This is a genomic window from Paenibacillus sp. BC26, assembly GCF_900116125.1.
In the GTDB taxonomy this organism is placed as follows: Bacteria; Bacillota; Bacilli; order Paenibacillales; family Paenibacillaceae; genus Paenibacillus_Z; species Paenibacillus_Z lignilyticus.
Genome location: NZ_FPAD01000006.1, coordinates 173,015 through 230,685, shown reverse-complemented (window position 1 = coordinate 230,685; position 57,671 = coordinate 173,015). Strand labels below are relative to the sequence as shown.

Genomic DNA, 57,671 nt, shown 5'->3' with positions numbered 1-57,671 from the left:
CCGATCATTGCGGACGGCGGCATTAAGTATTCCGGTGACGTCACGAAAGCAATTGCTTCCGGCGCCAGCGCGATTATGATCGGCAGCTTGTTTGCCGGTACGGAAGAAAGTCCGGGGGAATCGGAAATCTATCAAGGTCGTCGCTTCAAAGTATACCGCGGTATGGGCTCGATCGGCGCTATGAAGGAAGGCAGCAAGGACCGTTACTTCCAAGAGAACGAGAACAAGCTCGTTCCGGAAGGGATTGAAGGCCGCGTTGCTTACAAAGGACCATTGGCGGATACGGTTCATCAGCTTATCGGCGGACTTCGTTCCGGTATGGGCTACTGCGGCGCTGCAAATATCGAAGCGCTGAAGAATGACACGCAATTTGTGCGGATTACGAATGCCGGCTTGCGTGAAAGCCATCCGCATGATGTTCAAATCACGAAAGAAGCACCAAACTACTCGTTGTAATCGAGGCTGCTGCGGCGCTTATAGTTATCTAGCATCATAAAGTAGAACTGCCTGGCAGGAAGATGGTGGGAATCACCGTTTTCCTGTCTTTCTTTTTTAGAAACAGCACTCTTTGTGTTACAATACTAGAGAGAATGCATGATAGAAGAGGAGAGAAGACGTTGAAACCGAAAAAGGGCTGGGTACGCTTTGTACCGACCATTTGCGCGACTGTAATTGCCACGATGCTTACTGTTAATTTAGGTTCCCACACTACTTATGCCGCAGAAGTTACACCGAATCCGCTTGGAATTGAAGCTCGTTCAGCTGTCCTCATAGATGCAGATACCGGACAAGTTCTTTATGCCGTCGATGCGGACACCGCTTATCCACCGGCAAGTATGACGAAGCTGATGACGGAGTATCTCGTACTCGAAGAGATTACTGCGGGCCGTTTGAAGCTGACTGACATGGTAACGACTTCGAAAGAAGCTGCCGACATCCCTCCTGATGGTTCCGCAATCTACTTGGCTGAAGGGGACGTACACTCGGTCAAAGATTTATATATGGCGATGGCTGTTCAGTCCGCCAATGACGCTACAATTGCGCTAGCCGACCACATTTCCGGGACAGAGCAGGCTTTTGTCGTGAAAATGAATGAGACTGCGAAGGCGCTTGGGCTGAAAACGGCTAATTTTACAAGTGCGACCGGTCTTGCTGAAACGACTGTTATTTCCGCCAATGATTTGGCTAAATTCGCAAGCATTCTAGTGAAGAAACATCCCGAATTCCTAGAGTTTGCAAGCACGCCAAGCTACAAATTCCGTCCACGCGACAAGACAGAAATGATTAACCTGAACTGGATGCTGGAAACAAACAAAAATGTGCAATCATTCAAGCAATTTGCTTATCAGGGTGTAGACGGCATGAAAACCGGTTATATCGGTGCCGCGGGTTACTGCTTCACGGGAACTGCGAAGCGCGGCGACTTGCGACTGATTTCGGTTGTGATGAATACGGCTTCGAAGTCCGCTCGTTTCGTGCAAACGGCGAAATTGTTCGACTATGGATTCAATAATTTCGAGAAAAAGACGATTGTTGCGCCGAAGACAGTTGTAGAAACGGCAAAGACGGTCAAAATAAAGAAGGGTAAATCGAAGGAAGTGCCGATCATGACGGCGTCTGACGTGACCTTCCTCGTGAAAAAGAATGCAACGCCGAGCATTGAGCTTAAGAATGTAACGCTGAAATCGGAAAACGAGCTTGTTGCTCCGATTGCGAACGGTCAAGAAGTCGGCACGGCTACGTACTCGTACAAAGATCCGGATACAGGCAAGTCCATCGAGAAAACAGTGAAGCTGATTACTTCCGAGGAAGTGAAGAAAGCCAGCTGGTGGCGTCTGATGTTCCGCGCGCTTGGCGGTTTTATCTCCGGTTTGTTTAAAGGGATCGTTGATTTGTTCTAGATAAATGGATAGGCAACCCGTTTGCTTTGAATTGATGGTTGTCGATTTTTCTTCTATCATGTAAAATTATTGGTTAGAGCTAGCTAGTCCGGAACGATTCACATTCACGGATGACAGTGCAAAAACTTTTTGGGAGGATTCACGAACATGGAAACAGGAACTTCACGTGTAAAACGCGGTATGGCTGAAATGCAAAAAGGCGGCGTCATTATGGACGTTGCGAATGCCGAGCAAGCTAAGATTGCTGAAGCGGCAGGCGCAACGGCAGTTATGGCCCTTGAGCGTGTACCTTCTGATATCCGTGCTGCAGGCGGCGTTGCCCGCATGGGAGATCCGACAATACTTGAAGAAGTAATGAAGGTTGTTTCGATCCCGGTAATGGCGAAAGCGCGTATCGGGCATTATGTAGAAGCTCGCGTATTGGAAGCACTAGGTGCGGACTATATCGACGAGAGCGAAGTGCTCACGCCGGCAGATGAAGTATTCCATATCGACAAACGCGAGTTCACTGTACCATTCGTGTGCGGCGCGAAAGATCTTGGAGAGGCGCTTCGCCGTATTCAAGAAGGCGCAGCAATGATGCGTACAAAAGGCGAGCCGGGAACAGGCAACATCGTTGAAGCGGTTCGTCATATCCGGTTGATCACAGGTCAAATCCGTAAAGTTCAAAACCTGTCTAAGGACGAGTTGTACGCGGAAGCTAAGAATCTTGGCGTAAACTATGACTTGCTTCTGGAAGTTCACCAATCCGGTAAACTGCCGGTCGTTAACTTCGCGGCAGGCGGCGTAGCAACTCCTTCTGATGCAGCGCTTATGATGCACCTTGGCGCAGACGGCGTATTCGTGGGATCGGGTATCTTCAAATCCGATAACCCGGAGAGATTCGCTCGCGCAATCGTTGAAGCTACAACACACTACACAGACTACAAGCTGATCGCAGAAGTGTCCAAGAACCTTGGCGCTCCTATGAAAGGCATTGAAATTTCGAAGCTGAACGCTTCCGAGCGTATGCAGGATCGCGGCTGGTAATTTCGGAAAGAAGGCATGGACCGATGAAGATTGGTGTACTGGCGCTTCAAGGCGCCGTTGCGGAACATATACGAAGCATAGAAGCCGCGGGTGGTGAAGGCGTCGCTGTCAAGCGGACGGAACAGCTTCAAGAGCTGGACGGTCTCATCATTCCCGGCGGAGAGAGCACAACGATTGGTAAGCTTATGCGTCACTACGGCTTTATCGATGCGATTCGTGAATTCTCCGAGCAAGGCAAGCCGATCTTCGGCACCTGTGCAGGTCTCATCGTACTTGCAAGCCGTATTGAAGGCCAAGAGGATGCACATTTGCAGTTGATGGACATGACCGTCGCTCGCAACGCATTCGGTCGTCAACGCGAAAGCTTCGAGACGGACTTGCCGATTAAAGGCATCGATGAGCCGGTGCGCGCGGTATTTATTCGTGCACCGCTTATCAAAGAAGTATCGCCAAGCGTGGACGTACTGTCGACGTATAACGGTGAAATTGTAACGGCTCGTCAAGGGCACTTGCTGGCCTCGTCTTATCATCCGGAGCTGACAGACGATTATCGTCTGCATGCGTATTTCCTCGATATGGCGAAGGAAGCCGCTGCGGCCAAAGAATAAAGGAGAAAGACTGCGAATGCGCAGTCTTTTTGCCGTTTGGGCTCTCTTGGCGGTTCTATCCGTATGAATGACCCTCCAAGAGGCAATAAATGAAAATGATAAAGAGAGGGGTTACCTTCCGTGTTAGATGTTAAATTGATGCGCAATGATTTCGCTAAAGTAGAGCAAGCCTTGAAGAATCGCGGCAAATCGCTTGATTTGATCGCGGGTTTCCCTGCGCTGGATGGCAAATGGCGCGATATGCTGCAGGAGACGGAGCAGCTGAAGAACCGTCGCAACACCGTTTCGCAAGAGGTTGCGAAGCTGAAGAAGAATGGCGGAGACGCAGAAGCGCTCATCCTGGAGATGCGCGAGGTTGGCGACCGCATAAAGGTACTGGATGAAGAGATTCGTGCAGCAGAAGCCGAAATTGCGGAGCTTATGCTGGCGATTCCGAACGTACCGAATGAGTCGGTACCGGTGGGGGCATCGGAAGAAGACAACGTGGAAATTCGCCGTCATGGGGAAGTGCCCGCGTTTGCTTTTGAACCGAAGGCGCATTTCGAAGTGGCTCAGGATCTGGGGATTCTGGACTTTGAACGCGCTGCGAAAGTAACCGGTTCGCGTTTCGTATTCTACCGCGGTCTGGGCGCTCGTCTGGAGCGCGCACTGATTAACTTTATGATGGACCTACATAGCGACGAGCATGGCTACGAAGAAGTGCTGCCGCCTTATATCGTTAATCGCGACAGCTTGATCGGAACCGGCCAGCTGCCGAAATTCGAAGAGGATCTCTTCAAAATTGCGGATACGGAGTATTATCTGATCCCAACAGCAGAAGTACCTGTGACGAACATTCATCGCGAGGAAATTCTCTCTGCGGAAGACTTGCCGAAGAATTTCGTAGCCTACAGCGCATGCTTCCGTTCGGAAGCCGGTTCTGCCGGTCGCGATACGCGCGGCCTTATCCGCCAGCATCAGTTCAACAAAATTGAGCTGGTGAAGCTGGTGAAGCCTGAGGATTCCTATGCAGAGCTCGAGAAGCTCACTGCAAACGCCGAGAAAGTGCTCCAGCTGCTTGGCCTGCCTTACCGCGTGCTGACGCTCTGCACAGGCGATATGGGCTTCACATCGGCGAAGACGTACGATCTTGAAGTATGGATCCCAAGCGGCGGCACGTACCGTGAGATTTCCTCCTGCTCCAACTTCGAGGACTTCCAAGCGCGCCGTGCGAACATTCGTTACCGGCCGGAAGTGAAGAGCAAGCCGGAATTCGTGCATACGCTGAATGGTTCAGGTCTTGCCGTCGGTCGTACGGTTGCAGCGATTCTGGAGAATTTCCAGCAAGCTGACGGCACGGTAATTGTTCCGGAAGTGCTTCGTCCTTACATGGGCGGACTAGAGGTTATCGCTCCGCGTTAATACAAGCATGAAATGGATTGGACCACAGGCGTAATTTGGAGTTGCTTAACCGAATTCGTCTGTGGTACAATACATCTTGTGACCTTTTGAAACAGGTGACTTTATACGATGGAGAGGTACCGAAGCGGTCATAACGGGGCGGTCTTGAAAACCGTTAGGGGGCAACTCCACGTGGGTTCGAATCCCACCCTCTCCGCCATAACTTTTACAGCACAGCGCTCAAGCGGTCATTCGCTTGGGCGCTTTTTTCCTATTCCCTGAAGCACTGCGAGCCGCATAAAAAGGACTCCTAAGCCGCATATTATCGGCATGGAGGTGGTAAGCGATGAGCAAACACGACGAATTGTCGATTGATCAACAGCAGCTGACTGCGGCATGGCAGCGTACGCTGCCGGAGACGATTCATACTGCAGACCGCGCTGAGGTTCTGCCGGATGAGGCCGATCCTAAAGCTCTACGCGTCACGATTCATACAGCAGGGCACCAGATGTACTCGTTTGATTTTAAAGTGACCTATGTAGACAGCCGCGAAATTCAAACCACGCTGATAGATGTGGAAAAAGACGGTCGTACGGTGGATGAACGCACGGACATTATTCAACAGCTCGTGCAGGACTATACCCGCCATATTCATGAATGCGCACAGGCGCTGCACGGGCTGACGCATGCTTAGCGGAGGTGGAGCCTAACACCCGGCAAGGGCTGTACGCAAAGCGAAAGGCAGGAGATGCAGGCAATGACGAAGGCTAAAGGTACTGCAGATAAGAATTTAAGCAATGTCGTAGAAGATTTGGACCAGAATCCTGTAAACAGCCATCATGCACAGCAGCTGCAGCAGGATACGAATGATCGGCGGCACCAGGATCAATTGAATCATGATGAACCGTCGGATCTGCTTCACTCCCGGAGTTAGCCGACTATTTAATTAGAGAGGTGCTGTGTAATGGGTAAACCCAAGAATGTTCCCGTACCTAATCCCTATGAGCAGAACTCCAAGTCCCGTTCATCGGGCTCTCACCAACAAGAGCCTTTATCCGGATCCAAGAAGACGAAGCAGGCTAACCATGTGAGCCACCACAATCCGGAAGGGTAAACCGTCCCTCCTATATAAGCATCATTCAGCCCTCGGGAGCCGAAGCATCTTCGGTTGCCGGGGGCTTTTTGCATGCGGGCGTACCATCATTTTTAGCCTTTCGGATTGGGACGGGATGGGGTAAAATTGAAGGTGCTCATATGAGGAGAGGGGTTCTGAAATGAAAGTATTGAAACGGGGAGCAGCCGCGCTGCTCGTGGCTTCGCTGGCAGCCGCTCTGGCTGGATGCAGCTCAGGGGCATCGCCTAAAGAAGCGATGATGGATGCGATGGCTAACAATCAGAAAGCAACCGGCATGACATATAAAGGATCCATGACATTCACCGACCTGGTGCTGCCTCCGGCGGCGGCAGATGCTGCGGGTGCTGCGAATTCCGCAATGACCTCGACCATGCTCGCTTTCTTGAAGGGGACGGTCATCAACGTACACGGTTCGGTTCAGAAATCACCGATGCGCGCAGAACTGACGATGGATGTTACGCTTGGCAGCGGTGACGTGAAATTGAATGCATCGATTCCGATGATCATTACCGAAGACAAAACATGGATTAAAGTGCCGCAAATTCCGGGACTTCCGCTGCCGGAGACGATCGCAGGCAAGTTCGTGGAAATCGATATGAAGAAGCTTGAGCAGGAGCAAGGCGCTGCAGATGTTGCAGCCTCCCCGCAGGTGGGACAAGATCTTCTGAAAGCGCTGGTAGACAGCTTGGATGAGAAAACCTACTTCAGCGAGCCGGAAGCGGCGGATGTGAAAGGGTTGGCTTCCGATCATAAAGTCGATCAGCTTGTTCGTTTCTCCATCAACGATGTAGAAGCGGCGTGGACCGCGATTATGGAGAAGGCGGCGCCGCAGATCATTGATATTTTGCTCAAAAATGAGGCTTATATGAAGATGTTCAAGCTGTCTAAAGCCGACTTGGAGGTTGCCAAGAAGGAGCTTGAAGGTAAAGAGGACGGAAAGGTCAAAGCGGCCGTCGAAGAGATGAAGAAAACGATCAAGATCAATCAACTGGACGTCACCGGCGGGATTACGGACGATTATTTGACGTATGAAGGCGTGGACTTGAATGTGGAGTCGACGGATTCTGCACAAGGAATGAAGCTTGGCATTCATTTCGACCTCTCCTTGGACGATATAAATAAGGAGATTAAATTTGAGTATGAGCTGCCGAAAGACGCAGTGCCTGTAGAGAAGATCCAGGAGATGCTGGGCTTGCCAAGCGGTTCGTAGAACGGGTTTAATCCTACTTTGATATCGGGTAGGGGTTGGGATGATGACACAGTCAGAATTGCAAGTCGCGGATTTATTTTATCGGAATCGTATTGTGTTTATGGGCTTGATTGCTTCATCGATTATCTCGGTTGGCAGTGTGATGGCGATGAATTTAATTCCAGGTGCGGGCAAATGGATGATTCTCGCGATTTCCGTTGTACTGCTCGCGGTTCTTGGGGTTATGTTGGTACGCAAGGCGGGAATGCATATCTTCCCTTATGTCGCTGTTGGCGGAAGCGCGGCACTGACACTGTATCTCATGTTCGATGTTGTCTCGATTACGAATTTCTTCTCGGTCTATTATATTGTAGCCATTGCGGTTATTTATATGAGATGGACGCCGCTGCTGCTCGGACTCAGCATCGGGTTGTTCATGAATATTTATGTGCTGATCGTGCAAGGGCCTGAGCTCGCCGAGCAGCTGAGTTCCAGTACGGCGATTGGGATCTTCGTTTATTTCGGGCTTGTGAGTGCGCTGCTCATTGCACTTGTTAAGGCAGGTAAGCACTTCGCGGCTCAAATGGAAACGATGCGTGCCCAGTCGGAAGCGGTCACGAAGCAGCAGACTGCCCAGAAGGAGCAGCTGCTCGCGCAGGTAGAGTCGATTGCAGGCAATCTGAAGCAAATTACAGAAGCGAGCGAAGCGAATCAAGCCTCGTTCCGCGAGATGACGCATGCTTTCCAGGAGATTACGGAAGGCGCGAATACACAGGCGTCCTCGACATCCGATATTTCGAGATTGGTGCAGGAAACGCATGAGCGATTGGAAACGATGAATAATTCGCTCTACCAGCTTGAGGCGCAGTCGACGACGGCCAACAGTTCGACGACAAGCGGCGGCGAGAAAATAGACGAGCTGTACGAGACGATCGCGCAGTTTCAGCTTTCGGTTAAAGATATGTCCGAGCAGATGGAAGCACTGGATGGCGTTATCCGTCATGTCAGTGAGTTTACGGAATCCATCGTTCGAATCGCAAGTGAAACGAACCTGCTTGCGCTTAACGCAAGCATCGAAGCGGCCAGAGCCGGCGAGTCCGGACGTGGTTTCGCCGTAGTAGCGGGCGAGGTGCGTAAGCTGGCCGAGCTCTCGGCCGGGACGGCGGATGCGATCTCGGAGCAGCTGGAGAGCATGCAGCAACAAGCGGATGCGACGCGCGGCTTGATGAACGGGATCGGCAAGCAGATGACATCCAGCAGCCGGATTACGACGGATACGCGCGAAGCGTTCGCCGTCGTGCGTCTGACGGTGGAGCAGCTTGCACAGTCGCTGGAGCATTACCGCGATACCATGACCGCGATTCGCGGTGCCAGCAGCTCGATCGAGAGCGCTACGGAGAGCGTGGCTGCGGTTAGCCAGCAGTCCTCCGCGACGCTGGAGGAGCTGTCCGCCACGATTACGACGCTCGCGGAGCAAAACGAGCGTACGCTGCAGCGCATCAAGGAGACAAGCGGTTCTGTACAGACGCTGGTGAGTTAACGGAGAAAGCCTTCAACATTACGCTGTGATGTTGGGGGCTTTTTTGCATAGATGGGTAAGTGCTGCTATTCCCGCATAGGATGTACTATCGGTAGTCCAATTCGGGCGATGCCGCCCATGAAAAGAGTGTGAAGGCGATGAAGCATATCCGTGGGTTCATAGTCGGCGCGGTAGCCGGCAGTATGATCATGCTTGCGATGCCGACAGTAGGTGCAGCGGTTAAGCAATATGTATTGGGGGAAGCAGCTTACCCCATCGTGGTGAACGGTACACCTTATGAAGATGAGAGTTTGCCAATTATGAATTACAAAGGAAGCACGTATGTGCCGCTGCGAGCGGTGGGGGATTTGCTTGGCGCGGGCGTGGAGTGGAACAGCGCGCTAAGGCAGGTGGAGATTGCGTATGGTACCGGCGAGACATCTGTACAAAACAATGCTTTTCGTAACGTCGAGGTCACCGGGAGCGGAGGCAAGTACAAGGTAACGGGCGAGGCGAGAGTGTTCGAGGCGATGATGAATTATGCCGTGGAGGACGGGCACAACTACTTGCTGGAGAAGAACTATATGCTTCCGGAAGGTGCGCCGGCTTGGTCGACCTTTGAGCTTAGTATCGTGATTCCTGCGAATAAGCTGCCGAAGAACGGGACCTTGATGCTGCAGATCTTCGAGTACAGCGCGAAGGACGGCGGGAAGGTGAACGTGCTTAATTTTCCGCTTGAGACGTTTATGGAGTGAGTGAGGGACTGTTAGTAACAGAATTTAGCCCCGCGGTGGCGGAGGTTCCCCTGGCGTAGAGAAGGTGGGGCCAGCGGCTAAGGCGGCAGCACTCGCGGTAAGATGACCGAATGGGGAGGCAGGCAAAAAGAACCAAGAAACCTAGGCTGAATTGAACGAAACAAGATGAGCCGGCTTAAAGCGGCCCATCTTTTTCGTATTCCGGCTCTAACGGTTGCGACAGTGGTTATTTGGCATAAATCCATCCTTTTTATAGGCTAACGGTTGCCAGCGAGCTTATTTGGAACGGTTTCCACTGGAATCGCCCTATTTGCTGCAAATAACGTCTGTCACAACCGTTAGACTTTCAAAAAGGCTGTTTATCATCAAATAGCCACGCTGGCCACCGTTAAAGTTTTGTTCATAAAGCATACACAGCAAAGTGGCTGCCGAGTTTTTCTCGTCAATCTAAAAAAAGATGAGCCGGCATATGCCGGTTCATCTTATGAATGAGGGATAAATGTTGTTCTCACCTGAAACCAGTACAAACCCAATAAAAAAACAAAAAACCTTGCACCAACAAGGTTTCGAAGAATGGCGCGCCCGATACGATTCGAACGTACGACCTGCAGTTTAGGAAACTGTCGCTCTATCCTGCTGAGCTACGGGCGCGCGGCAAGGATAATAATAGCATGAATGCCAAATCAGGTGCAAGCAAGTCTATTAGTCCTAGTCCCTCATTAATTCATTGTGAAAATAGTCCTGAAACAGGGATTTTCTGATGAAAGCTGTCGAAACTTTAAGCGTTTATCGCGGCAGATTGTCGACAAGATTTTACAAAAATAATAGCTAGCACCATATATAATGATAGTAGTTACTTACTGTAACTAAGTAGATGAGATAGGAGATGTACCGAGGGCGTCATGAATGACAAAATGAACCTACTCCATGAGTTGCAGGTGCTTCGTACTAAGCTGTTCGAAATGGCTGAAGCCCGCGGAAGTTTAACTGACCCTGAGGTACTTGCTATAAGTGAAGCAGCCGATGAACTTATCGTAACGCTACAACAGATTCAGAAAGAAGAGCTGGTGAGCGATGCTGCTAGATACGCCTTCTCAGACGACGGAAAAAGAGGGTTAATAAATCCGAACATTCTTGCTGCATCAGACCGCCAAGCAGCTCAGTCTCATGATTGAAGCGAGGCTCTTGCAGTAAATTCATTAACGTGCCGGCGCAGCCTGCCTTGGGGTCGGTTGTGCCGTACACCACTTTTCGAATCCGACTTTGCACCAGCGCCCCCGCGCACATCGGACAAGGCTCCAGCGTCACATAAAGCGTACAGTCCAACAGCCGCCACGCATTCAAATGCTTACTGGCCTCCCGAATAGCGATCATCTCCGCATGCGCGGTCGGATCCAAATTCGTCTCCCTCAGATTATACCCCCTGCCGATGACTTCGCCATCCTTCACAATGACCGCGCCAATTGGCACCTCACCGATTTCTTCCGCTTTCTTCGCCTCCAAGATGGCTTCCTGCATCCACTTATAATCTTCTTCTCGAAAAAAATCCGTCCCTATCGTCGTCATGAATTATGCCTCCGGTCCTGTTCCCTATAATGAGTTGTACCCATTCGACGTCAATCGACTGTCGAATTGTGCCGCGAACAAATATTCGTTGTTAACAGGTTGTGTATAGAATTGTGGATAACTCTCGATTATTCACAGATCTGTACACAAATTATTAACTTAGCCTGTGAATATGGGGAAAAACATGTGTATAACTATTGGGGATACCAGCTTATCGCGCTTCAGAGTCGACTTCTTCTGCACAGATTGAGCGGAAATGATGCGCGAGATTGCTTTCATTTTATGCCAATTATGGTATGATCCAAGTAGCTGTCCACAGGCTTGTGTCAAAGGATGTGTCGCATATTGTCGGTCAAAACTAAACTATCTGTCATGATTTCCATGATTGTATTTGTGCTGCTCGTTCTTAATGTGATTCTGAACGAATATTCGACGCGGGTCAATCTAAGAAACGACATTCAACTCAAAATGATGTCGATCAGTCAGCAGGTTGCAGCAAACGTCATTCAAAATACGAGAGAAGTTGAATTTGTTCAAACCGTCTTATCCGATAAGATGAAATTGGCCTCGTTCTCTGCCGCAAGCCAGCTGCCTTATCATGCCGATGAGGTCACCTATGAGCAGCTGAGACAGGTAGCGGAACATGTTGGCGTTTCAAGTATGTCCCTGCTGAAGCAGAGAGGCGAGAATTATTATGTCGTCCAATCGACGAATCCGCCGGAGATCGGCGATGCCAGCAACGTTTGGGCTGCGCACAAATCCCAGACGATCGAGCAGGAGACGCTCGATTATGAGTTTTGGATAGGGCCGGACAAGCTGACGCTGACCGACAATACGATTCTGGGGCAAGAAAGCTTTTATACCGACCGCAACTTGGATTACATCATTCGATTTTATATGAAAAGCGATCAATTCACAGATCTTCGGAAGATCTCGCATACGACTTCATTGTTAACGGAACTGAAGACGGGTAATCCTACGATTCTGGAGATTACGGGATTTAATCCGGACTTGTTTGGCACGGAGCCCATCAAAGAAATTCCTTCTATTGTGAGCATCGAGCAGCTGAAGGAAAGCGCGGTTTCGTTCGGCAGTTATGAATATGGGGAAATAGAGAAGGATAAGAAGAGTATTAAGGAATCTTTGCAGGGCAAAATGGTGTTCCGCGAAGAGACGATTAACGATCATACGGTAATGAAGAGCTTTTTTGCGCTGAGTGAGCCTGTTCCCTACGTCATTGGGCTTGTACTCGACAAGAGTCCGATTATGAAGCTGGCGGAAGAGCAGCGCAATAATCAAGTTTTTATATCGATCGTGCTGCTTATCGTAGTCGTATTCTGCAGCTATTGGCTGTCGGATATTTTGCTGAGGCCGGTTCGTTCGATTCTGTGGAAGGTCAACGAGGTGTCCTTCGGAAGATTCGACGAAACCATTGAGGTCAAGCGGAAAGATGAATTAGGGCAGCTGGCGCAGCGCGTGAATGCCATGTCGAAGAACCTCAACATCTATATGACTAAGCTCAAAATGGCGTTTGAAGAGAACCGATCCATGAAAGAGTATTTGGAATCATTCATTAATCATACGACGGATGCCATCCATGTCGTTGACTTGGACGGCCGCATTACACAGGTGAATCGGGCATTCGAGCAATTGTTCGGTTATACGACGGAAGAAGCGATCGGGCAGATGCTTCCGCTCGTTCCGGAGCATTTGTACGAAGAAGAGCAGAAGACGATGGAGCTGCTCAAATCGGGTAAGCCGCTTGCAGCGCGCGAGACGCTGCGTGTGACGAAGGACGGCGAATGGATATCCGTCAGTGCAACGACATCGCCAATCCAAGACAAGCATGGAGAGCTCCGCGCCATCGCCAGTATAACGCGCGATATGACAGGCCGCAACAAGATGGAGGAGCTGCTGCGCAGGTCTGAGAAGCTCACGACTGTCGGCCAGCTGGCAGCCGGTGTAGCCCATGAGATTCGCAATCCGTTAACGACGCTGCGAGGGTTTCTGCAGCTGCAGCTCGAAACCGAGAAGCTCAGTACTCGTCATGTCGATATTATGCTCTCGGAGCTTGATCGTATTAATTTGATCGTCAGCGAGTTTCTGATTCTGGCTAAACCGCAGGCCACGCGGTTCGAGGTGAAGGACGTTCGTTTCATACTCGGCGATGTCATTTCGCTGCTCGATAGTCAGGCGCATCTGTGCGATATTGAATTCGAGACGTATTTTGACCTGGAGAATTGCCGAATCTCGTGCGAAGAGAATCAGTTGAAGCAAGTGTTTATCAATGTGCTGAAGAATGCGATCGAAGCGATGCCGGAAGGCGGACGGATTACGATCGAAGCTAGGCGGAATGATCAGCATCATGTCAACGTATCCATAACGGATGAAGGAATCGGCATCCCGGAGGAGCGCATCGCGAAGCTGGGAGATCCGTTCTACACCGATAAGGATATGGGAACCGGGCTTGGCATTATGGTCAGCCAGCGTATCATTCAGACCCATCAAGGGATGCTGGAGATCAGAAGTAAAGTGAATGTAGGTACGACGGTAACCATTGTGCTGCCGCTTATGAAAGAGCAGGCAATCGAAGCCTAAGATCGTTCGCCAAGAGCTGTACGGTAATGGAATAAAGGCTAGGACAATACATACAAGAAGGTGATTCGCATGGAGGCATCGGCAACGTACAAAGCGCTGCTGGTTGGAGCTACCGGTCTTGTGGGGGCATCCTTGCTGCGGCAATTGCTGCAAGACAGCAGATGCAGTGCCGTAACCATTCTCGTTCGCAGACCGCTCCTGCCTTCCGGGGACGAAATCGGCTCGAACAGGAAGCTGACGGTCATCACAGCTGACTTGGACCGTATGGATGAGGCGTTGGCCGGCGTAGAAGCGGATATCGTCTTCTGCACGCTGGGCACGACAATCAAGAAAGCCAAGACGCAAGAAGCATTCCGGCAGGTGGACTTAGCGTATCCGGTGGCACTTGGGGATTGGGCGGAACGTCACGGGGCTGCCAAGATGATCATTGTTTCGGCTATGGGAGCGAATGCATCGTCCTCGATCTTCTACAACCGGGTCAAAGGCGAGATGGAGGCGCAGCTCAGCGCACTTGGGATAAGGGAGCTGCACATCGTGCGACCTTCTCTGCTGCTGGGGAAGCGGGAAGAGTTCCGGCTGGGGGAGAAATTCGCGATCTTGCTCACGCCACTGCTGAAGCTCATCATGCAAGGCGGCCTTCGCAGGTACCGGCCGGTCGAAGCGGATGATGTGGCAGCTTTCATGGTTGGCCTGTGCCGCCGGGCTGGCGCGGTGACGGGGCAAGAAGCGGGAAGTTTCGTAAAAATCTATGAAAATGATGCGATACAAGCTAAAATACAGCTATAAGAAGCACTTTTCATGCGGGGTGAACACGGCAGTTGAGGATTAACAAGTTTATTAGCGAAACAGGCTATTGTTCCAGACGTGAAGCAGATAAGTTGGTAGAGAGCGGACGCGTTTCCATTAATGGCGTCACCGCCGAGCTTGGCAGCCAGGCGGAGCTGGGTGACGATGTGCGGATCGATGGGAAAGTGATCGGCGAGCAGAAAGGCCATGTTTATATTGCATTGAACAAGCCGGTTGGCATTACAAGCACAACAGAGTCGCAGGTTGAGGGCAATATCGTCGAATATATCGGGCATCCGGAACGGATTTTTCCGATTGGCCGACTGGACAAGGATTCGGAAGGGCTGATCCTGCTCACGAATGATGGCGATATCGTTAACCGGATTCTGCGGGCGGAAGGCAAACACGAGAAAGAATATATCGTGACCGTAGACCGGCCTGTCACGCCTAGATTCCTGAAGGCGATGAGCGAGGGTGTTCGTATATTAGGCGCGATGACGCTGCCTTGTAAGGTAGAGAAGGAAGGCGACCGCGTATTCCGGATTACGCTGACCGAAGGAAAGAACCGACAAATCCGGCGGATGTGCCAGACGTTCGACTACAATGTGAGGAAGCTTCGCCGCGTTCGGATCATGAATATTCATCTGGGCCAGCTGGCGAGCGGCAAATGGCGCGACCTTACGAATGGCGAGCTGAAGGAGCTATTTACACTGCTCAACTATCAATAGAATTCGACAGTTTCCCGGGAAATAATAAAGAAACCAACATCGTCCGACAATGAGGTCGGCGGTGTTGGTTTCTTGTAATTCTAAGCAACGTGTAGGAGCTACTATACGTTGCTTAGCTTCGTTTAAACGGTTGATTTTACCTTTATAGCAAGCAATAATAACATTTGTAATCCTAGAATACATGAAGTAAAATTATAAAGGATTGTCACCGCTTTGCATAGAGGTAATTATAAAAAAACAATATTTAAACAGGATGTGCGTTTGTTAATGAGCAACAAGGCCGTCATATTGGGATGTAATTATTATATAGGTTTAAGCACAATTCGTTGCCTTGGGATTCATGGCATACATACGGTTGCTGTCGATTATACGGATAAAAACACGTACGCCGTGAAGTCCAAATATTGCTCGGAACGGCTGATTGCGCCTCATTATAAAGAAGACCCGAAAGGTTTTATTCAATTTCTGAAGGATTATGCGGACAAGCAGAGCGTGAAGCCTGTTCTCATTCCTTGCCACGATTCCTATGTAGAAGTGGTGGACGAGTTTCTGGATGAATTAAGAGAGAGTTTCTTGATTCCGCAGACGGAGAAAGGCCTCTATACGAAGCTGATGAACAAGGAAACGCTGCAGCGGATTGCGCTGGAGATGGGTGTTGCGGTTCCGGAGACGGTCCGCGTGGGCGAAGACAATTTTCAAGAGAAAATCGATACGATTATTCAATATCCATGCATTATCAAGCCTGTCGATTCGCCGTCGTTCGTAGCTAAATTCCGCAAGAAGCTGTTCAAGGTGCATAACCAGGCAGAGCTGGAAGCCGCGATTGCGCGGTCGCATGAAGCGGGTCTTGAAGTTATCGTGCAGCGGATTATTCCGGGCTTCGATGATCATATGTATACGTTCGACGCTTACATGAACCAAGATTCGAAAGTGACGCACTGGGTGACCTGCCAGAAATTCCGCCAGTATCCGATTAACTTCGGCGCTTCCGTGTACACGGGGCAGCGGTATGTGCCAGAGCTGTATGAGCTTGGCGCTAAATTCTTCGAGGCCGTGAAATTCAAAGGCTTCGCTGAGATCGAGTTTAAGAAGGATGCCGTTACCGGCCAATTCTACCTCATTGAAATTAACGTTCGGATTACGAATTTAAATAACCTCTTGTTCCGCACAGGCGTGAATATTCCTTATATTACGTACCGCGAGCTGACAGGCTCGCCGCTGCCTCCGCACGCGGTCAAGAAGGATACGGGTCTTGTATTCTGGTATGCCTATGAGGATCTGCTGGCGGTTCGAAACTATATCAAGACTAAGCAGCTTACCGTGGGACAAGTTATCGGCTCGTACTTCAAGCCTAAGGCGCATGCGATCTGGGATTGGAAGGATCCGAAGCCGGTTTTCTCTTTCCTAGGCATGCTGGCAGGCAAAGCAATTGGCAGATTCAGCAGATAATCGACGATCGAATACGAAGCAGGCGCTATAAGACGGACGTCAACATGGTGCTGTGCAGGTAGAAAGAAGGGATTCATTCTATGACCAGATTACAGGAGCTGCTGCAAGCGACAACGATTATCGAGTCGTTTCAGGCGGAGGATCTCACGATCACCGGCATTTCTTATCATTCGCAGAAGGTGTCACCGGGGCACCTATTCATTTGTATAACGGGCTATAGCACGGATGGTCACAAATATTTGCGCGATGCCGTGAGAAGCGGTGCAGTTGCGGCTATCGTCGAACACATTCAAGAAGATGTGCCGATTCCGCAATATGTCGTGCCGAACAGCCGCATTGCGATGGCACAGCTGGGGGATGCCTACTTCGGCCATCCTTCCTCGAAGCTGAAGATGATCGGGATTACGGCTACCAACGGGAAAACAAGCACGACCTATATGACAAACGCGATTCTTGAGCATCACGGCCTCAAGACCGGACTTATGGGTACGGTTGTGATTAAAATCGATGATGTAAAGATTCCATCCGAGCTGACGACGCCGGAATCGCTTGACCTCCAGTCCTATCTGGGGCAAATGGTCGATCGCGGCGTATCGCATGTCAGCATGGAGGTTTCCTCGGCCGCGCTGGAGTCGCACCGGGTAGAGACCGTGGATTACGATATCGTTTGTTTCAACAACTTAAGCCGCGAGCATATCGATTCTCACGGGACGTTCGAGAATTATTTTGAGGCGAAGGCGAGCTTGATTAAACAGGCCGGCGAGCATAGCTATGCGGTGCTGAATTTGGACAACGAGTATGCGGCTTCGCTTGTCGACCAGACGCGCGCGAAGGTCGTGACCTACGGCCTGAAGAGCAGCGAAGGTACGCTGCACTGCAAGGATCTGGACTTGTCGACCGGACGTGCCAAGTTTACGGTTGAGATTATGAAGCCGTTCGAAGGCGACGGAGTTGCGTACACGCCTAGCGAATTCCGCGTAGAGCTGCGCATTCCCGGACTGCATTCGGTCTATAACTCCATGGCGGCTATCGCGATTGCGCTGCTGTGCGGCGTGCCGATTGCAACCATTCAAGAGACGCTGCGGACCTTCGGCGGCGTAGAGCGCAGATTCGAGTTTATTCACGAAGATGAGTTCATTATGATCGATGATCATTTTGCCAATCCGGGGAATATCGACGTGACGCTGGAAACGCTGCGGTACATGGACTATGAACAGTGCCACTTCGTATATGCGATCCGGGGCAATCGCGGTCCAATCATTAATCGTGAGAACGCAGAAGCGATTGTGAAATGGATGAACCGTCTCGAGATGAATGAAATTATCGCGACGCGCAGCCAATCCCACGTGAACAAGAACAATACGGTTTCCGATGAGGAAGCGGATGTGTTCATGGAGGTCATGGCTGAAGCGAATATTGACGTGAAGCTGTATCGTGAGCTGCCGGATGCGATCTCCTATGCCTTGTCCAAGGCAGAGCGCGGAGATGTGATTCTGTTGGCGGGCTGCCAAGGGATGGACCCGGGAGCGGAAATCGCGTTAAAGCTGCTAAGCGATACGGAATCAGCGGTTTCGGAGCAGGGCCAAGAAGGGTAACGAATAACGAACGAACGATATCGATTAACTCATATAAAGTAGGTTGAATGATGGAACAGAGAAGTCGGTTAGGTGTACTGGGCGGAATGGGGCCGAAGGCGACGAGCGTATTTATCGATCAAATTATCGAGAGTACGGTTGCAGACAGAGATCAGGATCATATCGATATGGTTATACTCAATCATGCTTCGCTTCCGGATCGAACTCATGTCATTCTTGAAAATAGTCCCGAAGAGTTTCTGCGCGAGATTGAGAAGGATATCCGGCTGCTGGAGTATGCCGAGGTATCCAATATCGCAATTCCGTGCAACACGGCGCATTACTACGTCAACGAGCTGCAGGGGATGACGCGGATTCCGATCATCAACATGGTGGAGGAGTCGATCAAGGTCATCCACGAGGCTTATGGCGATGGCTGTAAGGTCGGCATTCTCGCGACGAACGGGACGCTGCACAGCGGCATCTACAGCGAATCCGCGCTTAAGCATAAGCTCGTGCCGCATCTGCCGTCAGATGCGATGCAGCAGCAAATTATGAATATGATCTACAAGGATATCAAACGCGGCGTGCAAATCGACCCGCAGGAGCTTGAGGATATCATTCATCAGTTGATTACGGAAGATGGATGTCAGTGCATCATTATCGCATGCACGGAGCTGTCCATTGTTCCTCTTAGTGAAGGAACGAAGCAGCACTGCGTCGATGCGATGGATGTGCTGGTGAAACGGTCCATTGAGCTGTCGCTGTAATAAGAAATAGAAAAACCGTCAGAACTCAAGGGTCCTGACGGTTTTTGTTTATTTGCCTGCAGCAACGGATACTGTGGCATCCTTGCTTGTATCGGTGTACTTGCGAATAATCGATACTTCAACGCGGCGGTTCTTGGCGCGACCAACGTTGGAGTTGTTCTGCGCTATCGGGCGATACTCGCCGAAGCCGATCGTGCTGAACAGATGCGGATCCAGCTTCTTATTCTGCAGCAGGATGTCCATGAAACGGATCGCCCGCATGGAGCTTAGCTCCCAGTTGGATTCGAATTCTTTGTTATTGATCGGTACATTATCGGTATGGCCGGATACTTTCACTTCATAATCCGGGTACTTCTGCAGCATGCTGGAGATTTCGACGGCCAGCTTGCGCGATTCCGGCTTCACCTTCGCGCTGCCCGGCGCGAACAAGGAGCTGTCGGAGATCGTAATGGTCAGCTGCGATTGGTTGAGCTTCGTATTCAGCTGTGTAGTCAGACCGTTCGTCTTAATGTACTGGTCGACTTGTTTCTTGAGCTTCTCGAGGTCTTCTTGTTCTTTCTGCTTCAGAGCCTCGATGTCTTTCTTCTGCATGTCTTGGTTAGCTTCGCGGCGTCTGGTTTCGGTTGCATCTTCAAACTGATGGGCGTTGCTGATGACCGCGGATTGCTCCAATACGCCGATACCGCTGCTGAATGCGATATTGAAAGCTTTGCTCATATCTTGAAATTTCTTCGAATCGGTCGAACTCATCGCATACAATACGATAAATAAGGCTAGTAATAGGGTAAGGAGATCGGCATATGGAATGAGCCAGGTTTCATCGGCATGTTCCTCGTGATGTTCACTTTTATGCTTTTTGCTCAACGGCCTCTGCTCCCTTCTGGCTCAGTTTGATCCGTTCAGTCGGTGTCAAGAAGACCGAGAGCTTCTGGTTAATCGCGATGGTGGAAACACCGGATTGAATGGACAGCAGGCCTTCAACCATCATAAGGCGCAGTTCAACCTCACGTTTGGAAAGACGTTTGAGCTTATTGGCAATGGGGTGCCACAATACGTAACCGGTGAATATACCTAGAAGAGTAGCAACGAAGGCGGCTGCGATCGCATGTGCGAGCTTCTCCATGTCGCTCATATCGGCCAGTGCCGCGATGAGGCCGATAACGGCGCCGAGTACCCCGAGCGTAGGTGCATACATGCCGGCTTGGGAGAAAATAAGAGCTCCCGCGCGGTGACGTTCTTCGGTTGCGGCAATGTCCTCGAGCAGGACATCGCGTACGAGGTCTTGGTCGTTACCGTCTATGATCATTCTCATGCCGTTGCGAAGGAACATATCTTGGATGTCGTCTACTTTCGACTCCAGCGCAAGAAGGCCCTCACGACGCGTGATTGTTGCCCATTCCATGAAGAGTGCGATTACTTCTTCACGCGGCAGCAGCTTCTGCACGGTGAAGATCATTTTGATCAGTTTCGGGAATTTCTTCAGTTCGTTCAGTGGGAAACCGATGAAGAGTGAGGCTGCGGTTCCGACGATGATAATCAAAAATGCAGCGGGGTTCATTAGGTTGTTGATCGGAGCACCCTTCAGCGTCATACCGACAAGAACGGCAATGAGGCCGAGCGCGATACCAATTACAGTAGATTTTTCCATGACACACCTCGTCTAATAAGATAATAAGGACATTGTAGACCGACGAATCGGTTATGCCCCAGAGAACGGGAGACAGCTTAAGACAATCTGATGTGTCAGACTGACAAAATAAATAGCATTTCGACAATTCTATCTCTATTTATTATCGTCAGAAAGAGCGCTCAGATTAGAGCAAAATGGATGTTTTAGCAGTTTTCATCCGATTTCGTGTAAAATGAAGACATAAGAGGCGAGAATAAGAGCTGAAAGCGGGGCAATTGGAAATGGGAGTTAAACATGCAAGGGAATACAGCGATATTCTGGGCGAGTTGGCTGAAGCGATGCATTCCATCGGGGACGGGTATCTGTTCTTCGAAATGGAGACGGCGGACTGGGAAGAGCTGGAGGAAGCGCAGCGGGTTGAATTGATGGAGGCGCTCGCGGATGACGTGTTCTACGCGCTTGGAGAGGAGCCCGTCCTTCATGTAGGCGGAGGGATCGTCGCGTACCGTCCGAAGCATCACATTATTGAAGTGTCCGTGGATCAGAAGGAAGTTCGGATTATCCGGTTAATCTAAGGCTAATTCAGGACTATAGGGGAGAGGTGCGCGCAATGGGTAAAATGGTGAAAATGCAAGCCGAAGCGGCTGACGAGGCCATCGCAGCACTCCCCGGCTGGTCGCGCCAGGATGAGAAGTGGATGCAAGGGAGCTACCGATTCGCTACGTTCGTCGAGGCGATTGCCTTTGTGGGGAAGGTTGCTGAAATCGCGGAGGCGATGAATCATCATCCGTTCATTGGCATTGACTACAAGAAAGTAACACTGCGTTTGACGACTTGGCATGCGGGGGGCTTGACGGAGCTCGATATGCAGTCGGCAGAGCGCTACAATGAGGTTTATCGGACGTCGATTCCCGGGAACGGGTAATCGGCGTTTTTTTCTGCCTGCAAGGCTCCCTATTATTGGGTCAACTGTAAGAGATGCGGTCGGCTACTTTACAAGCCCATGCGGCTACTTTACAATAGGTGAAACTGGTTATGTGAGAAAATATGACATCATATATCAAGATTCGAGGAGCTACGGTGATGGCGGAAGCGCAGCGCATGCAAGATGGCTTGCATGAGGATATATACAAGGATATGATCTGTCGGCTTGTTCCGTATTATCAGCCGATTCTCGCGCTTGATACGAGGCGGATTATGGGCTATGAAGCGCTTGGCCGTATTCGTGTGGGGGAAGGGGTACGGAGTGTAGGGCCTTTCTTCGCGGATAAAACGGTGCCGATGGCGGAGCAGATCAGGGTGGACCGCAACTTGCGGGAGCAGGCGCTGGCGAAGTTTGCGGCGAGCGATCCGGAGTATGGGAAGCTGTTCATCAATTTAAAGCCTTCATGGATCTATCAAACCTATGTGGCCACCGGCGAGCTTCCGACACTGCAGCTGCTTGATAAATATAAGATTGACCCGCGGCGGGTCGTCATTGAGATTACCGAAGAGTCGTTTCTGGGGCCGATGGAGCAGCTGCGCGCAGTGGTGGATTTGTACCGGGATTATGGCTGTCTCATTGCCATTGACGATGTGGGCAGCGGGTTTAGCAGCATTGACCGGATCGCGCAAATTCAGCCGCATATTCTGAAGATCGATATCCATATGCTGCAGAAAAGCGAGCGGCACAGCGGCTACTACGGCGTGATGCGCTCCTTCTCCACGCTAGCGGATCAAATCGGTGCCTCTTTGCTGGTGGAAGGCGTGGAAACCGAGCAAGACCTGCAGCGGGCAATCGAAATCGGCGCACGGTATGTGCAGGGGTATCTGTTCTCGCCTGCGGTGGCCACGTTCCGTCCGGCACTCTCGTTTGCAGGACTTCTGGAGGCGGGACTGGATCGGCGCCGGACACGAATGCTGCACGTAGAGCGGCACTGGAGTGCGGAAGCAGAACGGCTGCAGCTGGCGATTGATCAGGCGTGGAAGAGGAGAGTCGGGGAGCACGATAGCTGTAATGCGGGAGATGACTTCATTGAGGAGCTGCTGGAGGGTTTGGTCTTGGCAGACTCGCCATGCATTCGGTTATATCTGTGCAACAAAGACGGCATTCAAGTGAGCTCTAACTATCAACGTCTCAGCGATGGCGGGTGGAGTAAAGAGCCGCACTATCGCGGGCATAATTGGAGCTGGCGGCCTTATTTTATTCCATTATCCGCTCAGTTCGCAGACCGGCCTCAAGCCATGGTTTCGCAGACGTATACGGATCTCGATTCCTTCGACCGCATTCGCACCTTATCGGTGCCGGTTGGCGGCAGCTGTATTCTGTTTCTGGATGCAGCCGAGCTCGAGGGAGAACGCTAATAGAAAAGAGCCCACCCCGCGCATGAGGCGCTTGGGACGGGCTCTTATTTTGTCCATACGAATGTCCGCGTGGGAGCGGAAAGGGGGAGTTAGTCTTCTGCCGACACTTTGGAGAAGAAGGATAGGCTGTATAGGGCAGCTACCCCGACAACAATGTACACGATCTTCGCGCCTACGGAATCTGACCCGTCAAAAACTTCTGAAACGACATCATACTCAAATAGCCCCACTGCCAACCAATTCAGGCCGCCGAGAATTAGGACTAATAAGCTGACGATGTTCAAAACTTTCATTGGACCCGCCTCCTTTAAAAGTAATGACTCGTGACACTACTACGGATATGCGGGAGGGGGCGCTTTTAGCACGATAAAAAAGAAAGCGTTGCCCGCATGGGGTCGCGCCGTTGTGCAGATATGGGCGATTATGGCGCGTAACACATGCAGTGTACGTCGACCAATCCGGTCGCAGTTGGCTTGGCATAGGTGTCGGTAATAATAAATCCTGAGCGCTCGTAGGTCCGTATGGCCCGCGTGTTCCAGACATGCACTTCGAGGTCGATAATGTCGTTTGGTGCGCGGCGGATCGCCTCTGCAACTATGGCCTGTAAGAGCGGAAGACCGAGTCCCTGGCCGCATAGGTCGGGTCTTAAACCAAGGCCGATGCGCGTTACGCCCAGCAAAGGAAAGAACTGTGCGAAGCCGACTAAGCGGCCGTCGTCATGCGTCACCGCGGCGTACTGCTGCTCCCGGACATAGGCGTCGCCAAACTCGATGCCGAGCTGCTGCATGACTTCCCAGGTGGACCAATTGTAGAAATCGTAAGGCGGTTCATACCGCCAGGTGCTAAGCTCTTCGGCTAATGCGTCGGATAGCGGCACGACGGTGAAGTGGGATTTTGCAGGCAGGGCTTGGTCAGCGGAAACGTTCATATATAGGAACTCCTTGTGGCGGAATATTCACGGATTGTAAACCTCTTTATCGTATCAGAATTGATCAAGCGGTGGAAGCGGGAGTGGAATGATGTATAATTTAAGTAACGGAAACTAATTGAAGAGAATAAGGAAGGCGGCTAATAGGATGAAAAATATCGTATCGCTCAAATGGTTGCTCGCTCGTATGTATGAATCGGATATCGTGATCGTCGACTGCCGCTTCCAGCTGGGCAAGCCGGAGTCCGGCCGTGAGGCTTATAACGAATCGCATATCCCAGGCGCGGTGTATCTGGATTTGGAGAAGGATCTGTCTTCGGCCATTACGGAGCATGGCGGTCGCCATCCGCTGCCGGATATCGCGGAGCTGACAGGCACGCTAAGCCGAGCCGGCATTGGCAATGCTTCGCGCGTTATTGCGTATGACGATCAAGGTGGAGTCATGGCATCGCGTCTATGGTGGCTGCTGAAGTATCTGGGCCATGAGCAGGTTTTTGTGCTGGATGAAGGCTTCGCCGCTTGGCAGAAGGCAGGTTTCCCTGTGTCGGCGGACCAGAAGGTGCTCATCCCGAGCCCTTTCTTCGCGACGGTGCAGCATAACATGCTTGTTGAGGTCGACGAGGTGCAGGAGAAGCTGGGCAAATCCGGCGTGACGCTTATCGATTCGCGCGAAGCGGCGCGTTATCGCGGCGAGGTTGAGCCGATCGACCGCGTGGCCGGCCATATCCCGGGCGCGATGAACCGCTTCTGGGCGGAAGGCCGCGGTGCGGACGGGCAGTGGAAGAGCGCCGAGGAACAGGCGGCGAGATTCGAAGGACTGGCGAAGGACGGCGAGACGATCGTGTACTGCGGCTCGGGTGTGACGGCTTGTCCGAACGTGCTGGCGCTGCAGGAAGCGGGCTTTACGAATGTAAGGCTGTATGCGGGGAGCTGGAGTGATTGGATTACGTATGAGGGGAATCCGGTGGCGGTTGGGGACGAAGACACGTCGAAAGAGGTAAAATAGTATATCGACTTTGAATACAGAGCATGGTGAGCTAGACGCTGTGACTCTGTTTTTTTATGGCTAAAAGTCAACATGGATTCAACAATCCATCTCTGAAAGCGATTAAAGATAGGAGCGAACCCATTCATGCTTGTAATCCTACTTAGGGTAGAGAACACCTCTTTCAAGGTGGCTTAACGCGATTATTTTATAGCTATTTTAATAAAGTAGTCGACAGCAAATCAACAAATATGATATCTCCGTGTCTAATTCAACAATAAATCAACAATAGAAAGATTTAGTTCACGTTTGATCTTCATAAAGTCTTGGTTTTATTGCATCAAAAGAGGAAAAATGTAAACATTTGCCGAATTTATTCTCAGGACGATAAATATTACGATGCTGAGAGGATATTATGGATCTTGAAGAGGGACTAGTCTATTTACAAGAATTTATGCGAAAAAAACCAACATTGCTTGTCGGTACAGGACTATCTTTGTCTATGGGCTTACCAGGAATGAGTCAACTACTCGCACATTTGGAAGTAAGAATTCCTCAGTTATGTGACGGTAATGACGCTGCTTCTTCAGAATGGCATTCATGTCTTGAACTGATACATGAACATGGATTTGAAGAAGGTTTAAATAAAATAACTATTTGCGATGAATTGCTTGAATTTATTGTTAACGAAACAGCGGACTTAGTTCAAATTAAAGATCTCGAAGCACATTACTCTATTCCAAACCTACAATTAAGTGATTATCCATTTGCAAAATTACTTAAGCACCTTATTGATAGCCTTCCCCCAGATAGTCAAACATTAAATGTTATAACGCCCAATTACGATCATTTGGTAGAGTATGCTTGCGATTTAATTGATATAAATTGTTGTACCGGATTTAAGGGGAATTACTTGTTAAAATTCGATCAGGAAAATCTGAAATCTGAAACATACAAAGCACCCGTGTTTAATCATCGGGGAAATGTAAGATACAAAAGAGTTCCTCGTGTCAGATTATTAAAACCACATGGTTCTTTATACTGGCAAAGAATTAATGGGGTAACTTTTGAATCTCACCGGATGTTTAACGGTGCAAAGCGAGTCATCATTACACCTGGGAGTACAAAATTCAAGACGAGCTTAACTGACTCTATTATGAACTTCCATCGAGAGATAGCTAATGAATGTATTCGAGATTCAAACTCACTTTTAATCATAGGATACGGGTTTAATGATATGCACCTTCAAACGGTTCTTCATGAAAAACTAAAAGCCGGTGTAGAATGCCTTATCTTAACAAAATGGATATCTCCGACTGCCAAAGAACTTATTAAAGACTACAAACAGATAATTGCATTGGAAGAAGGAACGCATTTGAAAACTAAATGGTACTTTAATCAACAAGAGGGGATTTGGGACGATCCAATATGGAGCCTTGACCAATTTGTAAAGCGAGTCATATAAAGGAGGATGAGTATGTCAATTTTTCAATATGTTGAACATATGGCTATTGGTGAAGTAAGAGGAGTAGATACGTCCCAGATATTTATTAGAGTTACCTCATCTGAGAAATTATCACAAGCAAGAGTTGGCCGCTTAGTTGCGATTCAAGGACAAGATGCCAATGAGTGGGTTGTAGGACTCGTGAATAGAGTTTGGAGAGATCCTATCGAATATAAAATTCAAGAACAACAATCTGCAGAAATAGTTGCAGATCAAATTCCAAGTGAAATGAACACAATTCAAGTTACTTTAGTCGGGACATATCTTGCTCGATATGGTACAAAGTTTAATCACTTTACAAGAGCTATATTGAGCTTGCCTGATATCAATCGGCTAGTGTTTCCTTTAGAAGGAACATCGCTTGAAAAATTTATGAGCATTATTGGGAATGTAGAGAATGGAGAAGTTGTACAGCCTCTTGAAATTGGAGTTTATACTTTAGATCGTAAAGCAAAGACCTATCTAGATGCAGACAAGCTTTTTCAGAGGCATGCTGCATTGCTTGGAAGTACAGGATCAGGTAAATCTTGGTCAGTGGCTACTATACTTGAACAAGCAAGCAAACTTAATAATACAAATATAATCTTATTTGATTTACATGGTGAATATACTGAACTGCCATATACCCAGCAACTTAGAATCGCAGGGCCTGGCGACTTATCATCTCCAAATGAAAGTGTTCTATTCTTGCCATTTTGGCTAATGAATTATGAAGAGATTCAATCTTTAATGATTGACTCTTCAGAACAATCGGCACCAAACCAGGCAATGGCTGTACTCGAAACAATTACTGAAATTAAGAAACAGTATTTAACTTCTCAAAGCAAAAGCGATGTCCTTGATAGTTTTACTGTGAATAGTCCCATTCCATTCTATATGGAAGATATAATCAAATCATTGGAGCAAAAGAATTCTGAAGAAATTGATACAGGTGAAGTTTATAAAACTGGTGCCAATCAGGGACAACCAAAAACAAAACAAGGTCCCCTCCATGATAAATTAACCAGAATGCTAATAAGGCTTAAGAATAAAATTGAAGATAGACGTTATGGTTTCTTATTTCAAGCTTCAGAAAAATATTACGAATATGATTCGTTAGACGAAATTGCATATCAACTTATGGGTCACCCCGGTATTCAAGGTTATAAGAATTCGGGAATTAAAATAATTGATTTCTCAGAAGTCCCATCAGATATACTTCCGATAATTGTGAGTTTAGTGGCTAGGTTAGTTTATCAAATACAATTTTGGTTGGATCCTGGAAGCGATAATAAAGGAAGACATCCAATTTTACTTATATGTGACGAGGCACACTTATATTTGCCAAATGCACCGCAAAATTCAAACGAACGCAAATCACTTGAAAGTTTTGAAAGAATTGCAAAGGAGGGCCGTAAATATGGTGTTGGACTTTTTGTTGTAAGCCAACGTCCTTCAGATGTAAGTACTACAATTTTAAGTCAATGTAATAACATAATATCCTTGAGATTAACAAATGAAAGAGATAAATCTGTTGTTAAAAATCTATTGCCTGATACGCTAGGTGGGTTGTTGGACGTACTTCCTGGACTTGAGGTTGGTGAAGCTGTAGTTGTCGGCGACTCCACGTTACTCCCAACAAGAATAGTATTAAATAAACCTAAACATCCTCCTAAAAGCTCAACAATTGAATTCTGGTCTAGATGGAATAATAGCGGTGATAAAGTAAATCTTCTTCAAGCAGTTGAGAATTTAAGAAAGCAAAGTAGAAACTAAAGTATAAGTCATGTAGTTGAATGTACTTAGGGGGTACAGTAAAAGGTGCAGATAAAAAAGTTATGGATTGAGAAAATAGGTAGTTTGGATAATTTTTATTTAGAATTCCCTACACCGTCAGACTTTCATTTTGGGAATATGAAGCTTTCAATATTAGTTGGAGAAAATGGAACTGGAAAGACATCTATGCTCAAATTTTTATCTGAAGTTTTTATGGCTGACAATGTTAAAAATAAATTCCGGTCTTCTTATAATATTGATTATGAAATAAACAATAAGGTTAGTAGAATTTCTCCATTAAATCATAATGTTAGTTACTTGCCTTCAAAGATAATTGTTTCTTCATATTCAGCATTCGAGCCATTCAATCCTAAAGCTCCAAAAAACTCTTCAGAAGTTCAATATGTATATCTAGGCACTTTGGGTCAATTACCAATTGGTCTTCCCGGTCACATGGGACCTTTTGCTTCTCTTTCAAGTGTGTGTATTCCGATACTTGAAACGTTATTTCATAATGACCTAAGAAAATCAACTGCAATAAATGAACTGTTAAATGAAATAGGATATGTAGAGATGCCGCTTATCCAAATAAGCTTTATTCAATCAGAGAATTATTTATCTAGTAGACTCGATACCTTACGAAAAAATGGTATTACCGAAGATAAGATTGAGGAGATAAACTATTTCTTAAACAGACTTCACACTTTTCATCGTGATTTTTTAAATATTAAAAGAGTTGGCGGACGACATCTCATTGATCCTGAAAGCTTAAATCATTATTACGGAGGAGCTAAAGGTTGGTTATCAGATGTTAGACATTTGGCAAACTTACCTGGTGGAATAAACATAGTAAAATCATTGTCTTTTAGAAAAAACAACGAACTAGTGCCATTAAATAAATTAAGTTCAGGCGAATTGAGTATGTTTTTTAGATTTTTTAAGTTAATTGATGCCATTTCTGATGATGCACTTGTATTAATAGATGAACCAGAGACTCATTTGCATCCTAGATGGATTCAAAAATATCTAAGCATGATAAATTCTATTTTTGGGCAATATAAAGCACATTTTATTGTAGCAACACATTCTCCGCTGATTGCTGCAGATGTACCGAATGAATGTATTATTGGACTGCGTAAAAATACTCACGGAAAAGTTGTGCAATATCAAGTGCAAGAACGAACACTAGGTACGAGCCCTCAAGAAATTCTAAGAGAAGTATTTGGTTTAAGCAATCAGCATGGTGACTTCACAAACCATACAATCTCTCAAATAAATGAATTAATTGATATGGATAAGATAGAGCTTGCACAGGCACTATATAATTATTTAGGTGAATCAGATGAAAAATTCAATATATTTTTACGCCTAAAGAAAATTCGCGATAAGGTGAATAATAATGTGGAAAATTAATATTCGACCAGAAGTGATAGAGATTGGTAAGGGCATTGAGGAATTTATTAAAGATTTTTTTGAATGGGTAACAACCTCAAGTAGTGATTGTAGTTATGAAGATCTGGTTGAACAAGCTACTACGCGCGACAGTAAAATTAGTAGAGTTGCATCAAGCACGAAGCTTAAAGAGTTTTTGGCATTACTCACGATTTGTGCCGAAAAAAAAGATATAGATTCGTACTACAAATCATTAACTAGAAGTTACGAGGGTATGATTGATGGTGTCTTACCTGATGCACTAGAACTAACAAGTTCGAGTAGAGAGTTAGTTGATAAAATTTTTGGTTACTTTTATGAAAATCTTTTATGTTCTACTCATTTCCAAAGGGAATATATCCCCAAATACGTTGGTGCAGCAGATTTAAAGATTACTATTAGAGAGATATATGGAATGGCATATAAAATTTGCCCGTATTGTGATATTCAATGGATAGGAAATCTAGCACACAATTCAATTGATCATTTTTTTCCTAAATCCAAGTATCCTTTACTTTCAATTTTTATTTCAAATCTCATTGTTTCATGTACTGGATGTAATGACAGATTGAAAAAAGCAAATATGTTATTACCTACTTTCCACCCACATTTTCATCAAACAGCTGATTACTTTACGTTTAATTTTGATGAGAGTTGTTCATATATAAGCGTTGATTTAAATCCAGAACAATTAGATACCGATAAGAGAGTAGTCAATTATTTTGAATTATTTAATTTAACTAATCAATATTGTAGCATTGCGTATAAACTGAGAAATGAAAGGAGTGATATCAGGGAAAGCGTTAAGCGGCTATTTAGAGCGTATAACCCTTCTTCAGAAAAAAATAAGGTACTTAAAGATATATTGAATGACGAACTTAATCGCAGGTTAATCCAGGTTCAATATAAGAAGGGTGAGTTCGAACTAACAAAAGTTAAAAATGATTTCTATAAGTACTTACAAACGACTTCTTTTGAATTAGAGTATGAGTTTCTTATGGAGAATCTCAACATTGAGCGAGAACCATCTATTGTTAATAGATTTGAGACAATCCTACAATAAGAAATTCTGACTTTCTAGAAAACGAACCATAAGGCTAAGGTTTGATGTTCACCGCTGATCGGCAAATTGTGCCTGATGTATCGGCAGATCAAGTTTCAGATAGGTACTTCTGATGTGTCTCGATGTACTCTCTGAATGACTTCCGAAGGAAATCCGACAGCTGGAGTGATTGGATTAGTTATAGGGAGAATGTGGTAGCGGTTGGGGACGAAGAGGAACGGAACGATAGGAAGCAGTAATTGCTCAATGAATACATCGCCATGCGGCCCAAGTGCCCCGGCGATGTGTTTTTTATATCCGAAGTCAACAGGGAGTCAGCACTTGTTCTAAGAAGGTGCTTACACGACAAGTCAAATCGAGCGTGCGTTTTATTCCTCGCAATACGTTGAACAGATACACTAGGGCCAGGGAAGTCCACTGTAGTAGTGTTGCGATTCCCACATATACGTGAGTCAACAACTTAACCTAACATTGATGCGATTCAACGCGAAATCAACGTCCGTTTATTCTGTTGCGAAATGAGCAGGCAAACTATAGGCATCTCTTTCGGGAGGGATACCGTGGCTGTGGGGAATGAGAAGTAGTATGAGAGAATCGAAATCGAGCGCGGTGAGGTGCCACTACTCTATTTTTGTATATGCTGAAGTCAAGATGGAATAGGTGATGCCAAATCTTTTTGCCATTGTGATTGCTTTTCAGTGATCTCATTTAAGGAATCTTTCTTCATTGTCAATTGCCATACCTCCCTACCTGTGGTTTTACCGCTCTTTGCTCTCAAAGGGCCGGTAAACCCCTCACTACACAGACTGACAACGGGTAAGGATCTCGCTAAAATTTCCAATAGCAAATAACCGAGGCAGATATCGTTGGGTATCTGTCTCGGTTATTTTGAATCCAAATCAACAATGTAACCATTTTACTTCTATATGGATAATTCAATCCACCAACAGTATTTACGTTAGTATTTGTATTATTATTTGCGTTATTGATGACTATATTCGGAGTCTGAGTTGCGGCTACCTGCTGCTTTGCTTCATCAAATGCATTATTTACGTGTTCTCTACAGAAAAACTTTCCTTTGATGTCCACCATGCATTCCTTACAATGAAACTTACCGCAGTAGGTACAAGTTCCTATTGCTTGCTGATCTTCATGAATGAAACAATTCATCCAAAATTACATCCTTCCAGTATAAATATAGGTATAAAGTATTAACGTATACGGTTCGACAAAAATGTGGAAGTTCCTGCTTTATTCACATGAGTATAAATTTAACTTGTATAATAAACTCAACAAATACAAACACAAGGCCGAGTGCATTCTGATTGAGGAGTACTTCGGTCTATTTGACGAGAACAGCCTTTTATACCGTCAGCTAGCGCTGAGAATCGTATCACAAGTTTATTCTTCAGCTGGAGTGACTGGATTACGTATGAGGGGAATCCGATTGCTACGGGAGACGAAGAGAACCAAAAAGACGAATAGCAGTTCTTTATTGACGAATACACCGCAAAGTTGCCCAAAGGCTCTGGCGGTGTATTTTTTATGGCTTGAAGTCAACACGGAGTCAACAATCGTCTTATTGTGGGCGGGGACAGGTTTATACATAAACTTCGCTTTCTTGCGCAGCGGCAAGCTCGCGGGAGAACAGATCCTTCAACTCGTCTTCTCTTCCATAGAAGCATAGCGCATCCCCGGCTTTAAGCGGCGTGTCGTACCTGCTCTTGCGGAGCATATCTGCGCCTCTTCGGATATACAACAGGTTCAAATCGGCGTTCGGCTGAATGATTGCGCGCGCGATCGATCCGACGTAAGGGGAGTTGGCGCAAATGACGACCTCGGTGAAGACATCGAGGGAATCGCGAAATAGCACGTCTTTGATCGGAAAATCATGCAGCTCGTGCTGCACCTCCATCGAATCGCTTAGCTTAGAGGCTAAGTAACGATACGTTATCGGAGTGCGCAAGATGAGAAGCAGGAGAAGCAGCAATGCTGCAAAGAAGCCCATTTTCACAAGGTGAAACTTAGGCGCGATAATGCTTGCAATAGCGGATACGACGACGGCGAACGAGACGACTCCGAACAGAATTAGGAACATGCCGATTCGGCGACGTATGGGGTGATTGCTGATTAGCTCGGATTCTTTGGTCGTGTAGCCCGTACTTGTCAGCAAAGATATGACCTGAAAACGGGCAATGTCGCGATTTAACCCCGTGGCGCGCATTAGGATGGCGGAAATTTCAACGACGGCAAGGACGATGACGAAATAGACGAGAATGAAACCCAAGCGCGTTCCCTCCTAGTCTCACTAGCTATATTGCTTTCTTTTTACCCCGTATGCGAAGGATTAAAGCTTACAACCCTCTCCACTGAATAATTATTTTGTTGCATTTTCATGTATCCCGCTTTATACTACGTGATAATGAGAATCATTATCATACAAATGATGCGGGGAAGAGAGTGAAATTTTGAGTAAAGACGACCTAAGCAATCTCGCCATAGGCAAGCGCTACTATTTGTTCATTGTCCTTCTGTTCGTACTGATTGTGTTTTCCATCGTGTATTCGGTGTCCATTGGACAAGTGCACATTCCCTTCTTGCAGTCCAAAGAGATCGTGCTGCATTCATTGACCAATGGCATGTTCGGGTCGCTCGATAAGGTCGACAACGAATCCTTCACAAACATTATTCTGCAGGTGAGGATGCCCCGGGTGATCTATGCGCTGCTGATCGGCATAGGGCTATCGCTATGCGGAACGGTTATGCAGGCAGTGGTGCAAAATCCGTTAGCGGATCCCTACATCCTCGGGATTTCTTCCGGCGCATCGCTTGGCGCAACCTTCGCCATATTAGTAGGCTTTGGCAGCGGTGCTTTCTTTGGGCAGATGGGCGTCGCATTCGGTGCTTTTGCAGGCGCGATCATAACCTCGATTGCTGTGTTGCTATTATCAAGCATTGGAGGCAGGGCGACATCCGTGAAGCTTGTCTTATCCGGTGTCGTCATCGGCGCGTTATGCAGTTCATTCGCCAGTTTAATTATTTATTTCGCCAACAATGCGGAAGGGATCAAGACGATTACTTTCTGGTCAATGGGCAGTCTCGCCTCCTCAAGCTGGGATAGAGTGCCGATTATGGCTGTCGTGGTTTTGCTTGGAGCGGCGCTGTTTCTTTTCCAGCATCGCATATTGAATACGATGTTGCTGGGCGACGAATCGGCAGTGACATTAGGCATTAATTTAAGCGCATACCGTAAGTTCTACATGATTCTCATCGCACTAGTTACAGGCACCATGGTTGCCTATTCGGGAATGATCGGATTTGTCGGCTTGGTGATCCCGCATATTACGAGAGGGATATTGGGCACCGATCATAAGAGATTGATGCCCGGGACGTTGCTGCTGGGCGGGCTGTTCATGATATGGGCGGACATTGTGTCCAGAACGCTCATTCACAACGTTGAACTGCCGATCGGCATTATTACCTCCGTTATCGGATCTCCGCTGTTTATCTATATGATCGTCAAGAGAGGCTACAATTTTGGGGGGTAGGATATGGAACTGGTTGCCACCGGGATAGGAGTGCGTGTCGGCAAAAAAGAGATTGTAAGAGATGTCTCGGTCCAAGTGAAAAACAAGCAATTTGTGGGGCTTATTGGACCGAATGGCTGCGGGAAATCGACTTTGCTGAAAAGCATCTATAAAAGTCTTGCTCCCCAGAAAGGAGCAGTGTTTCTTGACGACATCGATGTGCTGAAAAGCTCAGAAAAAAAAGTGTCGCAAAGCTTGGGCGTTGTAGGTCAATTTAATGAAATCAGCTTTAATCTGACGGTGCAGCAAATGGTGATGCTGGGCAGAACGCCGCACAAAAAAATGCTGGAGTCCGATAATCAGAAGGATTATGCCATTGTGGAGAAGGCGTTGGCGAGAACGAATTTACTGGAATATAAGCATCGCGGCTATTTATCGTTATCCGGCGGGGAGAAGCAAAGGGTTATTCTGGCTAGAACGATTGCGCAACAGCCGAATTTTATGATTCTGGATGAGCCGACCAACCATCTGGATATCCGTTACCAAATCGAAATTTTATCGATCGTTAAGCAGTTGGACATCGGCGTCTTGGCAGCGCTCCATGATCTGGAGATGGCAGCCCATTACTGTGACTACGTGTACGCGATGAAAGACGGGGAAGTGTATGCGCACGGCACGCCTCGAGAAGTTTTGACATCAGCCACCATTGAAGCACTCTACCAAATCAAATGCCAAACCTACACAAATCCAGTTACCAACGGAATCGGATTTGCTTATGGCTTATAAGGAGAACATGATGAAAAAGACATTATTACTCGGTATTACTTTGACAATAGCGCTGGTACTAACCGGTTGCGGCAGCTCAAATTCCAATTCAAATTCCAATGTTAGTGCCGATGCCAATGGCAGTTCCGAGCCTTCGGAAACCGCCGAGACGCAAACGCAATATCCGCTGACGATTCAAAACTATTCCAGCGAAGATGAAGGAGTAACTTGGACGAAGAAGGATCAAGTATTCGCTAAAGCGCCCGAAAGAATTATGGCCAATACGCGTCCTGCGGCGGAACTGTTGCTCCATTTAGGATTGGGTGACAAGATCGTGGGGGTGGGGGCTAACTTCGGAGTACCCGACGCATCGGTAGAGACGGAATACTCGAAATTGAACATCTTAAGCAAAGATTATGTCGGTAAAGAAGTAACCCTGGGCACAAATCCGGATTTTGTATTCGGTCGAGGCGGCTTGTTCGCGAATCAGGACTGGGGAACAGGTACGGTTAATGTACTCAATGATATGAAGATCAATACTTATGTGCTTGAGTCATCGATTACAGCCGGTACTTACGATTCTATCTATAAGGATATCGCAAACGTCGGGAAAGTCTTCAATGTGAAGGATAAAGCGGATCAGTTCATTCAAGAACTGAAAGATAAGCAGGCTGCTATTAATGCCAAGTTGGAAGGCATTCAAGACCACAAAACGTTCGCTTATTTGCACACGAACGATCCTAAAGAGCTGTATGTGTATCCGGCAAGTAACGAATCCTTCTTTAACAATGCTTTTAGCATGATCAAGTTAGATAATGTATTCGTGAATGAAAAAGGAGACGTCAGCGTCGAAACGCTGATTGCTACAGATCCGGACATCTTGATCTTGCCTAAATGGGATGAGACGGATCTCAATAAAGTAAGAGAAGATATCTACGCCAACCCGAAATTATCGAGCATGAAAGCCATTAAGAATAAACAAATTTATATTGTAGATTATAACTATTTGTTCGGCTATAGCTACAATACGATTGATGGTATGGAGAAATTGGCCAAAGAGATCTACCCTGATTTGTTTAAATAGGTTTAGCAAAAAACTCAAGGGTGTCATGTGGCGGCCTTGAGTTTTTTTCATTGAACACATCACCCATTAAGCCGGATTAACCGCGAAAAGCGAATGAATATTGCCTTCGGGATCGGCGAAGAAGCAGGCTGTGTGTCCCCAAGGCTGGGGTGTCGGTTCGGTAATCGCCACGGCGCCTTTCGCGACGTATTGCTCGAACAGCTCATGCACGTCCTCGGGAGAATCGCACTCGAAATTGAGCTCGAAAGCTTGGCCTTGGCGATGGTTGAGGAAAGATGGATGGTTATTCGTGTTCTCCGCCATTAAAGACCTCGAGCAGAATGCAAGTCGAACGCCGTCGTTCACCAGCGCCACGTAATGTTCCTCTTCGACAGCCGCTTGAAATCCGATCACATTCTTATAGAAGCTTGCCAACGATGCGACATCATCGGCCAAAATCGTAATGCCCTCCAACTTGACTCTCAAAGCGCTAACCCCATTTCGCATAATATTAGAAAATTATACCTTATCTTAAATTGAGGCGGAAGCATTGCGAGCCTTTTCGCTTTGCTCGCAGGATGCAGGAGAGAAAGGACCTTCTCGCGAATTTTTTTATCATATACGCAGAAAAACAGTCAGATTTTCCAAACGGAATGCATCACATATATAGTTTCCGATAACGGGAGAGGGTTAAATGCCGGCTGAAATGGATTTTACGGATGGCGAGTTGATAGCCCGGAGTTTAGCAGGGAGCGACGAAGCGTTCGGACAATTGATGCATCGTCACCGCGGCAGCGCGTATCGATGGGCATTAGGGATTTGCGGCGATAGCCATGCGGCAGATGATGTTGTCCAAGAAGCGATAAGTCGGGTCTACGCGAACCTAGGCAAACTGCAGCAGGCGGAACGGTTCGAACCTTGGTATCGCCGAATCGTTCGCAATGAAGCGCTTATGGCGCTGAGATCCCGTGCTTTAAGATCGGAACAATTGACGGATGACACTACAGATGGAATCGATTCGAACATGAATCCGGAAAACGCCATCTTTAGAGGCGACAACGGAGAAGCAATGATTCATCGGTTAGGAGCGAAATTATCCTCTCAAGAAAAGAAGGTGGTCGATGCCTTCGTCCTCCATCAGCTGTTGCCGGCGGAGATTGCGGAGAAGTACGGGATGACGATGGACAACGTCTATCAGTTAATGTCACGTTCACGGATGAAAATGAAAGAGGAGAGGGCCGAGCATGAGATCAGGGAGTACATTCGAGAGCACCGTGACCATCGTGCCGGGGAGCAAATGATTTTGTCCATTTCAAGCAAATCGTTGAGGGCGGCTTGGAGGTCGTGCCACAATTCCTTCGTTTGCTCTCTGTACTCGGCAATGCCCGCAGGCGCCAGGACCAAATATTCAATGACGGAATCGATGGGGCTGACGAGCCAAGCGTTCCGCATAACGATTGAAACGGGAAGCATAGACTCCTCAGGGCCATACATGTATTACTGGGAACCGGTGTTTCGGGAGGGTTTGGCTAACTTAGGGTTGTCTTGCGAAATATCCGGGGATGGAGGGGCGGCTCCGTCGCCTTTTATGCTCAGCAAGGGCATCAATCAAATTCGAGGCGCGATTTCCGAAGGGCGTCCGTCCGTCGTATGGGGATTGAATTCCGCCGAGTTTGGCCTTGTTTACGGCTATGATGATCGGGAGCAACTGCTCTATGCGGATGACGGTATCGGGAAACGGGTCACCCGTTTCGAACGGCTCGGACGAGGGGATAGCGAAGGGCTGTTCGTGTTAAGCATTGGTCTAGGCATAGATGCAATCGATCCACATGTCGCCGTCATTCGATCACTTCGAATGGCCGTCCGGCATGCGCGAACGGAGAAGACATTCCTAGGTTTTGCAGCAGGATTACAAGCTTATGATTATTGGGCGGAAGCTATTCGATGCGGTTCCGTTGATCCGCTTGGTTCCGCCTATTGTGCCAAGCTGTTCGCGAATGCCAGAGACTATGCGTCTCGTTATTTGTTTGGCTTATCCGAGAAGTATGCGGTATTCGCATCGATCCGAGAGCAGGCTGTCGAAGCGGCCGGCCTTTACGGGGAACTGTCGACATTATTGACAGATTTGCACTTGCCCGGATCGCAGGGCAAAGAGACTGAATTGTTGAATCAAGCCAGGCAGTTGGATACGGAGTGCGTTGGGTTGCTGGCATCTTTAATCGATAAATTAGAAACGGTGAAAGCAGGCGAGACGTTATGGAACAAGCGGCCAAATCAAGCGAGATGACAGCATTAAGTATACAAGAAGATAAGAAAAACAGGAGACTCAAAACGCTGGATAACTATCACTTTACAGGTTCACATGCTTCCCATATCGGAGCGATTCAATCCAGCTTGGCTTATTATGACATTGAAACTTCCGCTTCCTCCGTGTTCGGGTTAACGGCCCATGCTTTCTTGATGGTCGTCGACAGCGGGATGTCTAATCCAAATGTAGGGCTGCCGGAAGAAACTTGTTTTCAACTGGCGAGCAACTTAGGCGTCCGTATTGACGGTGTAAGCCGAATCGTAACAGGGGATGAACTGCCTGCGTTGCAAGTCGAAGCGTGGAATCGTATCCGAGATGCTCTCGACAACGGGCAACCGGCTTTCGCGAAAGAACTCGATCTTGGCAATGAAACGTCGATTATCTATGCTTACGGAGAAACGGGGTATTATAAATATTCGTGGCATGCTGGCGACGGACATGAAGGCCACGAAGATGAAATTCCATGGACGATGCTGGGGAGAAACTACTGTCCTTGCAGGGAGTGCCGACATAGGCCGCTCAAACCGAGCACAGATTTATATTTGGGCATGCATACGGACGGTGCTTTTCTGTCTTATCACTGGGCTTCCAGAACCAATGAGGAAAAGGGTACGAGAAAAGCTTTTAGGGAAGCACTAGATTTCGCTCTGCAATTTAACAGCCAAAAGAAGTATACATGGGGCAAAGGGACATTCTTTACCGGAACGGATGCATATGACGTCTGGATTGATTCAGTGAGGACGGCATCAATTCACGGTTTCTACATGGGTTACTTCGTAGACGTTTGGCAGGAGAGTCGGCATCATGCTGCGCAGTTCCTGCAAGAGATGCAATTGGCGATCCCCGAACTGCAGGCGGAGTTGGGAGAAGCCGCGGCAACGTATGCAGCGATCAGCGCTGCATATCGGCGGTTGAACGACTTATTTCCATGGATGCAACCGCGTGAGCCGATTGCCGATCCATTTAGAAGGAAGGATGCGATCAATCTGTTGACAGAAGTTAAGGAGTTGGAGAAGATCGCACACGGTCAACTGGAACGGATATTTGCCAAACTATAAGCAAAATAAAAGCACATCGCTCATGTGGCGATGTGCTTATTTTCGCTGAGATTATTGCGGCATTAGGGATACGACGCCCGTGGCCTTCGACCAGTCGCCGATCGGCTTGACGGTGTACGTCGTCGCTTTGGTTAACTTTGCGCCGTTCGCCAAATCGAACACGCCGACGGCGCCTTTACGGCTGGAATACTTGTAGGTCGCAACGGTTTGATCTCCGTTAGGAGCCGTCAGGACGACGCTGCGGCCCGAGAACAACTCGTCCTGCGGATCTTGCGCCAACGTCACCTCGATCGAAGTCTCGCTGACCGCCGTCGCGCTTGCCAATTCCAATGGTTCGACCGTCTTCGCGACGAATGTCGCGTGCGCAAGGTTAGCCCAATCGGAAGTGACCGTATAGGTGAGACCGGGAGTCAGGACTTGGCCTTCAGGTAAACGGAATTTAGGTTCTTGCTTGCCGTCGGTCGACTGCGTGAAAGGCACGTATTTGGCCACTATTGGCGCGCCGCCTTCCGGAGTAACCGTCACTTGTCTGGCTTGCATGGACGAAATGATCTGGTACGTCTTGCCGCCGGCTTGTTCATGATCGTCCAATACGAATGCGTTCGCGCCGCGACCGCCGCTGTAGGCGGAGATAATGTAGCCGTAATCCATGATCCCGTTCGCCTTCAAGGCTTCGATTTCGAACGTATCGTTCGTCACCTGGCGCGCCTCCGTCATGTCGATTTTCGTGCCTTGGCCGACGAACGAGCCTGCAGCTTGTCCTTTGTATGCAAGATCGTATGTCGCACCGGTTTGTTGAACGGAGGTCGGTACGATATAAGTGGCGACGGAGCCCGTTTTCAATCGAGGCATATTCGTAAGCGTTAATCCATGGGTAAAGACGAAATCGGTTTTGGCTATATCAAAAGCTTCATTGGCTGTCGTCAACGGCTTATCGAACGTGACGATCAACGTAATTGCATTGAGCGATCTGATGCTTGTCGGCTTCGCATGCTCGGAAGGCAACGCTTTATGCGCCATTTGAAGCACATACGCCGTTTCGCCGCGCAGCATTGCGTTGCCGGGGGAAGCGACGGAGCTCATCCAATGTTGAACCGATTTGATATCGCGCTTTAACGCTTTGGACACGGTTTGAGCCAATTCTTCGCCCGACACGGTTCCTTTCGGGTGAAAGGCGCCGTTGTCGGTTTGCATGATACCCAAGCCTACGACTTCGGCCGCATCGGCGTAGAACCAAGCGTTGGGGCTGGCATCCGCGATCGTTGCCGGAAGTGCCGATTGGTCATCCAAGCCGAATTCACGAACGAGCAATGTCGCCAGTTCCGCTCGGGTAAGCGGACGATTTGTACCCATCTCGCCGTTGGCATCGCCATTCATGATGCCAAGCTTATTCAACTCCGCGATCGCGGCTTGAATCTCTTGGTTCGTCAATTGCGATAACGCAGCGGCGACTTTCTCCGGGCTGGAAGCAGCTTGCGCAAGCAAAGCCGTATGCGGTACAGTCGTCGCTCCTATGGCAGTCGCAGCCAGCAGCGTAAACACTTTCTTCATTATTGGTTTCATTCATCGTTCCTCCTCTAGGGTCGTTGCTTTAACGTACCTCTAGCATAGAAGACAGAATGAAACTTTCTGGGTTAAAGTTATTAACAAAATCTAAACAGAATCTAATCTTTTGCGAAAATGCGAGCCTTACTGCTTCGCTATACCGTAAATCGGTATCCCGCGCCCCACACAGTCTCGATATATTGAGGATTGGAGGGATCCGCTTCAAGCTTGCCTCGCAATTTGCGGATATGAACGGTTACCGTCGCGATGTCGCCGCTGGCGTCCATGCCCCAGATTCGCTCGAACAGCTCCGTTTTGCCGAATACCCGGTTCGGATGGCTGGCCAGAAATACAAGCAGATCGAATTCCTTCGTCGTAATCGCGACTTCCACGCCTCTGATATATACCCTGCGAGAGGCTTTGTCGATATGAAGCCCGCGGATATCGATTTCTTCGGGATCCCCCAGTTTATTTTTGCTCAGCAGTCTCTCATATCGCGTCATATGTGCTTTTGCGCGTGCGACCAGCTCGCTCGGACTGAATGGCTTCGTGATATAATCGTCCACGCCTAAATTAAAAGAGCGAATTTTATCGATTTCTTCCGTTTTGGCGGACACGACGAGAATAGGCACTTCTTTCGCTTCGCGTATTCGGCGGCATACCTCGTATCCATTGAGCCGTGGCAGCATTAAATCGACAATGACGAGATGGTAGTCCGTGCCGAGTGCCTTGTTTAATCCTTCTTCTCCGTCATGGCACAGATCGACATCAAAGCCGTTCAGCTCGAAATAATCGCGTTCCAGCTGGGCAATCGTCGTCTCATCCTCAATGATCAGAATTCGTGCCATCGCCTAAGCCCCCTCCCTCCGTCGATATTCTTCTTAGTTTGACGATAATGGTCGTTCCCTCGCCGGGCTTGCTCTCTGCCCGAATTTCTCCGCCGTGCCCTTCGACGATTTGACGTGCGATGGCAAGTCCGAGTCCGCTGCCGCCCGTCATCGAGTTACGCGATAACTCCGCCCGATAGAACCGTTCGAAGATGTGAGGCAGCGCTTCTTCGGCAATGCCTTGTCCATTATCCTCGAAGGACACGGTCGCCCACTCGGGATCCGCCTGTAGGGAAATGCTCATGTATTTGTGCTCTTTGTTCATATACTTCAGCGCATTGTCCATAATATTCATGACGGTTCGCTTTAACTTTTCCAAGTCCGCTTCGACCATGACAGGCGATACCGCCCCGTTGTGCCATGCCAATGTGACCCCTTTATCCTCCAGGTCATACCGCAGTTCCTCAATACTGTCCTCCATGAATTCGACGATATTCATTTCTACGAGATGAAACGGTACTTGTTTGAAATCCAGCTTGGAATAGAGGAACAGCTCTTCCACGAGCCGGTCCATGTTTTCCGCTTTCGCATGAATAATGTTCACATAAGCGTTCATCTTCTCGGGCGTATTGGCGACGCCATCCCGAATGCCTTCGATATAGCCCCGGATATCGGTTAACGGAGTCCGCAAATCATGGGAAATGTTCGAAATCAACTCTTTACGGTTCTCTTCGTCCTGTAAGCGAAGCCGATTCGATTGCTGCAGCTGCACGCGCATGTTCTCGAACGCTTGTTGGAGCCGGCCTACTTCATCCTTCGACGGCGGATCGAGCTCGAATTGCAAATTGCCTCCTTCGATCTGTTCGGCGGAGCCTCTAAGCCGATGAAGCGGCCGGATGACGCTGCGCGTAATCCAGCGATACAGCAATACGTTCGCGATGACGAGCACACAGACCAGCAGAATGGACAGAACGGGCAGCAGCCTACGAGTAAGATCCGCGAAAGGACTGCGCTCCCGAATGACGAACACGCTTCCTTTGGATCCGTCCGCATAACGGAAGTCAAACTTCGCATAAGCGTAGAAGCGCTCATTAATGTTGAACGTTCCGCGAATTTGGGTGTTGTCGAGATCATACGGCGGCAATGCCTGGTCCAAGTTCGGCTGGTTGAACGTAAAAGACTCGAATAGCTGACTGCTCTCGCGCCTCACGTATAGTCCTGTTTTCTCCGCGCGAAGCTTGAAATCGTACTCACGCAAAAGCGGCATGTCCCGAAAGCTGTCCGGATCGTTCTTCGCAACGAATTTCAGCTCTTGGAAAATCGCTTCTCCCTGCTCCGTAAGCGGATTAATCCGATAGTGTGCTTTGTATATATCGCGGAAGCTTTGCAAATCTCCCGTGGCCGCGATCGTATAGAGGCTGGCCGTGAGCAGAATAAACAACAGACTAATGACAAGCATGCTTGAAAAAGATAACAGCATTCTAATGCGAATCGACATGTTCTCACCTTCTTCGGCGAACGCGGATGATTGGTTATTGCACATGTTAGCATATTGAATCGCCCAAACCAACACGCAACGTCATGTTTCAGCAAGGTTGGATTTTCGTTCCAGCCGCAAAGCCATTATAATGGAAGCACAAGATAACGACACGGGGCAGGTGCGAATGCCATGCAAGCAAAGATAATGGTCATCGAAGACGAGAGAGCGATCGCGGATGCAATTTCCTATGCCCTGAAGCGCGAAGGATACGAGGTAGAGGTCATCGATCGCGGAGATATTGCCGCGAAACGGCTTGGAGAGACTCGTCCCGACGCCATCATTCTGGATGTGATGCTACCCGGCATGGACGGCTACGACGTGCTGAAGAAGCTGCAGGACAAAGGTGGAATTGGCGTCATCATGCTGACGGCCAAGGAGGACATCGTGAATAAGGTACTCGGGCTGGAGCTTGGAGCCGACGACTATATGACGAAACCTTTTGACATGCGGGAGCTGCTTGCGCGGCTCAAGTCCCTGCTCAGACGTATACAGGCGGCCGGCGAGCAAAAGCCCAAAGAGGTTCAACTGGGCGGAGTGAAGGTGCACGTCGCGAGAAGAACGGTAATGGCGGGAGAACGCAAGCTGGAGCTGACGCCTAAGGAATTCGATCTGTTGGCGCTGCTGGCAGCCAATCCCGACAGGGTGTACGAGAGGGAGCAATTGCTCACCCTGGTGTGGGGGATGGATTATTTCGGAGGAACGCGTACGGTCGACATTCATGTGCAGCGGCTGCGCAAGAAGCTGGGACCTGACTTCGGCGACATCATCCAAACCGTGCATGGCATCGGGTATAGGGCGTCCGGAGGACACGATGAGAATTAGCATCAAGCTGAAGTTCAGCCTGTTCCTCGCCGCTATTTTGCTGCTTACCGTAATTGTGCTCAGCGTGCTGGTTCTACAGGGAATTGAGCGGAATCAGCGCGTGCAGGTAGAGGGACTCCTCTCTCAGCAAGCCGACACGGCAAACGTCTATTTCATCCAATCCATCATGGAGCAGTCCAATAAAGTTCCCCAGACTTTCCTGAAAACCAAGGGCGCGGCGTTCGGCGAGCAACTGGAGCTGATTAGCGGGCAGCCCGTCGTCCTGTACGATGGGGGCGGCGCCGTCGTCGGTAGAATCGCCGCTCCTCCCTCTCCCAGTATCAAGCAAACGCTGACGTATGCGCTTAAGAACAAGACCGCTTATTTGGTGGAAGGCGAGTCCATGTATTATTTAACTCCGCTGCGCGCGGGCGGCGAGCAGGTAGGCGTCGTCCAGTTTTATTATTCCCTCCATGACCATCAAGCGTTCTACAACGAAATCAAGCGATTGTTTATCTATATCGGAGCGGGCGTGTTTGTGCTCAGTTTCCTGTTAGCATACTTATTTTTTAATTCCTTCGCTCGCAGCATCATTAGGCTGAACGATTCGGTAAGCCGTATCCGAGAAGGACAGTTTACGGTGCCGACAATGAAACGCAGGGACGAGCTCGGGGAACTCAGTGCGGGTATTGCCGCCATGAGCGAACGTCTCAGGGACACGATGCGGGATAAAGACGAGGAGCGGGAGAAGCTGGCGCTTGCGGTTCGCAAGCTATCGGAGCTGGATCGGCAGCAGAAGGAGTTCATCGGCAATGTCACGCATGAGTTCAAGACGCCGCTGACTTCCGTTAAAGCCTACCTCGATCTTCTCGACATGTATCCGGACGACGAAGAGCTGCTGGCCACGGCCAAAACCCATATTGCCGGAGAGACGCAAAGGCTCTACGAAATGGTGGAGAAGGTGCTGCAGTTGTCCGCGATGGAGAAATACGATTTTGAATATAACAAGGAAAGGCTTGAGGTGCGGGGGACGATTGAGTCGGCGCTGAGCTTTCTAAAGGGGAAAATGGAGAAGTTCGGCCTCACGCTTGAGACCGATTTGCGCGAAGCCTACATGGAAGCGGATAAGGATTATATGAATATCATCCTGGCGAACCTGCTGGACAACGCCATTAAATACAACCGGACAGACGGTCTCATACACGTAAGCAACTTCGTCAAAGGCAATGAGGTTGTCATCGACATATCCGACACGGGAATTGGGATCCCTGAAGAGGTTACGGATCACATTTTCGAAGCATTTTACACGGTGGATAAAAACAGATCGAGGGAATATGGCGGCGCCGGATTGGGGCTGTCACTGGCGAAAAGGTATGCGGAGACGCAGGGAGGCAGCATCTCCATCGTGAAGTCGGATGGCAGCGGCACGACGTTCCGAGTAACGTTCCCTTGTCAAACTCGATAAGATTGTTTACAACTTGGAAATAACTCGTTGTTCTTTCGCAATATTCGGTTGGTAGAGTAAGCATTGAAGGAGGCGATCGCATTGAACAAAAACAAAATAGCCATTATGGCATGCGTACCCGCACTGCTGCTTGCCCTCACCGCTTGCAGCGAGAATAACGGAGGGAACCGTCAGGTCATTCATGAACCGGGGAAAACCATCACCGTCATTGATAAAGGAAGCGAGACACAGACAGCCGAACCGGCCATTACGGTCGGTGACTATAAGATGTACGAGAAGACGGAGATATTCGGCTGGCTGGACGAGGATACGGTCATCGTATCCAAGGAGAACGATTCATTAGCGAAAATGAAGCTGGAGGAGCTGGCGGATTCCTATCCGCGCAGCCTGTACCGACTCAATCTGAAGACAGGGGAGCTCGTCCCGCTGAAAGAACAGGAGAACGCGTTCTTGGGAGGTGCCAGCTTGTCTCCGGACAAAAAACATCTCATCTACCAGGAGTATACGCTTGGCGATCCCGCTTATTATGTGATGAACCTGGAAACGTTGAAGTCGTTCGGCCTGGCCGGTGATCCCATCGGTGGAGCCGTGAGCGCCGGGTGGGCGGATGATGGCAGCATTATCGGAGCTTCTTATGCAGGCGGAGCTTACACGGCAAGTACGAATGGCGATATCGCGGCGCTTAAGGAATTAAATGAAGGCGCATTGATTATCGTAGCCAAGCTGGGCGACAGCATCTATTACAACTCCAATGCGAATGAAGCACTGAAGGTGCTCGATCTGAATACTAAGGAGACCAAGGATATGGGGCTCGGTTCCGTGGGCGGTGTCATTCCTTCCCCTGACGGCAAGCAATTGCTGGTGAAGCAATACGAAGGCTCTAAAGTGAAGCTTGTGCTGTGTGATCTGGACGGAGGGAACGCGAAGACAATCGCGGAAGGAGCGGAGCTTGGCGGAATCTCCTGGTCGGCGGATCAGCGGTTAATCGCGTATGGCATGCGGGCAGAGGTAAGCGGCGCGACGGTCAAAGGCTTGTACGTCCACGATCTGCTGTCCAATGAAGCGACCCGTATCGCGGTCGACGTCGAGAATGCCGTGAGTTCCTCGTGGAGCCCTTCAGGAGATAAGCTGTCCTACTCCGTATGGAACGGCAGCGGCTACGACAGCAACGTCGTCGAAATTCATACTTCTTTACAGAACTGATGCGACAAAGACCAGAACGCCCTGCCGGGGGTTCTGGTCTTTGTTTGTGTGAGGAGCCGTTGAAAGCTGAGAACATTCTGTGAACGTCCATTGACAGGTCTTCAGAACCATTTTATAATATTTGAAAATGATAATCGTTATCATTACACTAAATGATAGGATGGGGTTATACCAATGATGTCCAAACGCAAATTTGTAGTGTCAACTCTTCTCGCTTCACTTACGCTGATGCTCGCGCTAACAGGCTGCGGCAGCAACGGCAACACCAACACCAACACCAACAGTAACGCGGCGAATTCCACGAATTCCGCAACAACGAACTCGAACGTCGCGGCTAATGCGCCGGCTTCTAATGAGACTGCTTCCGAGGAAGCAACGCAGCAATATCCGATCACGATTAAGCATGCATTCGGCGAAACGGTACTTGAGAAGAAACCTGAACGTATCGCGACAATCTCGTGGGCGAACCAAGACGTTGCTCTGGCTCTGGGCGTCGTACCTGTCGGATTCTCGGCGGCGAACTACGGTGTTCAGGATGGCAGCGGTTTGTTACCTTGGACGAAGAAGAAGCTCGACGAGCTCGGTGCAACATCCCCTAACATTTTCCAAGATACAGATGGTCTTGATTTCGAAGCCATTTCAGACGCGAAGCCGGACGTCATTCTGGCCGCTTATTCCGGTCTTACGAAGGAAGATTACGAAACATTGAGCAAGATCGCTCCGGTAGTCGCTTATCAGAAGAGCCCTTGGGTTACGAGCTGGCAAGAGATGATCAAGTTCGATTCGATGGGCATGGGCATGGAAGCGGAAGGCGAGCAGCTCATTAAAGATACGGAAGCTGTCATTAAAGAAAAAGCAAGCGCTTATCCGGACATTCAAGGCAAGAATGCTCTATTCGCATTCATTTCTCCGGACGACATGTCGAAAATTTCCATTTATGCACCGGGAGATCCACGCGGCGACTTCTTAGTTGAGCTCGGCATGAAATACTCCGACACCGTGCTTAGCAAAGTGTCCAAGGACAGCTTCTATTTTGAGCTTAGCGCCGAGAACGCGGATGTACTTAACGATACCGACCTTATTGTTACTTACGGGGACGAAGCTCTGTTGAAGAAACTCCAAGCTGATCCGTTGATTGGCAAAGTTCCGGCAATCGCTAAAGGCTCCGTCGTGCTGATCAAAGACAACACGCCTCTGGCTGCTGCAGGCAATCCGAATCCGCTGTCGATTTCTTATACGCTCGACGAATACTTGAAACTGATCGATGCGGCTGCCAAGAAGGTCAATGGTTAATCTAGTTTCCTCCGTATCTAAGCCGTTAAAGTCGTCAGTGCCCAAGCACTTCGCGATCGTCTTGCTTATCGGCTTGGTCGCGCTCGTCGCATGCATCGTGGCGTCACTGGCATTCGGCTCTCGGGTCGTCGGCATAAAGGACATGATGGACGGGTTGTTTAATCCGGGCGCCGATTCATTCGGCGCCAGCGTCATGCACCAGCGCGTCGCCCGAACCGTGTTCAGTCTCTGCTGCGGCGGGGCGCTTGGCATCGCGGGTTCTCTCATGCAGGCGGTCACACGCAATCCGATTGCCGATCCGAGCGTGCTCGGGGTCAATACCGGCGCGGCATTGTTCGTCGTTAGCGGAATCGCGTTCTTCCATATCAGCACGGCTAACCAATATATTGCGCTGGCTTGTGCAGGAGCGGCGATTACCGCGGTGTTCGTGTTCGGTATCGGTTCAATGGGGCGAGGCGGACCTACGCCTATCAAGCTCGTGTTAGCGGGTGCGGCGACAAGCGCCGCGCTTTCTTCGCTTATCAGCGCCATCATGATTCCGCGTACCGAAGTCATGGACCGGTTTCGTTACTGGCAGATGGGAAGCGTCGGTTCGGCGAATTGGCATGATATCACGACGTTCTTGCCCTTCTTCATCGTGGGTATCCTCATTGCGATTGCATCCGCTGCCGCTCTCAATGCGTTGGCGCTTGGCGACGAGGCAGCGAGCGGACTGGGTGTACGAACAGGCGTTTTACGTCTCATTGCATCGATAGCAGGCGTCTTGCTTTGCGGTACCGTCACTGCGCTCGCTGGGCCTATCGGCTTCATTGGACTGCTCGCGACCCACGTAGTCCGTCTGTTGATTGGACCGGATCAGCGTTATCTTATTCCGATGTCGGCCTTGGCCGGCGCCATTATCTTGACAATCTCCGACGTCGTCGGCAGAGTCCTCGGCAGCCCCGGGGAGCTGGAGGTCGGCATGGTCACCGCATTCGTCGGTGCTCCGATCCTCATCCTGCTGGCGATTCGATCGAAAGTGCGATCCTTATGATGAATACGACAACGATTAACCTCATTATGGCGGGCAGACGTCTAAGGCACCGCCGCTATGTACTGATTACTTCCGTGCTCGGGGGCATTTCCTGCCTGCTTTGCTTCGCGATGCTCTATTTTGGCAATACGATCTATCCGGTAAAAGACATCGTACGGGTCCTGCTGGGTGAAGAGGTCAAAGGCTTGACCTTCACCATGGAGACAATCCGGTTGCCGCGCATGCTGGCGGGACTGCTGGCAGGCTTCGCTTTCGGATTAGCGGGCAATACGTTCCAGACGATGCTCCGGAATCCGCTTGCGAATCCGGACGTTCTGGGCATTACCACGAGTTCCAGCGTCGCAGCCGTCTTTTGCATCATTTTCCTTCATACGAGCGAAGCGGTCGTTTCCATTTCAGCTTTCCTTGCAGGTTTAGCTTCGGTGATGCTGCTCTACTTGTTATCGCGCAGAAAAACCTTCTCGATCGGGCGGCTCGTTCTGATCGGTATCGGTCTTGATGCCATGTTCGGCTCCGTCATTACTTACCTGTTGAAAATTAGTGCCGAATACGACATTCCCGCGGCATTCCGGTGGCTGAGCGGCAGTCTTAACGGCTCCCAATTAGATGAGCTCCCGCCGCTAGCGATAACGGTATTGGTATGCACACCGATCATCGTGCTGTTGGGCAAGCGCCTTAGCCTGCTCGAGCTCGGTGAACAATCGGCTTCATCCCTGGGCATTCATACGGACAAAACCCGCATTCTGCTGATCTTAAGCTCCGTCTGCTTGATTGCCATAGCGACCGCAACGACAGGTCCGATTGCATTCGTAGCTTTTCTGGCAGGCCCGATCGCGAAACGGTTGGTCGGCGTCGGCTACTCAACCGTTATTCCTGCCGGTCTGGTCGGCGTTATCTTGGTTCTAGGGGCTGATTTGATCGGTCAGTATGCTTTCGAGACCCGGTTTCCCGTTGGCGTCATCACCGGTATTCTCGGAGCGCCGTATCTGATCTACCTGCTTATCCGAATGAACCGAAAGGGGGATTTCTAACATGAAACCCAGCCATCAGTTCCAAGCTGAACAAACCGTTGCGGGTTATGACAACAAAACGATTATCCATGGCGTAAGCTTAGCCGTTCCCAGCAATCAGATCAGCGTCATTATCGGAGCCAACGCATGCGGAAAGTCCACGCTGCTGAAAACCATGGCGAAGCTGATTAAACCGGAATCCGGCCAAATCACGCTGGACGGCAAGGCGCTCAGCGAATTCTCGCCTAAGCCGCTCGCCCGGATCCTCGGCATATTGCCGCAGTCTCCGATCGTGCCGGAAGGCATTACCGTCGCGGATTTGGTCGGCCGAGGGCGGTTCCCGCACCAGAGCTGGCTAGGCGGATGGACGAAGAAGGATTACGAAGCCGTCGCCGAAGCCATGGACATTATGAAAATCGCAGATCTCGGCGACCGGAATATCGATGAGCTGTCCGGTGGCCAGAGGCAGCGTGTCTGGATTGCGATGGCACTGGCGCAGCAGACGGACATTCTGTTCCTCGATGAGCCGACGACTTTCCTCGATATTACCTACCAGGTCGAGATCTTGGATTTGTTGACCGATCTCAACCGCAAGCACGGCACGACGATCGTCATGGTGCTTCACGATATTAACTTGTCCGCCCGCTATGCGGACTATATCTTCGCTCTTCGCGAAGGCAAGCTGGTAGCGGAAGGCAAGCCGTCCGAGGTTATTACGGCCGGTTTAATCCAAGATGTCTTCGGCCTCGACTGCACGGTCATTCGCGACCCTGTGTCCGACTCCCCGCTGGTCGTGCCGATCGGCCGCCACCATGCGCGCAGTCTAAAGCTTATTCACGCTGAAGGGAAACGCTGATGAATCCTATTGCTTTGCCGTGGAGAGAAGTGCTGACGGACGACGCCATACCTACCATTACCGGTGATGTGAGGGTAATCGAAGCGTTCCCGATTCCGCAGCTGCAGACAGAGCGCAGAGTGTGGATCTACTTGCCGAGAAGCTATAACGAAGGCACTCGCAGATATCCCGTCCTTTATATGCATGATGGTCAGAATGTATTTAATCAACCGACGTCATGGGGCAGCGAGTGGGGCGTCGATGAGACCTTGGAGCAATTGGCGGTTGATGAACCGGAGATGGAGGCTATTGTGGTCGCGATCGATAATGGCGGCGACCAGCGCAACAATGAATATAACTTCACGATTAACGCGGAATATGGCTTTGGAGGCAAAGGCGAAGCTTACGCCGCATTCCTCGCGGAGACGCTCAAGCCGCATATAGACAGCCATTACCGGACCCTCCCCGAAGCGGAGCATACGATGATTAGCGGCAGTTCGTTCGGAGCTTATATATCGCTCTACACCGCTATTCGCTATCCCGCTCAGTTCGACCGAGTAGGCGGACTATCGTTCGTCATGTGGCATGACAACGGCGCAATTATCGAATTGATCCAGCAGTCGGTTATTTCTCCTGCGCTGCGCGTCTATCTGAGCATCGGCGAATTGGAGACCGACAATCCGGACTTTAATCGGATTGCCAATGAGCACGTCGCGTTGGCCCGCCGGACGCTGATTGCAGCAGGGGTAGCGGAAGATCGAATTCAATTCGACTACATTCCGGGCGGAACGCACCACGAATCTACGTGGGGACCGCTGTTTGCTAAGGCTCATCGTTGGCTGCTCCAGCCATAACATAGTGCAATAATGCGAAATTCAATACAGAGCACGGCGAGAAGGATGCCGTCGCTCTGTTTTTTTATGGCTTAAACCAGCTACAGGAGTTCCTCTTCTTCGAATAGATAAACTTCCGTGGGGTAAGCTGTGGGAAATAGAATTTTACAACTCTATGATAACTTTTAAGATCAGAATTGCTATCATGGCGTAGAGGTGTAGGCGTATGGCGAAAATACTGATTGTAGATGATGAGAAGGCGATTAACGATTTGATTGCCGTCAATTTAAAGATGGTCGGTCATGAGTATGTCCAATTGTATAGCGGAGATCAAGTATTGCAAACCTTAAATGAGACGCGTATCGATTTAATTATCCTGGACGTGATGCTGCCTGGCAGAGACGGCTTTGAAATCATGCAGGATATTATGAAACGGGGCGTGCCGGTTATCTTCTTAACGGCAAGAAACTCGGTTACCGATAAAGTGTATGGCTTGCAAATCGGAGCAGAAGACTATATCGTCAAGCCGTTTGAAGCCGTGGAGCTCATCGCTCGGATCCATGTCATCTTGAGAAGGAACCAGAAGGCTACAACCGAATTTAGGCTGGATGACACCGTTGTCGATTTGGACAAGCATACCGTGACCGTTCAAGGACAAATCGTCGAAATCACCAACAAGGAATTTCAATTATTGGATCTTCTCGTACAAAATAAAAACATCGCGCTATCCCGCGAAAAAATTATCGAGCAAACCTGGGGCTTCGATTTCTATGGAGAAACAAGAACCGTTGACGTGCATATTCAGAAGCTGAGAAAGAAACTAAATTGGGAAGACCGGATCAAGACGGTATATAAATACGGTTACAGGCTAGAGGTGTAGAGGTGAAATTTTGGCAGAAAACCTATCTGGGCGTCTTGATTGTCTTTCTGATCGCCTTCGACCTCGGAGCCTACGCGCTTCTCAAGAAGAGCTATGAACTAAACGAACAATTGGATATCTCAAGAGGCGTGAGCGAATACGGGAGCATCCAGAAATCATTAAGCTATATCCTTCGCGTGTATACGGAGAGTTCGGGAAATACCAACTATGAATCGTTGATTACTAGTTTCGCGGCAAATCACGAAAAAGAAGATATCCTTCTTGAGGTGTACCGGGCGGATCAATTGATTTTCTCCAATGCCTATCAGTTTGAAGGGAAGCGCGCAGAGCTGCACGGAGATCCATACCAATTCGTTTACAGAAAAATGAATGGCGAGCTGTGGCTGTTTGTCGGCGGGAAAATGGAGCTGCAGGACTTGAGATTGGTTATTTCGAGAAAATCGGATTATTTGCAGGAATATCATGTTACTTTACGGCAGTATTTCACGAAATTGAGCGTTGTGATTTCAATTGTTTTGTCGGCAGCGCTTATCTTTCTGTTATTTCAATTAACCTCGCCTATTCGCAGGTTGAACAAAGGCGTAAAGGCGATTGCCGCAGGAGCGTATGAGCAACGAGTGAAAGTTGGAGGAAACGACGAAATCGGGGAATTGGCACAGGATTTCAACAGGATGGCCGATGCGGTTTCCAATCATATTGAAACAATCAAAAAGACGAGCGAAGACAAAGAGATATTCATCAACAACCTTACGCATGAACTAAAAACACCGATTACGGCGATCAAAGGATACAGCGAGTTTTTGAATCAGGCCAATTATAATGAGGAAGAAAGAAAAATGGCGGTCCGTTATATCTATGAGCATATTGCGCGGCTCGATGTTCTCTCGGGAAAAATGATGCAATTGCTGTACTTGAAGAGTGAGAAGATTGCCATGGAGCCCATCGATATCGAAAATCTGTTCTCCTACGTGGTCCGCATAGAGCGGCATCATATCGAGGCAAAACAGATAACGGTAACATGTGAGTGCTCGGCCAACCTAGTCTATGGAGATCGGGACCTATTGCAGTCCTTGTTCATTAACTTAATCGAAAACAGCATCAAAGCTTCCTCGTTCGGGGGAGAGATTCAATTGAGAAGTTATCCCCACGGTGAAGGCGTTGTGCTCGAGGTGTTGGATTATGGAAGAGGCATACCGGAGAAGGACATTGCGAAAATTACGGAAGCGTTCTATGTCGTGGACCGTTCCCGTTCCAAAGAACTGGGTGGGATTGGGCTTGGTTTATCCATCTGCAATGAGATTGCCCGGCTCCATCATGCAACGATCCAAATCGACTCCAAAGAAAATGAATATACAAAGGTGTCCGTTTATTTTACAACTCCCTTACAACTTGAAGATTAGTTCATAACGCGGCTCCCTTATAGTTGGTTTGTAGCTACGAAACACCACAAACTATTGGAGGTAATAAGAAATGAATAAAAAATTTATCACTGCAGCAATGACTCTGGGTGTAGCAACCATTCTGGTTGCGGGAAACGGCATTATTTCAGCAAACGCTTCTACGAATACTGATGTTCAAAAGGTAAAGGTTATCGGCAAACATCAACAACCCGATTTGGCTACCGAAATTGCAGGCCCAGGCTCAAAGCCGGGGATTATCAACAACGATTTGCCGGTAAACGAAAAGGAAGCGGTTGAGATTGCGGGGAAAGCGATTGAAGAAAAATTCAAGGTTTCATTAAGCGGCTTGAAAATTTCCTATGATTTGGGCACGCGAGTAGACATGGAAGGAAAGTACTATTTTGTAACCTATGAAAATCAACAATACACCTATACCGATGCCGAACTCATCAAAGCGAAGCGGGATTTAAAGGCAGGTAAAGAAATCGATATCAAGTGGAATGATATTTACGTGGTATTTGTAAACGCCGAAACCGGGGAAGTCGTTACCGTTATGAAGAATCCAACGGCAGCAGAAGGAGAATTTTAATTCAATACAATGAATCCCCTGCAGCTATTGGAGACATGAACCCATGGGTCGTATAAGTTTATACGACTCATGGGTTTTTTATTGCCGGAGACAGCGGAAAGTCATCGATGACGTCATGTCTGTTCTTGCCCTAGGGACTTCAATCGCGATATGCTGTAGGTATTAATATGACTACATCATTCGATAGGAATTGATCCCCTATGAAACTCGGTTTTTTTGACTCCGGCATTGGCGGGCTTACGGTCTTGGCGGAAGCGCTCAGGCTGCTCCCGGCTGAGGATTATCTCTATATGGCCGATACTACGCACGTCCCATACGGCACCAAATCGAAGGAAGAGGTTCAGTCCTTCGTCTTTGAAGCTGTGGAGAAGATGGTTCAGCAGGGCATCGATGCGCTTGTTATCGCATGCAACACGGCGACAAGCATTGCGATCAACGAGCTGAGGGAGCGGTACTCCTTCCCGATTGTGGGCATGGAGCCTGCCGTCAAACCTGCCGTAGAGATGAACCGCGCGACCGGCAAAAGAGTTCTTGTATTGGCTACGCCTCTTACCTTGCAGATGCCTAAATATTATGCGCTTGTATCCCGCGTGGATCAAGACGGAATCGTGGATTCACTGCCGTTGCCCGAGCTTGTCGGGTACTGCGAATCTCTTCAATTCGATAGGAAAGTCATGGGTGAATACTTCCTGGCTAAGCTTGCCCCCTATGATCTTGACCGGTACGGCATTATTGTATTGGGCTGCACGCATTATCCGTTTTATACGGATATTCTCCGCGATATTTTGCCGCCCCATATTGAGATCGTCAATGGCAACGCGGGCACGGTTAGAAGGCTGTCCGCATTGCTAACTCGCTATGGCATCGATACGGGCTTGGGGAGCGGAAATGTAACGTTCATGTGTACAGGCGGAGAAGCAGCATACATAGATAAAATGCGGTTGGCGCTGACTCTTCTCAGATAAAAGGCGTTTGTCGGAGGATGTGAAACCATTGGTCGTATAAGTTTACACGACCAATGGTTTTTTAGTTAAGTTTGCACCCGACGAAGGTTACGAAGGTTCCTTCAGCGTTCTGAGGTTGATAAAAAATACGGCGATCGGGATTAAGAACGAGAACAGCAGAGCAAGCGGAAGGATGTGGAAATCATACCCTATGGCCAGAGTTATTCCGCTAATGAAGAAGATAATGCCTTGCCACCGTGCCACTTTGCTGACAATCATTGCGAGCCCATACAGCACGAAGCCTAAGCTGACAATAGTCATTGCCGTATAAGCTCCATCCAAGAGCGGCTGAGGAATGTTCTCGTAATCCATAATTTTCGCTTGGAAACCCTCCAGCACCGGTCCGGCGAATTGGTGCGCGAAGCCAAAGGACATGAACCATCCAAGCCCAATCGCGGTGACGATAAAGCCCAAGATTCCGAATGAGCCAAGTCTGCCGGCCTGGACGGTATAGATGGAGATCAGGCTAATGATCCAGCAAGAGTTGAGCGCGAGCATGACAATATCCATCGGCCTTGAGTTATCGCTGTTCAAGAAGAAATAAGCAAACATACCGAGGAAGCTTAGAACCATGACGATAGCACTCAGTAAAGCGAATACCTGAACCGCCTGCTTTTCAACCATTTCATGGGCACCTCCATTTGAGATCCATACCTAAGACAGGATGACTTCCCGTTCTGGCACTCTAATTATATTAAGAACCGGATTGGATATTACAGGCGTACATCTTATTTTGAAAAATATGGGATTTTATATTTAGAGGTGATTTGATTGCTTGCGCTGCTTGCATTTCAAAGGGGATTTGAGGAATGATAGGGATTGAGAGTCATGATATCCAATACAAATTAGGGTAATGGAGGTCTTTCGTTATGTCGGATAACACCGCAAGCCAAAATCCAGGGAAAACGCACTTCATGTTATGGTCAACGCCTCCCAGAGCAAGTTTTCATCAAGATATGACTGGAGAAGAGCGGGACGTTATGCATCAACATATCGCCTATTGGACGGAGAAACAGAATCAGGGGATTGCACTCGTGTTCGGGCCGGTTCTGAAACCGAACGATCCTCATGGAATCGCCATTATAGAGGTCGAGAGCATAGACCAAGTCCCGCAACTCATCGCCGAAGATCCTGCCGTTATTGCGGGATTGATGACGATGGAGTTCTATCCCATGATGGCCGTTACGCCGAAATAACCGCAATAAAAAAAAGCCGTGGGGCTGCACCCCACGGCTTCTTTTTATTGCGCTGTACGTTCTTCGCCAAGATATTTCTCCGTCAATATGGATAACAGCCGGATGCCCACTTCGTTCTGCCCGCCTTCGGGAATAATGATGTCGGCGTATTTCTTGGAAGGTTCGATGAAGGCATCGTGCATGGGCTTGACGGTCTGCAAGTATTGATCATGGACGGATTGAATCGACCGCCCTCGCTCTTCGATGTCGCGCAGCACCCGGCGCAGAATCCGCACGTCCGGATCGGTGTCGACGAACACCTTAATATCCAGCATTGCCCGCAGATTCTCGTCAGACAGCACGTGAAGTCCTTCAATAATGACGATGTTGTAAGGCATGAGCTTCTCGGTTTTATCCTTGAAGCGGGCATGCGTCGTGAAATCGTATATCGGTGCGTAGACCGTTTGCCCTTCTTTCAGCAGTTTCAAATGTTCGACCAACAGATCGTTCTCGAACACGAGCGGATGATCGTAGTTCAGCAGCTCGCGTTCAGCAAATGAAAGATGGGGATGGTCTTTGTAGTAATTATCTTGTGAAATAAACGTTACCTTGTCAGATCCGTGATGTTCGATGACCGAGCGTGCGACCGTTGTTTTACCCGATCCCGTGCCGCCTGCAATTCCGATGATTAGCATAGCTGTCGATAAGACCTCGCTTATGTGTAATTACATTAATCTCAGTATTGTAGCATAGTGGCGCAGGGAATCACAAAGCGCCGGCCTCGGCGTACGAATAGAGGTGCCTCTTTCTAGTCAATGATAACCAGAGGAGGGTGTATATGTTGAAACAGAAAAGTCTAACCGTCGTTTTGTCGGCTATCTTGCTCTTCCT

General features: G+C 48.8%; 58 protein-coding genes and 2 tRNA genes (2 of these 60 running past the window's edge). 46 read left to right on the top strand and 14 right to left on the bottom strand.

Annotated features, from left to right (window positions below; all coding sequences use genetic code 11):
- From guaB to BM412_RS29495, 12 genes are all read left to right on the top strand, one after another.
- Nucleotides 1–456, top strand: the end of a protein-coding gene (gene guaB / locus BM412_RS29545; protein ID WP_091225286.1) for an IMP dehydrogenase. Its footprint begins 1,002 nt before the window's first position; 456 of the gene's 1,458 nt are visible here — the last part of the coding sequence; its start codon lies beyond the left edge, outside the window; the stop codon is at nucleotides 454–456.
- Between the two features lie 161 nt (nucleotides 457–617).
- The gene (locus BM412_RS29540) at nucleotides 618–1,901 is read left to right on the top strand and encodes a D-alanyl-D-alanine carboxypeptidase family protein (protein WP_256256656.1); all 1,284 of its coding nucleotides are present in this window, start codon (nucleotides 618–620) and stop codon (nucleotides 1,899–1,901) included.
- Between the two features lie 147 nt (nucleotides 1,902–2,048).
- Complete coding sequence (gene pdxS, locus BM412_RS29535) at nucleotides 2,049–2,930, top strand: pyridoxal 5'-phosphate synthase lyase subunit PdxS (protein ID WP_091225284.1); 882 nt, start codon at nucleotides 2,049–2,051, stop codon at nucleotides 2,928–2,930.
- Between the two features lie 23 nt (nucleotides 2,931–2,953).
- A complete protein-coding gene (gene pdxT / locus BM412_RS29530) occupies nucleotides 2,954–3,538 on the top strand; it encodes a pyridoxal 5'-phosphate synthase glutaminase subunit PdxT (RefSeq protein ID WP_091225283.1) in 585 nt (194 codons plus the stop codon).
- A 120-nt stretch (nucleotides 3,539–3,658) separates the two neighbouring features.
- Nucleotides 3,659–4,939: a serine--tRNA ligase gene (gene serS / locus BM412_RS29525; RefSeq protein ID WP_091225282.1), complete on the top strand. Its 1,281-nt coding sequence runs from the start codon at nucleotides 3,659–3,661 to the stop codon at nucleotides 4,937–4,939.
- Between the two features lie 110 nt (nucleotides 4,940–5,049).
- Nucleotides 5,050–5,138 (top strand) — tRNA-Ser (locus tag BM412_RS29520).
- 126 nt (nucleotides 5,139–5,264) lie between these two features.
- Nucleotides 5,265–5,612 (top strand): hypothetical protein, encoded by a 348-nt coding sequence (locus BM412_RS29515; RefSeq protein WP_091225281.1) that lies wholly within the window; start codon nucleotides 5,265–5,267, stop codon nucleotides 5,610–5,612.
- A 63-nt stretch (nucleotides 5,613–5,675) separates the two neighbouring features.
- Complete coding sequence (locus BM412_RS32290; protein WP_177246153.1) at nucleotides 5,676–5,852, top strand: hypothetical protein; 177 nt, start codon at nucleotides 5,676–5,678, stop codon at nucleotides 5,850–5,852.
- A gap of 30 nt (nucleotides 5,853–5,882) precedes the next feature.
- Nucleotides 5,883–6,032: a small acid-soluble spore protein P gene (locus BM412_RS29510; RefSeq protein WP_091225280.1), complete on the top strand. Its 150-nt coding sequence runs from the start codon at nucleotides 5,883–5,885 to the stop codon at nucleotides 6,030–6,032.
- A gap of 160 nt (nucleotides 6,033–6,192) precedes the next feature.
- Nucleotides 6,193–7,263: a hypothetical protein gene (locus BM412_RS29505; protein ID WP_091225279.1), complete on the top strand. Its 1,071-nt coding sequence runs from the start codon at nucleotides 6,193–6,195 to the stop codon at nucleotides 7,261–7,263.
- Nucleotides 7,264–7,306: 43 nt separating this feature from the next.
- Entirely contained in the window at nucleotides 7,307–8,782 is a 1,476-nt protein-coding gene (locus BM412_RS29500; protein WP_177246152.1) for a methyl-accepting chemotaxis protein, read from the top strand.
- Between the two features lie 137 nt (nucleotides 8,783–8,919).
- Nucleotides 8,920–9,516, top strand: a complete 597-nt coding sequence (locus tag BM412_RS29495; protein ID WP_091225277.1) for a Gmad2 immunoglobulin-like domain-containing protein — start codon at nucleotides 8,920–8,922, stop codon at nucleotides 9,514–9,516.
- 574 nt (nucleotides 9,517–10,090) lie between these two features.
- Here BM412_RS29495 and BM412_RS29490 read toward each other — a convergent pair.
- Nucleotides 10,091–10,167, bottom strand: a tRNA-Arg gene (locus BM412_RS29490).
- Nucleotides 10,168–10,418: 251 nt separating this feature from the next.
- Here BM412_RS29490 and BM412_RS29485 point away from each other — a divergent pair.
- A complete protein-coding gene (locus tag BM412_RS29485) occupies nucleotides 10,419–10,691 on the top strand; it encodes an aspartyl-phosphate phosphatase Spo0E family protein (RefSeq protein ID WP_091225276.1) in 273 nt (90 codons plus the stop codon).
- Here BM412_RS29485 and tadA read toward each other — a convergent pair.
- Nucleotides 10,597–11,082, bottom strand: a complete 486-nt coding sequence (tadA, locus tag BM412_RS29480; RefSeq protein WP_091225275.1) for a tRNA adenosine(34) deaminase TadA — start codon at nucleotides 11,080–11,082, stop codon at nucleotides 10,597–10,599. The two genes, BM412_RS29485 and tadA, sit on opposite strands and share 95 nt — an antisense overlap.
- 345 nt (nucleotides 11,083–11,427) lie before the next feature.
- On the opposite strand from tadA, the gene BM412_RS29475 reads away from it, so the two are divergent.
- The 6 genes from BM412_RS29475 (at nucleotide 11,428) to BM412_RS29450 (ending at nucleotide 18,987) form a co-directional block, all read left to right on the top strand.
- Nucleotides 11,428–13,680, top strand: coding sequence for a sensor histidine kinase (locus tag BM412_RS29475; RefSeq protein ID WP_256256655.1), 2,253 nt, complete (start codon nucleotides 11,428–11,430; stop codon nucleotides 13,678–13,680).
- 69 nt (nucleotides 13,681–13,749) lie between these two features.
- The gene (locus BM412_RS29470) at nucleotides 13,750–14,466 is read left to right on the top strand and encodes an NAD(P)H-binding protein (protein ID WP_091225274.1); all 717 of its coding nucleotides are present in this window, start codon (nucleotides 13,750–13,752) and stop codon (nucleotides 14,464–14,466) included.
- 32 nt (nucleotides 14,467–14,498) lie between these two features.
- Entirely contained in the window at nucleotides 14,499–15,194 is a 696-nt protein-coding gene (rluF, locus tag BM412_RS29465) for a 23S rRNA pseudouridine(2604) synthase RluF (protein ID WP_091225273.1), read from the top strand.
- A 267-nt stretch (nucleotides 15,195–15,461) separates the two neighbouring features.
- Entirely contained in the window at nucleotides 15,462–16,643 is a 1,182-nt protein-coding gene (locus BM412_RS29460) for a carboxylate--amine ligase (RefSeq protein ID WP_091225272.1), read from the top strand.
- 80 nt (nucleotides 16,644–16,723) lie between these two features.
- The gene (locus tag BM412_RS29455) at nucleotides 16,724–18,238 is read left to right on the top strand and encodes a Mur ligase family protein (protein ID WP_091225271.1); all 1,515 of its coding nucleotides are present in this window, start codon (nucleotides 16,724–16,726) and stop codon (nucleotides 18,236–18,238) included.
- A 47-nt stretch (nucleotides 18,239–18,285) separates the two neighbouring features.
- Nucleotides 18,286–18,987 (top strand): cysteate racemase, encoded by a 702-nt coding sequence (locus BM412_RS29450; protein WP_256256654.1) that lies wholly within the window; start codon nucleotides 18,286–18,288, stop codon nucleotides 18,985–18,987.
- A 48-nt stretch (nucleotides 18,988–19,035) separates the two neighbouring features.
- Here BM412_RS29450 and motB read toward each other — a convergent pair whose 3' ends face one another.
- Entirely contained in the window at nucleotides 19,036–19,851 is an 816-nt protein-coding gene (gene motB, locus BM412_RS29445; protein WP_091225269.1) for a flagellar motor protein MotB, read from the bottom strand.
- Complete coding sequence (gene motA, locus BM412_RS29440) at nucleotides 19,835–20,635, bottom strand: flagellar motor stator protein MotA (RefSeq protein ID WP_091225268.1); 801 nt, start codon at nucleotides 20,633–20,635, stop codon at nucleotides 19,835–19,837. Before motA ends, motB begins: the two co-directional genes overlap by 17 nt.
- Before the next feature lie 263 nt (nucleotides 20,636–20,898).
- Between motA and BM412_RS29435 the strand changes: the two genes are divergently transcribed.
- From BM412_RS29435 to BM412_RS29425, 3 genes are all read left to right on the top strand, one after another.
- Complete coding sequence (locus BM412_RS29435; RefSeq protein ID WP_091225267.1) at nucleotides 20,899–21,192, top strand: hypothetical protein; 294 nt, start codon at nucleotides 20,899–20,901, stop codon at nucleotides 21,190–21,192.
- Nucleotides 21,193–21,236: 44 nt separating this feature from the next.
- Complete coding sequence (locus BM412_RS29430; RefSeq protein WP_091225308.1) at nucleotides 21,237–21,542, top strand: 4a-hydroxytetrahydrobiopterin dehydratase; 306 nt, start codon at nucleotides 21,237–21,239, stop codon at nucleotides 21,540–21,542.
- A 158-nt stretch (nucleotides 21,543–21,700) separates the two neighbouring features.
- The gene (locus BM412_RS29425; protein WP_256256653.1) at nucleotides 21,701–22,960 is read left to right on the top strand and encodes an EAL domain-containing protein; all 1,260 of its coding nucleotides are present in this window, start codon (nucleotides 21,701–21,703) and stop codon (nucleotides 22,958–22,960) included.
- Between the two features lie 89 nt (nucleotides 22,961–23,049).
- Here BM412_RS29425 and BM412_RS29420 read toward each other — a convergent pair whose 3' ends face one another.
- Nucleotides 23,050–23,253, bottom strand: a complete 204-nt coding sequence (locus BM412_RS29420) for a DUF378 domain-containing protein (RefSeq protein ID WP_090983907.1) — start codon at nucleotides 23,251–23,253, stop codon at nucleotides 23,050–23,052.
- Between the two features lie 128 nt (nucleotides 23,254–23,381).
- A complete protein-coding gene (locus tag BM412_RS29415) occupies nucleotides 23,382–23,888 on the bottom strand; it encodes a GNAT family N-acetyltransferase (protein WP_091225266.1) in 507 nt (168 codons plus the stop codon).
- Nucleotides 23,889–24,036: 148 nt separating this feature from the next.
- Between BM412_RS29415 and BM412_RS29410 the strand changes: the two genes are divergently transcribed.
- From BM412_RS29410 to BM412_RS29390, 5 genes are all read left to right on the top strand, one after another.
- Entirely contained in the window at nucleotides 24,037–24,894 is an 858-nt protein-coding gene (locus tag BM412_RS29410) for a sulfurtransferase (protein ID WP_091225265.1), read from the top strand.
- Between the two features lie 394 nt (nucleotides 24,895–25,288).
- Nucleotides 25,289–26,338 (top strand): SIR2 family protein, encoded by a 1,050-nt coding sequence (locus BM412_RS29405; protein ID WP_091225264.1) that lies wholly within the window; start codon nucleotides 25,289–25,291, stop codon nucleotides 26,336–26,338.
- A gap of 12 nt (nucleotides 26,339–26,350) precedes the next feature.
- A complete protein-coding gene (locus BM412_RS29400; RefSeq protein WP_091225263.1) occupies nucleotides 26,351–28,132 on the top strand; it encodes an ATP-binding protein in 1,782 nt (593 codons plus the stop codon).
- A gap of 45 nt (nucleotides 28,133–28,177) precedes the next feature.
- Entirely contained in the window at nucleotides 28,178–29,545 is a 1,368-nt protein-coding gene (locus BM412_RS29395; RefSeq protein ID WP_091225262.1) for an ATP-binding protein, read from the top strand.
- Complete coding sequence (locus BM412_RS29390) at nucleotides 29,532–30,626, top strand: HNH endonuclease family protein (RefSeq protein WP_091225261.1); 1,095 nt, start codon at nucleotides 29,532–29,534, stop codon at nucleotides 30,624–30,626. Before BM412_RS29395 ends, BM412_RS29390 begins: the two co-directional genes overlap by 14 nt.
- 828 nt (nucleotides 30,627–31,454) lie before the next feature.
- On the opposite strand, the gene BM412_RS29385 is transcribed toward BM412_RS29390, so the two are convergent.
- Nucleotides 31,455–31,796 (bottom strand): hypothetical protein, encoded by a 342-nt coding sequence (locus BM412_RS29385; RefSeq protein WP_091225260.1) that lies wholly within the window; start codon nucleotides 31,794–31,796, stop codon nucleotides 31,455–31,457.
- Nucleotides 31,797–32,226: 430 nt separating this feature from the next.
- On the bottom strand, nucleotides 32,227–32,913 hold the full coding sequence (locus BM412_RS29380) for a TrkA C-terminal domain-containing protein (RefSeq protein WP_091225259.1): 687 nt from the start codon (nucleotides 32,911–32,913) through the stop codon (nucleotides 32,227–32,229).
- A gap of 181 nt (nucleotides 32,914–33,094) precedes the next feature.
- On the opposite strand from BM412_RS29380, the gene BM412_RS29375 reads away from it, so the two are divergent.
- From BM412_RS29375 to BM412_RS29365, 3 genes are read left to right on the top strand one after another with little or no spacing between them, the layout of a single operon-like run.
- A complete protein-coding gene (locus BM412_RS29375; RefSeq protein WP_091225258.1) occupies nucleotides 33,095–34,174 on the top strand; it encodes a FecCD family ABC transporter permease in 1,080 nt (359 codons plus the stop codon).
- Nucleotides 34,175–34,177: 3 nt separating this feature from the next.
- Nucleotides 34,178–34,939 carry an ABC transporter ATP-binding protein gene (locus BM412_RS29370; protein WP_091225257.1) on the top strand — a complete coding sequence of 254 codons (762 nt, stop codon included), beginning with the start codon at nucleotides 34,178–34,180 and terminating at the stop codon, nucleotides 34,937–34,939.
- A 10-nt stretch (nucleotides 34,940–34,949) separates the two neighbouring features.
- Complete coding sequence (locus BM412_RS29365) at nucleotides 34,950–36,002, top strand: ABC transporter substrate-binding protein (protein WP_091225256.1); 1,053 nt, start codon at nucleotides 34,950–34,952, stop codon at nucleotides 36,000–36,002.
- A 66-nt stretch (nucleotides 36,003–36,068) separates the two neighbouring features.
- Here BM412_RS29365 and BM412_RS29360 read toward each other — a convergent pair whose 3' ends face one another.
- Nucleotides 36,069–36,467 carry a VOC family protein gene (locus tag BM412_RS29360; RefSeq protein WP_256256652.1) on the bottom strand — a complete coding sequence of 133 codons (399 nt, stop codon included), beginning with the start codon at nucleotides 36,465–36,467 and terminating at the stop codon, nucleotides 36,069–36,071.
- Between the two features lie 208 nt (nucleotides 36,468–36,675).
- Between BM412_RS29360 and BM412_RS29355 the strand changes: the two genes are divergently transcribed.
- Nucleotides 36,676–38,268 (top strand): RNA polymerase sigma factor, encoded by a 1,593-nt coding sequence (locus BM412_RS29355; RefSeq protein ID WP_091225254.1) that lies wholly within the window; start codon nucleotides 36,676–36,678, stop codon nucleotides 38,266–38,268.
- Complete coding sequence (locus tag BM412_RS29350; RefSeq protein WP_091225253.1) at nucleotides 38,238–39,347, top strand: hypothetical protein; 1,110 nt, start codon at nucleotides 38,238–38,240, stop codon at nucleotides 39,345–39,347. The genes BM412_RS29355 and BM412_RS29350 overlap by 31 nt, the downstream gene beginning before the upstream one ends.
- A gap of 51 nt (nucleotides 39,348–39,398) precedes the next feature.
- On the opposite strand, the gene BM412_RS29345 is transcribed toward BM412_RS29350, so the two are convergent.
- From BM412_RS29345 to BM412_RS29335, 3 genes are all read right to left on the bottom strand, one after another.
- Nucleotides 39,399–40,910 (bottom strand): S-layer homology domain-containing protein, encoded by a 1,512-nt coding sequence (locus tag BM412_RS29345; protein WP_091225252.1) that lies wholly within the window; start codon nucleotides 40,908–40,910, stop codon nucleotides 39,399–39,401.
- 137 nt (nucleotides 40,911–41,047) lie between these two features.
- On the bottom strand, nucleotides 41,048–41,740 hold the full coding sequence (locus tag BM412_RS29340) for a response regulator transcription factor (RefSeq protein ID WP_091225251.1): 693 nt from the start codon (nucleotides 41,738–41,740) through the stop codon (nucleotides 41,048–41,050).
- Nucleotides 41,718–43,217: a sensor histidine kinase gene (locus tag BM412_RS29335; protein WP_091225250.1), complete on the bottom strand. Its 1,500-nt coding sequence runs from the start codon at nucleotides 43,215–43,217 to the stop codon at nucleotides 41,718–41,720. The genes BM412_RS29340 and BM412_RS29335 overlap by 23 nt, the downstream gene beginning before the upstream one ends.
- Nucleotides 43,218–43,388: 171 nt before the next feature.
- Here BM412_RS29335 and BM412_RS29330 point away from each other — a divergent pair, with 171 nt between their 5' ends.
- From BM412_RS29330 to murI, 12 genes are all read left to right on the top strand, one after another.
- Nucleotides 43,389–44,081, top strand: a complete 693-nt coding sequence (locus tag BM412_RS29330) for a response regulator transcription factor (protein ID WP_091225249.1) — start codon at nucleotides 43,389–43,391, stop codon at nucleotides 44,079–44,081.
- Complete coding sequence (locus tag BM412_RS29325; protein ID WP_177246151.1) at nucleotides 44,071–45,525, top strand: sensor histidine kinase; 1,455 nt, start codon at nucleotides 44,071–44,073, stop codon at nucleotides 45,523–45,525. The genes BM412_RS29330 and BM412_RS29325 overlap by 11 nt, the downstream gene beginning before the upstream one ends.
- 81 nt (nucleotides 45,526–45,606) lie before the next feature.
- On the top strand, nucleotides 45,607–46,728 hold the full coding sequence (locus tag BM412_RS29320; RefSeq protein ID WP_091225247.1) for a TolB family protein: 1,122 nt from the start codon (nucleotides 45,607–45,609) through the stop codon (nucleotides 46,726–46,728).
- 174 nt (nucleotides 46,729–46,902) lie between these two features.
- Complete coding sequence (locus BM412_RS29315) at nucleotides 46,903–48,021, top strand: iron-siderophore ABC transporter substrate-binding protein (protein ID WP_091225246.1); 1,119 nt, start codon at nucleotides 46,903–46,905, stop codon at nucleotides 48,019–48,021.
- Nucleotides 48,014–49,054, top strand: a complete 1,041-nt coding sequence (locus BM412_RS29310) for a FecCD family ABC transporter permease (protein ID WP_091225245.1) — start codon at nucleotides 48,014–48,016, stop codon at nucleotides 49,052–49,054. The genes BM412_RS29315 and BM412_RS29310 overlap by 8 nt, the downstream gene beginning before the upstream one ends.
- On the top strand, nucleotides 49,054–50,085 hold the full coding sequence (locus BM412_RS29305; RefSeq protein ID WP_091225306.1) for a FecCD family ABC transporter permease: 1,032 nt from the start codon (nucleotides 49,054–49,056) through the stop codon (nucleotides 50,083–50,085). The genes BM412_RS29310 and BM412_RS29305 overlap by 1 nt, the downstream gene beginning before the upstream one ends.
- Before the next feature lies 1 nt (nucleotide 50,086).
- On the top strand, nucleotides 50,087–50,920 hold the full coding sequence (locus BM412_RS29300; RefSeq protein ID WP_091225244.1) for an ABC transporter ATP-binding protein: 834 nt from the start codon (nucleotides 50,087–50,089) through the stop codon (nucleotides 50,918–50,920).
- The gene (locus BM412_RS29295) at nucleotides 50,920–51,753 is read left to right on the top strand and encodes an alpha/beta hydrolase (RefSeq protein WP_091225243.1); all 834 of its coding nucleotides are present in this window, start codon (nucleotides 50,920–50,922) and stop codon (nucleotides 51,751–51,753) included. Before BM412_RS29300 ends, BM412_RS29295 begins: the two co-directional genes overlap by 1 nt.
- Before the next feature lie 205 nt (nucleotides 51,754–51,958).
- Entirely contained in the window at nucleotides 51,959–52,612 is a 654-nt protein-coding gene (locus BM412_RS29290; RefSeq protein WP_091225242.1) for a response regulator transcription factor, read from the top strand.
- 2 nt (nucleotides 52,613–52,614) lie between these two features.
- Nucleotides 52,615–54,012 (top strand): sensor histidine kinase, encoded by a 1,398-nt coding sequence (locus tag BM412_RS29285; protein WP_091225241.1) that lies wholly within the window; start codon nucleotides 52,615–52,617, stop codon nucleotides 54,010–54,012.
- Between the two features lie 70 nt (nucleotides 54,013–54,082).
- Nucleotides 54,083–54,601, top strand: coding sequence for a hypothetical protein (locus BM412_RS29280; protein ID WP_091225240.1), 519 nt, complete (start codon nucleotides 54,083–54,085; stop codon nucleotides 54,599–54,601).
- A 200-nt stretch (nucleotides 54,602–54,801) separates the two neighbouring features.
- Complete coding sequence (gene murI / locus BM412_RS29275; RefSeq protein WP_091225239.1) at nucleotides 54,802–55,566, top strand: glutamate racemase; 765 nt, start codon at nucleotides 54,802–54,804, stop codon at nucleotides 55,564–55,566.
- Nucleotides 55,567–55,653: 87 nt separating this feature from the next.
- Here the strand turns inward: murI and BM412_RS29270 are convergent, their stop codons facing one another.
- The gene (locus BM412_RS29270) at nucleotides 55,654–56,229 is read right to left on the bottom strand and encodes a hypothetical protein (RefSeq protein WP_091225238.1); all 576 of its coding nucleotides are present in this window, start codon (nucleotides 56,227–56,229) and stop codon (nucleotides 55,654–55,656) included.
- Nucleotides 56,230–56,474: 245 nt separating this feature from the next.
- Between BM412_RS29270 and BM412_RS29265 the strand changes: the two genes are divergently transcribed.
- A complete protein-coding gene (locus BM412_RS29265; RefSeq protein ID WP_091225237.1) occupies nucleotides 56,475–56,801 on the top strand; it encodes a YciI family protein in 327 nt (108 codons plus the stop codon).
- Nucleotides 56,802–56,845: 44 nt separating this feature from the next.
- On the opposite strand, the gene udk is transcribed toward BM412_RS29265, so the two are convergent.
- On the bottom strand, nucleotides 56,846–57,475 hold the full coding sequence (gene udk / locus BM412_RS29260) for a uridine kinase (RefSeq protein ID WP_091225236.1): 630 nt from the start codon (nucleotides 57,473–57,475) through the stop codon (nucleotides 56,846–56,848).
- Nucleotides 57,476–57,618: 143 nt separating this feature from the next.
- On the opposite strand from udk, the gene BM412_RS29255 reads away from it, so the two are divergent.
- Nucleotides 57,619–57,671 carry the 5' end (the start) of a hypothetical protein gene (locus BM412_RS29255; RefSeq protein WP_091225235.1) on the top strand. 331 nt of this gene lie beyond the right edge of the window, so only the first 53 of its 384 coding nucleotides appear in the window; the start codon lies at nucleotides 57,619–57,621; its stop codon lies off the right edge, out of view.

Coding starts and splice junctions, on each gene's coding strand:
- pdxS (WP_091225284.1), top strand. CDS start 2,049: ATGGAAACAGGAACTTCACGTGTAAAACGCGGTATGGCTGAAATGCAA.
- pdxT (WP_091225283.1), top strand. CDS start 2,954: ATGAAGATTGGTGTACTGGCGCTTCAAGGCGCCGTTGCGGAACATATA.
- BM412_RS29515 (WP_091225281.1), top strand. CDS start 5,265: ATGAGCAAACACGACGAATTGTCGATTGATCAACAGCAGCTGACTGCG.
- BM412_RS32290 (WP_177246153.1), top strand. CDS start 5,676: ATGACGAAGGCTAAAGGTACTGCAGATAAGAATTTAAGCAATGTCGTA.
- BM412_RS29510 (WP_091225280.1), top strand. CDS start 5,883: ATGGGTAAACCCAAGAATGTTCCCGTACCTAATCCCTATGAGCAGAAC.
- BM412_RS29505 (WP_091225279.1), top strand. CDS start 6,193: ATGAAAGTATTGAAACGGGGAGCAGCCGCGCTGCTCGTGGCTTCGCTG.
- BM412_RS29500 (WP_177246152.1), top strand. CDS start 7,307: ATGACACAGTCAGAATTGCAAGTCGCGGATTTATTTTATCGGAATCGT.
- BM412_RS29495 (WP_091225277.1), top strand. CDS start 8,920: ATGAAGCATATCCGTGGGTTCATAGTCGGCGCGGTAGCCGGCAGTATG.
- BM412_RS29485 (WP_091225276.1), top strand. CDS start 10,419: ATGAATGACAAAATGAACCTACTCCATGAGTTGCAGGTGCTTCGTACT.
- tadA (WP_091225275.1), bottom strand. CDS start 11,082: ATGACGACGATAGGGACGGATTTTTTTCGAGAAGAAGATTATAAGTGG.
- BM412_RS29470 (WP_091225274.1), top strand. CDS start 13,750: ATGGAGGCATCGGCAACGTACAAAGCGCTGCTGGTTGGAGCTACCGGT.
- BM412_RS29460 (WP_091225272.1), top strand. CDS start 15,462: ATGAGCAACAAGGCCGTCATATTGGGATGTAATTATTATATAGGTTTA.
- BM412_RS29455 (WP_091225271.1), top strand. CDS start 16,724: ATGACCAGATTACAGGAGCTGCTGCAAGCGACAACGATTATCGAGTCG.
- BM412_RS29450 (WP_256256654.1), top strand. CDS start 18,286: ATGATGGAACAGAGAAGTCGGTTAGGTGTACTGGGCGGAATGGGGCCG.
- motA (WP_091225268.1), bottom strand. CDS start 20,635: ATGGAAAAATCTACTGTAATTGGTATCGCGCTCGGCCTCATTGCCGTT.
- BM412_RS29435 (WP_091225267.1), top strand. CDS start 20,899: ATGGGAGTTAAACATGCAAGGGAATACAGCGATATTCTGGGCGAGTTG.
- BM412_RS29430 (WP_091225308.1), top strand. CDS start 21,237: ATGGTGAAAATGCAAGCCGAAGCGGCTGACGAGGCCATCGCAGCACTC.
- BM412_RS29425 (WP_256256653.1), top strand. CDS start 21,701: ATGGCGGAAGCGCAGCGCATGCAAGATGGCTTGCATGAGGATATATAC.
- BM412_RS29420 (WP_090983907.1), bottom strand. CDS start 23,253: ATGAAAGTTTTGAACATCGTCAGCTTATTAGTCCTAATTCTCGGCGGC.
- BM412_RS29415 (WP_091225266.1), bottom strand. CDS start 23,888: ATGAACGTTTCCGCTGACCAAGCCCTGCCTGCAAAATCCCACTTCACC.
- BM412_RS29410 (WP_091225265.1), top strand. CDS start 24,037: ATGAAAAATATCGTATCGCTCAAATGGTTGCTCGCTCGTATGTATGAA.
- BM412_RS29405 (WP_091225264.1), top strand. CDS start 25,289: ATGGATCTTGAAGAGGGACTAGTCTATTTACAAGAATTTATGCGAAAA.
- BM412_RS29400 (WP_091225263.1), top strand. CDS start 26,351: ATGTCAATTTTTCAATATGTTGAACATATGGCTATTGGTGAAGTAAGA.
- BM412_RS29390 (WP_091225261.1), top strand. CDS start 29,532: ATGTGGAAAATTAATATTCGACCAGAAGTGATAGAGATTGGTAAGGGC.
- BM412_RS29385 (WP_091225260.1), bottom strand. CDS start 31,796: ATGAATTGTTTCATTCATGAAGATCAGCAAGCAATAGGAACTTGTACC.
- BM412_RS29370 (WP_091225257.1), top strand. CDS start 34,178: ATGGAACTGGTTGCCACCGGGATAGGAGTGCGTGTCGGCAAAAAAGAG.
- BM412_RS29365 (WP_091225256.1), top strand. CDS start 34,950: ATGAAAAAGACATTATTACTCGGTATTACTTTGACAATAGCGCTGGTA.
- BM412_RS29355 (WP_091225254.1), top strand. CDS start 36,676: ATGCCGGCTGAAATGGATTTTACGGATGGCGAGTTGATAGCCCGGAGT.
- BM412_RS29350 (WP_091225253.1), top strand. CDS start 38,238: ATGGAACAAGCGGCCAAATCAAGCGAGATGACAGCATTAAGTATACAA.
- BM412_RS29345 (WP_091225252.1), bottom strand. CDS start 40,910: ATGAAACCAATAATGAAGAAAGTGTTTACGCTGCTGGCTGCGACTGCC.
- BM412_RS29340 (WP_091225251.1), bottom strand. CDS start 41,740: ATGGCACGAATTCTGATCATTGAGGATGAGACGACGATTGCCCAGCTG.
- BM412_RS29335 (WP_091225250.1), bottom strand. CDS start 43,217: ATGTCGATTCGCATTAGAATGCTGTTATCTTTTTCAAGCATGCTTGTC.
- BM412_RS29330 (WP_091225249.1), top strand. CDS start 43,389: ATGCAAGCAAAGATAATGGTCATCGAAGACGAGAGAGCGATCGCGGAT.
- BM412_RS29325 (WP_177246151.1), top strand. CDS start 44,071: ATGAGAATTAGCATCAAGCTGAAGTTCAGCCTGTTCCTCGCCGCTATT.
- BM412_RS29315 (WP_091225246.1), top strand. CDS start 46,903: ATGATGTCCAAACGCAAATTTGTAGTGTCAACTCTTCTCGCTTCACTT.
- BM412_RS29310 (WP_091225245.1), top strand. CDS start 48,014: ATGGTTAATCTAGTTTCCTCCGTATCTAAGCCGTTAAAGTCGTCAGTG.
- BM412_RS29305 (WP_091225306.1), top strand. CDS start 49,054: ATGAATACGACAACGATTAACCTCATTATGGCGGGCAGACGTCTAAGG.
- BM412_RS29300 (WP_091225244.1), top strand. CDS start 50,087: ATGAAACCCAGCCATCAGTTCCAAGCTGAACAAACCGTTGCGGGTTAT.
- BM412_RS29295 (WP_091225243.1), top strand. CDS start 50,920: ATGAATCCTATTGCTTTGCCGTGGAGAGAAGTGCTGACGGACGACGCC.
- BM412_RS29290 (WP_091225242.1), top strand. CDS start 51,959: ATGGCGAAAATACTGATTGTAGATGATGAGAAGGCGATTAACGATTTG.
- BM412_RS29280 (WP_091225240.1), top strand. CDS start 54,083: ATGAATAAAAAATTTATCACTGCAGCAATGACTCTGGGTGTAGCAACC.
- murI (WP_091225239.1), top strand. CDS start 54,802: ATGAAACTCGGTTTTTTTGACTCCGGCATTGGCGGGCTTACGGTCTTG.
- BM412_RS29270 (WP_091225238.1), bottom strand. CDS start 56,229: ATGGTTGAAAAGCAGGCGGTTCAGGTATTCGCTTTACTGAGTGCTATC.
- BM412_RS29265 (WP_091225237.1), top strand. CDS start 56,475: ATGTCGGATAACACCGCAAGCCAAAATCCAGGGAAAACGCACTTCATG.
- udk (WP_091225236.1), bottom strand. CDS start 57,475: ATGCTAATCATCGGAATTGCAGGCGGCACGGGATCGGGTAAAACAACG.